This window comes from Vibrio sp. Isolate23, from assembly GCF_022398095.1.
Taxonomy (GTDB): domain Bacteria; phylum Pseudomonadota; class Gammaproteobacteria; order Enterobacterales; family Vibrionaceae; genus Vibrio; species Vibrio coralliilyticus_A.
On the sequence record NZ_JAKEUV010000003.1, the window covers coordinates 288,358 to 346,028 of the forward strand.

A 57,671-nucleotide genomic window follows, 5' to 3' on the forward strand; every position below is an offset into this window, starting at 1 on the left:
GAGCTTCACCTGGAACATCAACTTTGGTTTCTCGCAAGCCGCAGCAATTTTGGTCGGTCAGGACTACGGTGCGGAAGACTATGATGGTATTAAGCGCACAGCCCAGCGTAGCTTTGGCCTGACGACAGTGATCAGCGTAGTACTGGCAGGGGTTTTCATGTTATGGCCTGAGCTAATCGGTTCCATTTTCAACCTGGATGCTGAGCTTTCAACCCTACTCGTCGCCGTTCTATGGGTAGTCGCGCTCTCTTTCATTGTTGATGCATGGCAACTACTGGCGATTAACCTACTTCGCGGTATGAAGATCGTTGTAGGCCCGACTGTAGTGACTGCTGTTGGCTACTGGCTGTTTGGCCTGCCTGCTGCATGGCTGCTACTGCCAGACTTTGGTTTAGGTGGCATCTGGGGCGGTATCGGTATTGGTCTAGGCGTCACAGGTGTGTTGCTACTTGTTCAGCTTCTGCTGGCGATTAAGAAACAACGCAATACAGATTCTCTTGCCGTAGCCATGGGTTAGTCGGTAGTATCGCTTCGACCATGAGTGAGAGAAGCGATGACAGACCTCGATATTGAATTTGAACATATTTTTCTGGAAGTAAAAGCCGAACGCTGGCACAGCATCGAACGATTCTATTTCAGCTACTTTTGCTTCCGGGAAAATTACCTCACCAAGAAAGGCAAACCAGATTGGGAACTCGCCCGCCAGCAGTGCCCTCGTTCCCGCTCTCTCACTATCATTAAGCACGCTGAGCTTGAGCCGCTGGTTCCACACGAAGTGATCACCGGAGAAATCAAACGTTACTGGCGTGATGGTTTACTCACACCAAGGGCATTACGCCGTATTCTCGACAGCCTTCTGGATTACACGACCATTACTAAAGCAGAAAAGAACGCCTTAAAACAAGCAGGCCTTCTCAACACAATGCCAGCCTTTTGGTATCAATCCAAAGAAAAATCACCGATATCAAGGTTCGCAGCCGCAAATATCGAGATGCAAGACCAATCAAGAGATTAGCGCCTACGATGAATTCTGGCGGGCAACACCGTAATGCCTGTTTTCATCTCCGGCTGCTTTAGAATGGCTTGTCCGTAATCAAATAGTGTCTGAGCAATCAGCTCGCAGTCCTGTTCAACCGAGTCAATTTTCACAGGTAAGCAATCCAGAATGTCGTAGTTATCGAACGTCGCCAAGCGAATATCTTCACCCAGCATGTTCTTCTCGGTCAAAAAACGCAAAACCCCTTCCAACAATGAATACGAGGCGGTATACACGGCTTTAGGTAGACGCCCTAGCTCTTCTACAGCCAGTGTCATGAGCTCGTAGCCTGACTCAGGTTGATAATTCTTGGTATACACGTAGCGATCATCAAAACACACACCTGCATCCTTAAGCCCTAGCTGATAGCCCTTAAAACGATCTCGGCTCGTAGACAAGTTAAGCTGACCACCGATATACACGCACTCTTCACCACTTAAGGCTAATTGAGCCACCACGTCCTTCGTCGCTTGTTCAGCATTGGTTTTGATATTGATGAAATGGCTATCTTCTAATATACGGTCAAAGAAAATTACTGGAGTGCTTGGGCTGATAGGTTGATAAAAGGTGTCATCCATCATGCAAGTTGCCACTAACAGGACATCCACCTGCCGCTCAATCAAGCTCTTTACTGCCTGTTGTTCCTGCTCATGATCATCATCTGACGAGGCGATCAGTAGCTGATAACCATTATTCCGACACAGTATTTCCAACCGTTTAGCAATGTTCGCAAAACCCATGTTCGCAAGATCCGGAATGACTAAGCCTACGGTATAGGTCTGCTTAGACTTGAGCGCTCTGGCGTAGATACTCGGCTTGTAATGATACTGTTCAGCAATAGCCTGTACTTTCTCCACCGTGTCTTCATGAATACGGTGCTTTTTTGCGTGTCCATTGAGCACAAAACTCACTGTTGACTTGGAAACACCCGCCAATGCAGCGATGTCTGCCAATTTCAGTTTTTTACCTGCCATTATTCTCTTTTCCTACTCGGTGCCTTTATCAGCCTGCCTTGCTGCTAGCTCAATCAACGGCACTGCACTCTCATGTTTAGACTCTGACAATGATCACAATTTGATCTTTATCGTGACAAATGATCTTTGAAAACCTAGATCGCTAAACCGTTTTAGCCATACAATCAGCTTAATTTAGTTAAGTAAGAGATGCAATGATGAAGAACAGAGTTTGGGTAACAGGAGATGCGGTTGTAGACCTGATTCCAGATAGCGAGTCCAGTTACTTGAAATGCCCAGGTGGCGCGCCTGCTAATGTGGCAGTCGCCATCGCCAGATTGGACGGGGACGCCGCTTTTATTGGTCGTGTCGGGCAAGATCCCCTCGGCCGTTTTATGCAACAGACACTCAAGCAAGAGCAAGTCGATACGCAGATGATGATACTCGACGAAGCACAGCGCACTTCGACCGTTATTGTTGACCTTGATGATTCTGGCGAGCGAAGCTTTACCTTTATGGTCAAGCCTAGTGCAGACCAATTCCTTGAAACCACTGACCTACCGACCTTCACCCAGGGTCAGTGGCTGCACGTATGCTCAATTGCGCTAGCGAACGAGCCAAGTCGCAGCAGCACACTGGAAGCGATGCGTCAGATTAAAGCCGCAGGTGGATATGTAAGTTTTGACCCTAACTTAAGAGAAGAGGTGTGGGTAAATCCAGAAGAGCTCAAACCTATCGTACGTGAAGCAATTGCGCTGGCCGATGTCGTCAAGTTTTCCGATGATGAGTTGCTGTTTTTGATAGGCAGCGATACCCTTGAACAAGGTGTGGAAGCACTGGAACCGTTTAAAAATAGACTAGTCTTAATCACTCAGGGAGCGAAAGGTGCATTAGTCCTGTTTGAAAAAACACAACAGCTTATTGCCAGCCAAGCAGTATCACCCGTTGATACTACAGGTGCAGGCGATGCTTTTGTCGGAGGCTTGCTCGCTAAGTTGTCTCAATATAATGACTGGCAGCAGCTTGAGGTCATTAAGTCTGCGGTAAAATGGGCTAATGGCTGTGGCGCACTTGCTACTACGCAGAAAGGCGCTATGACTGCTCTACCTTCCTATAAGGCTCTAGAGGAATATATTCAGAGGTAATTGGAAGGAAATTCTGGATAAAAGAAAAGGCAGAGAGATCTGCCTTCTTAGTTTATTAGTAATAACCACTAGAATTAGCAAAGCAGGTTAGTCTGAAAATAGAGTGTTCTGCTTTGTTAGCTTTTAGAAAACTAAAACTGCATCTATGTAAATGAGCTCACGTAGCTTCCTTTTACTATAGGTATTCAGTTAGTCTTTTTCCGGCTTGTTCTAAAGCAAGGTGTACAACTTTTGTGATTTCAGGATACCCATTATCACGATCATCCCAGTCAACATTTTCAGGTAAAGCAACCTGTTCATTAATTTGGTGATCCATAACAATCTTGTTGTCCGATAAATCCACCAGCTTTACCTGAGCATAGACATAGCCTCTAGGTTGACTCAGCGGTATGAAACCATAATAGTCACGAATGGTACCGGATGCTAAAACCTGAATGACAAGCAAATGGCTTGCAGAGTATTGCTCTTGTAGCTCTGTCAAGTCATACCCAAAAAAGCCTTCTTTTTGCTGAGCTTTTGGGAGTTTAGTGGCATCGGAGGCTTTGTAATATTCTGGAAGTACTTCACTTCTACCGCCTCGCCGTTCGATTTGTTGCGCTATAGCTGACTTACTTAACTCAAATTTGTCATGGGATAAAGTATGAATATGCGATTGAACACCATCAGTGACGATCTCATTGATTGCCATATCAAGTAAACCTTGCCCGCCCATACGATGCGCATTCATTTCTGGAGGCTGAACAAATGCGATTGCGATATTTTTCTCTCCCCCTGTTTCCCAAAAGTTTACTGGTATGTCCATTGCTTTCTGAGATACACATCCAGAAAGAAAAAGTACACCAAACATACAACTGATCAGCTTTACAAGTCTCATTGAGTTATTCTCTTGATTATTAAGAGAGCGCAAACTAATAACCAAGATATATTGAAGCAATTGTTAAAACACACAATTGTGACCAAGATCGATATTTTGGGATGTGTATTAGATAAAAAAATGATAGAGGTTATTGTGTAAGCAAAGTTGCGCATTCCAAACAAAGGCGGTTACAGAGCGTCGTTAGAAACAACAAAGTAATACATTTTACTCAAACACAGGTTGGGAGAAACTCCTTTAGCAGCTGAAGACACACTCTGTCTCTTCGGCAAACTTAATTGCCTTCCTACATGCTTCGTCTTGGAAAGATTCACTACGGTACTCATCATAAGCCGTCAGACGTTCAAAATTTAACACCGGTTACGCCAACTCACCGCCGCAGTCCGTTACCTAATCAAGCAAATGGCTGTTGTGCTGCTTTGAATGTTTTTAATCTGGCGGTCTGACAGCCATGCAACAGTGAAATACCTGTCGCTACCTGCTCAACGAAAACTCGTGATGTCATCACTGCCTGACCATGGTTGACAAAAACTTCTATTGAGGAAGTATCGGCAAGAATGCGCAGTTGAATCTTATCTGTATCAAAAAATTTGGTGGAAACCCGTTCCTCGGGGCTGCTCTGGGTATGCTGATGGTACACCCAGATCTGCTGAACGGCTGGGGATTCGGTGGAGCAAGCGTAGCTGGGACAATTCCGACATGGAACATCTTTGGTTTCGAAATCCAAAAAGTCGGTTACCAAGGTTCAGTTCTACCTGTATTGGTTTCTGCCTTCATCCTTGCCAAGGTTGAAAATGGCCTACGCAAGGTGATTCCTTCTGTGCTGGATAACCTCCTAACGCCGATGCTGGCGATTTTTATCACGGGTTTCCTGACCTTTACATTGGTTGGCCCAATCACGCGTGATATTGGTTTCCTGCTTGGTGATGGTCTGAACTGGCTATACGATTCTGCTGGTTTCATTGGCGGCGCACTGTTCGGCTTCATCTACGCACCGTTTGTGATTACCGGCATGCACCATAGCTTTATCGCAATTGAAACTCAGTTGCTCGCCGATATTGCAGTCACTGGCGGCACCTTTATTTTCCCTATCGCTGCCATGTCTAACATCGCACAAGGTGCTGCAGCATTGGCGGTTGGCTTTGCCACCAAGGACAATAAACTTAAAGGAATTGCAATGCCTTCGGGTGTCACTGCTCTACTGGGTATTACCGAGCCAGCCATGTTTGGTGTCAATCTTAAACTGCGTTACCCGTTTATTGCGGCGATTATAGGAGCGGCATCGGCCAGTGCATTTATTACTCTGTTTAACGTCAAAGCTCAGGCATTAGGCGCTGCGGGTCTACCTGGCGTGATTTCGATTGTGCCTGATAAGCTAGGCTACTATGTCACAGGCATGGCTATTTCATTCGTTATAGCGTTTGCTCTAACACTAGTTCTTGGTACTCGCTCCGGCCAAGAGTCAGGCAACGCTGCAACAACATAGCAGAGAACAGTCCCCCGTAGCTAAAACATGGTTTGGCTCACTCCTACCCCGCCTTAGGCGGGGTATTTTACTTTTTGATGCTCCCCACTCAAATATCAGTTAATGGGACCACTGAGCCATCTATGTGCATGACTAAACGCTAGCTTTCATAGATAGAAACTTTAATGTTATTCCTAATGAGACTAACACGTTTTATATTTGTTTAACTTCATCATGGAGTAGCCACTACTAAAATCGGGGTACTGCTAACTCACATTTTAGAACCATAAAATGAAAAAAGCCCACCAAAAGGCAGGCTGTGATTCCAAACAATAAGAATACAATTGGCAATAATATAATTATTTCCCGATTAAACAGATTGCGACTTCAACCAGAGCAATTAACTGATAATTAACTCTGGATTAATAGCCTAAAAACATTTAGATTCACGGAAAACAAATAAAAATTACACATATCATTAAAACAAATCAAAATAATTTATTTTAATGAATTACAAGCATGAATTAAATCACGTTTGGCTGGCTATTAAATGATAAACAAGATAATAAAGCTTATTACAGAGAGTAAGCATGATACAGGCGGTGTAAAATTCCTCGCTCAGGAAATGGGCATAAAATACAGCACGCTATACAGTCTCTATTCAGGCAAAAACAGTAACCCCACCATTGATACAGTCGGAAAGATCTGTGATTACTACAACATCACCTTTTCTGACCTTTCAGATGAAGCGACTTCATCTCATCACTTTGACTCGTTGCACCCTGAAATAGTCAGACTGTCGCAGCATGAAGGTGTCGATGTTTTCATTAAAAACAACCACCTTATTGACAGTTTACCCAAAAGTAGCCGGTTGATTTTTGAAAAGTTCACTCCCCCTTTGAAAAACAAAAATCATTATATTTGCCTCACAGAAACTGGTGAAATTGTCTTGAGAAAAGCCATTGAAGAAGATAATAAATTTCTATTTATCTCTTCAAATAGAATAATTCACAAGAATGATTATCCAATAATGCAACTAAAGAATGTCAAAATATAACTTCTTCAAAATAAGGAAAAAACGCTCTCGACTCTATTCTATCGATGGATTGGTAGGTTTTATAGACAAAGAGATGTTTCGACACGCTTATATTGATAAACACGACGTCGATCTTCACAACGGCAAATACTCTATTTCCGACAAGCGGATCCGCGCTATCAATGTAAAGGAAAAAACCATCGAAATGGAAATCTCCGATATTCCAGTGACCGTGACGATGAAAAGCCTGCTTACACCTTCAATCAGACAAGAACTCGATATTAGTAATGAAAATTTTGTCGCTATCTATCACCAAATGGAACAATAACTAATGAACGTACTAGAAAAGTCAACCATGCTTGCGACTCTAGGGCTGTTCTGTTTCCTAACTGCTTCAAACATGGCCGCAGCAAAAGCTGTTGAATTCTTCGGTATCCATCTTACGGCGGGATTCTTCACCTACCCGTTTGTTTACCTCTTCTCTTCCATCATCATGGCCACACGCTCTCCAGACGTGTACTTCAAATGTATTACCTTTGCCTATTTCGGTTATCTGTCATTTATAAGCTTGATGTACATCGCAGCAATACTCCCTGGAGTGAATACTGAATCGACATACAACCAGAGCTTCGATTTAATCTATAGCCTAAGTAATTACCGGATCTATTTATCTTCGCTATGCGCTTATTTCATCTCAATGTTCTTGTTTGGTGTACTCTTCAATTCACTGAAAATTGAAAGCATTGGCATCAGAATTGTGCTGGCAACACTGATCGTTGCTCTCGCTGACGTTAACCTTTTCCTCATCCTAGCTTTCTCAGGTGTCAAAGAAAGCAGCTTACTAATGAACATTATGTTCTGGGCGAGCATTAAAAAGCTGGTTGCGCAGCTGGTTCTGCTAGGACCAACTCTATTACTTATTAATCTGATCAGGAATAAACATGAGTACTGTGTTTCAAATTAGCGATTGCCATTTGAGCGATGAGTCGAGCTTCCAGAACTTAGAGAAAGCGCTAAATGTCGCCAACGCTGATAGTGCTTGCGACACAATTCTGCTAACCGGTGATATCTGCTGTGGCCCTAAATCAGGCGATTATGCAAAGCTTCTGAGTTTCGTTTCCCAACACATTGATAGCAAAAAACAGGTTTATGCCATTGCAGGTAACCATGATGATATCGTTTTGATGAAAGATGAGCTGAAGGGCTCTTTGATTCAGGTGGTGGATCAATGTGAGATTGCAGGGCGCGATTTCATTTTCCTCGACTCCAGTCAGAAGCCTATTGATGCTCAACACCCTCTCGGCTCAGGTAGAATTGACAATCGCGGTATCGCTCACCTGAGAAAGCAAATCCGTAAGAAGAAAAACCCTATTGTGGTCGTACATCACCCAGTGATACGTGTTGGCTCTGAGTGGATGAAAGCTATCTGCCTTGAGAACGACCAACGGATATTCAACATCCTTAAGCAATCTGGCGTCAGAGTAGTTATTTGTGGTCATGGTCATGATCATATTACCTGCACCAAAGAAGGCATCACACAATACATGGCGCCAGCCACAGCTTACGGATTTGATCACTCCATTCCCGAATACAATCGAAGTGAACGTATCGGAATGAACAAATTTACTATTTCAAAACAAACAATAACTGTAAATGAGGTTGTGCTATGAGACTGAGCTTGGTTCTCGATATTTCGAAAGCTGTTGTCGCGATGTATGTGGGAGTATTCTGCGTACTGGTCAGCTATAACAATGTGATTGACTACAATACAAACTTCCAGTTTGTACAACACGTATTGGCAATGGACCAAATGAAGGCATTTTTTACAGGTGATAACCTGTATGGACGTGCGATCACTTCTCCGACACTTCACACTGTGTTTTACAATCTGATCATCGCACTTGAATTCCTTGCGGGCGCTTTGTGCGTTATCGGCGCTGTGATTATGTTCTTCAAACGTGAAGCAGCCGGATTCTCCAAAGGTCAGGCTTTCTATGTAGCCGGTGTTACCGTCGCTTTAGGTGTGTGGTATTTCGGTTTTGGCGTGGTTGGCGCTGAGTGGTTCTCGATGTGGGCAAACTCATGGAATGGCCAGATGAAGGCATACACCTTCGCTATGTTTATCATTCTGACGTTGATTTATGTCCTGATGCCGAGACCAAATAACGACTAGTTCATTACTAACAGTAATAAAAAAACCCTACTGATTGAGCAGGGTTTTTACTATTTAGTCAGAAACAATTAGTCACGAAGTAACGCGCCAAACTTCTCAGATACGTGAGCAACGATAGCATCAACCGCACCAGCAATATCAGCATATTCAAGCGTACACTCAACTGGCTGTAGCGTCAGTGCGATTGCTAGGCTCTTCTTACCTTAAAATCTAACCTCTTCATACTTTAGGCTAACTCTACGACTAATGTCTAACTCACTGAGACTATTTGTTTTTTTCAGTTTGGTTTAAGGTACTAACAACTTCAATAATTGCGTTTATTTATAGGGTAATTTGTTCTTTATCTTTAACAGTGAACCTCAAGCTTTTTACACCAGTACCAACGATATTCTTGCTTGTTTCCGACCCTATTCTTAGTCAGTCATCTTCACTTTTTAATAATAACTCAAGTTACACCTAATAAAGATTTGTCGCATTCTTTGTAGCAAACACTAACTACTCCGCTAAATCTTCATGACGTGAGTACATTACGTTTGTTGGAACAACAACACAAACCAAGCTCTGAATTTGAGTCCCGAGAGCAGTATCTAGAGCACGAATTGCAAATCATGTCGCCTAAACGCTGGCGTCCAAACTTGCCGTTTAAAGATTATCGATTTGAGATTGAAGACACCATCCCAGCAATGGCGGCGACCATTGGTAAAGTGGTAATGGTGGGCGCTATTGCAGCAACCTTTGCCGGAGCTCTAGGACTAAACGAAGGATTTATTCTAGAAAATGTTCGTTATTAATTACTTATCGCTTCAGTTTTCATTATTCTTTTCTCCGGTTTTTTATTGCCAACTGCTAACCTCGCAGGTACACACAGCCCACTTATCCCTTTAATTCCGATTGTTGTTGCCGCTGGTGGACATACGATGGCCTTTGGCATGTCGGTGATAAGTGCTCATTCCGCCTAGAGAAACGCCAACCTCAGACTCCATCTTCATACATTCGCCTCTCAAGCAAGTTGTGCTAACTACTGAGGGGAAGTTCCTACAGGTTACTTGAACAATTAGATAGGGTTTATCGCCAGCTTGCACCCTTACAGCACATCAAAAGAAAGAAATAATTTGCACGAAATGAAACTGAATGCATATTCTATATAATTCCTGAAGGGAATTTATAAACAGTTACGTGTCTATTTAACAAATAGGATATTACTCATGAATGGAAACGATAACGCGGATTCGTCCAATACTTATCTGACCCCTGCATTGGTGAAAGATTTTCCCAATGCTCCAACACTACAGAATAAGCTGGATGAATTGTGGCACACAGGTTTGGATGCTGCCAACCAAGCTGCTATTGTCAGCAACCCATGGACGGCAACCTATCTGGCCCCTTGCGACTGGTATGCCAACAGGACAGATATTCAATTTCCACTTGCCATCAATGTCGTTGAATCAGTGTTTTGGACGGCATTTCCAAACCGCCTGAAAATCTATTTTTCAGCCAATGAAAAAAGCCCCTACAACATGACAGATGACGAACTGTTTCATCTAGCTGATTTTGGTGATGTGGATTACTCAGGTAAACTGCCCAAGTTTCCAACCAACAATGGAATTCCCTTTAAAATACCAGGAGATACTTGCCCGCAAATGTCATGGGGAGATGTCACCAGTCACTCAACTGAACTACCAGATTCCTGGAAGGGTTACGATCCTCTTGGACCAAGAGGCTGGTTGGATGAATATTGTGAATGGTCTGTAATGAGAAACGACAAGGGCCAAATTACCCAAATCAACTACACCTGCGAAAACCCTGAATACTGGTACACCCTTTGGAAGGTGTCACCGCAAAGAGTGGCAGAACTATATAACGAGTTACTCAACACCGGTAACATCGTCAAAGTAGAAGATTTACAGCTCACCGATGAAAACGGTAATGTTGTTAGCGATCCCTTCACCGGAGCCCCGGCTTATAATCCACTTAACAAATGGAATAGCGGTACCATTGCCACAAAAGATGGCGGCGGAGCAATTCACCTGACCAGCCCGCCGAATACTATTGGCGCTGAAATCCTACTGGCTTCTCAGGCAACTCTGCTTAGAAACCTAGCTCCAGTGAACTACAACATGCAAAGTCTCGTGTGTGCCGGCGAATTTGGACGCCCCTATCGTAACAGTGATCCCCACATTGGCCAGCAGGTGAATCAGGTGGTTAAAAACGTTGGCGTCAAAACTATGCTGACCAATCCACTTGGATTGTATTTACAGGCCCCGGACTTTAGTAATTATACATTTCCGGAAGGGACCACCGTTGACGACTGGTTTAGTGTAGTACGTGGTTGTCGTGCTGGAGAGGACGGACAAACCTATGATCAGATCCTGCACATGCGATTTTCAGCACCAGAGGGCTATACTCTGGAAGATGTGACTATTGGTACTTTAGTTGAAGGTGGTAGTAGCGGCCCAAGTCAACAACCCAAAGCCATTAAATACGCAGGACAAATTGCCGATACTTTCAAAGTAGGTATTGCCGCTACGGCTGTGCCGGCGGGCGATGCTCAGCCTCAAACACCGTTGCCTGCAGTAGGGAAGAAAACCGGTGAGCCCAATGGTTATCCCGCTCTTCTCATTGGCGACTCAGTTTACAAGGCCATGACTAACGTCAACCCCAACCCTCCATTTGTGGCATTGCCTGTCACGATGCAAGCAGGCGAAATCTATTCCGATGTACTTTTGCAAGCCTACTACATAAGTGATTCAGATAATGCCAATACAGCAACCATCGAAGTATATGAACGTGATGGTACGACTATTGACCCCAACGTAAGTGTCGTGGTCAATAAAGTACTGACCTCCGACGGTACGCCTGTGGGTGGTGGTTCTGGTAGTCAGGGGGACTACTTCAACTTTTACATCACAGTGAGTGTCTCGGCCTTGGCGACAGCTGGACTTCGAGGGCTCGTTCTCAAAAACCCTGCGTCGACAGACGCAGCTCAGCCCATGCCAGGCTTAATCTACATCAATGCATAGGAGGGCCAATCATGGAAATTCACCACCTGAACAAGGAAAAAACCATGCGTTACTTGAAAGCTGCTGTCTGTGCATTAACGGTTGCGAGTTGCACGTTTGCCTCCATGGCCACCACTACATCTTCTGGTGGCTCATCATCACAACAGTCATTGACTTCATTTGCCTGCTTAAATGCACCATCCGTATCTGACTTTGTGCCAGGCGATACCATGATCACCTCACAAAATGGCGTGAACTGCTTTGCCTGGCAGGTATTCATTGGTCTCAACTGGCCAGCCGATACTAAAACTCCCGGACAGCCCAGCTCCAGTGCTAAGGCTACAGATTTTGGCAAACCGGGTAGTGGAAATACGCAACCAGTATCGACATGGGAAACTTACGCTAACTCTGATGCGGTGTTTTTACCTAACGGCGAAAAACCCAAAGCCTTTGGTTCGCGCACATCCCCCTGGGGAGATGGGCCCACACCGGAAAGCTGCGTCAGCGATGACAAAGCCTACCGCATCATGAGCTCTTCCCGTAAGGCCAGTATCTCCGAAGGAAGTGATGGTACCTTCAATATGTCCGGAGATATGGCTCAGGCATTCCCCAGTGATAATCCCAACTGGCTGGCTGACAAACGTGGCAATCTGGTGTATTACGAGATCTTATTCAGCAAGGACCAGTACGACTTCATCGTAGATAATGAGCTGTACAACACCAATGGTCAGGTAGATATGATCAAAGCTAACAAAAACATCGCAATGCCTCTGGGTATTGGGGTGAAGCCCTCGGATGATGTGACTCTGGGTGGACTAGAGCTAAAAGCCGCTTGGCTGGAAGTGGAAAACCCTGAGACAGGCACCTGGAAGACAGATTACAAGCTCACAACAGCATCTGTTTACGATGAAACTACACAAACATGCAGTGATAAAACCCTCGCTTTAGTAGGGCTGCATATTATTCATAAGACCGCCTCCCAACCACAATGGATTTGGGCAACTTTTGAACATAAAATGAACGTACCAGACAACGCTGACCTAGCAACTGCCAAAAACTTGGGTGATTACAACTTTTATTCCGAAAGTTGCACGGAGATGGACGTGCCATCCCAGTGTACTGCGAAAACGGTCAATGATGTGCCTACCACTAAAACTAGCTGTGACGTTAATGTCTCACCCGCATTTTATCTAGATGGTACGAAAGACTGTAATCCGTATCCTATCCAGGTATCTCGCTTGTTTAAGATCCAAGACACCACAGACAATAAAGTGGCTTCCATTAATGCCGCCGCTCAGGCCCTGATTACAGAGACCAACGCCGGCTCTGTTTTCGCTAACTACCAACTGGTGAATACCCTCTGGTCTTCAGCGGCAGTTAATGACAATTCACCTCCAGGAAAGCCACCGATTACACCGCTATCTACCAGTGGCGCAACGCCAACCTTGAGTGAAGTCCCCGTGGCAAACACTATGCTGGAAACCTATGCTCAGGGTTTTAACTGTTTGTCTTGTCATGCTTATGCCAGTGTGGCTCAGGAAGCCGAAGAGGAGTTGGGTAAGTCTTACGCCACCGACTATTCATTTGTTTTTAGTCTGGCGAACCCGTTGCCCAGCTTAAGCTGTTATTGGATGGAGAATTATGACAATTTCTCCTGGGTGCCAGCGCCTCAAGGGGAGCTGAGCAAGCAACAATGCTATGAGCTTAATAGTTGCGGCGATGGCGGCAAACAATCCGGCGGTGGTTGCTACAAATGGGCATCGGGTCCAGACCAACCCGCACACCCCTGGCAGTAAAAAAATACTGGAATGGCAGCGATCTCATCGGTACGCTGCCATTTCTAAATCGAAAATGCCCCAAACCTTCTTAGCCCCAACGAACTGACCACCTAGCCAGTACAGCAGTAGACCAAATTAATATAATCTGTACTTTGGGAACTTATACAGAAGCGTTCCGTAGTTCTACCTCGAAATTCTCTATCGATTCATTGAAAGGCGGCGTTATTGCAAACGCCGCACTTTTCCGGTTGTAGACGCTAGTCAACTTTGATTTTTGCGACTGAAATACTGACTACTCCCATCTCTAAAACGTACTGTTCACCTGTATTTGTAGGTAACTGAAAATCCACATGTGTAGCTAAAGTCTCTGTCTGCAAATATCTTAAGTACTTTTCTATCCAATTTCTTACGTGATCTGATGTGTTCATAGACACCGAGATCTTATCCGTCACACCAAAACCGAAGGACTTTCTCTGTTTCTGAATACGGCTCACAACTTCTCGAATCATCCCTTCTGCAACCAACTCTTCTGTGAGGTTAGGTTCAAACTCCATAGAGATATAACGGTTAGAAACTGCGTTTACCCCCTCCTTCGCCTTTCTGTAGATGACAATTTCTTCTTCGGAAAAGCGTTGTCCATCAATTTCCAGAAACCCAACTTGCTGAAGTTGAACAATATCAGTCGGTACAAGGTTAGCAATCAGATTGGCATAGTGTTTCATTTGCTTACCCAGACGTTTTCCCAGTGCTGGAAAGTTTGCCTTCGCGTAAAGGTCGATAAATTTTCCTTCCTCTGTACTAAAACTTAAGGACTTAAAGTTAAGCTCCGCTTTTATGTAATCAGACAAACGTCGAATGTCATCCAGCACTGTTTTATCTCGGTGCAGCACCGTTGCCTGGCTCAAAGGTGTTTTTAGCTTTACTTTAATATCATTTCTCATTTGTCGGCCCATGATGATCAAATGTTGAAAACCCTGAACACTTGTCTCGAGATCGGGCACCCTGAGCTCCTCGATTGTGTGAGGATAACGACGCAAATGCACCGACAATGGTCGCTGCGCATTCTCGTCATACTCTTTAAGCTGTTGATAAATGAACTCCGACAAGAAAGGGGCAAGCGGTGCCATTAACGTCGTAAACGTGTCTAGACAATAATAAAGGGTGGCGTAAGCGCTCTCTTTGTCCTTATTCATTTTAGGTTGCCAGTAACGAGAACGGTTCAGACGAATATACCAGTTGGTTAAATCTTCCAAAAACTCAAACAAAGGTGGTACCACTTCATACAAATGGTACGCCTGCATTTCAGCGTTCACTTTTTCTTTCAAACTTTCCAAACGAGAAACAATCCACTGATCAAGTACGTTGTTTCTCGGCGCGGAGCCTTCGACTTTCCATCCGTCGATATCAGCATAGGTTTTAAAGAACTTAAATCCGTTATACCAAGGGAGCAGTACCTGTCTCACCATTTCCTGAACGCCTTTATCAGAAAATTTCTGTTCCTCGGCTTTTACCAGACCAGAATTGATTAGGTACAATCGCAACGCATCGGCACCGTACTGTTCCATTAGGATATCAGGAGCTGTGTAGTTTTTTAGCCGTTTAGACATTTTCTTACCGTCTTCCGCCATCACAATGCCGTTAACAATGACATTGGTGAAAGCGGGTTTACCGAACAGACACTCGCTTAACACTTGTAAGGTATAGAACCATCCTCGAGTCTGATCTACCCCTTCAGCGATAAACGATGCAGGAAAACTTGCTTCAAACTCTTGCTTGTTCTCGAATGGATAATGAACCTGCGCATAGGGCATTGAGCCTGACTCAAACCAACAATCAAAGACTTCCGGTATCCTACGATATACACCATCCTCTCCGGCTAAAGTAAAAGTTAAATGGTCGATATGATCCCTATGCAAGTCTTCAATTTGAGCCCCGGTTAAAGACGTCAGCTCTTCGATAGATCCAACACAGTATGGTTTTTCTGTAACATCATTTATCCAGATAGGCAGTGGCGTCCCCCAATATCGATTTCTTGAAACCGCCCAATCAATCGCATTTTCCAGCCATTTGCCCATTCGACCCTGCTGAATATGTTCTGGCACCCATTTGATCTGGTTGTTGTTTTTAACAAGCTTGCCTTTCAGTTGGGTTACACCGATATACCATGAAGGCACTGTGCGATAGATGATTGGTGTATCAGAGCGAGGGCAAAAGGGATAACTGTGCATTAACGTGTCATGCCGATACAACAGCCCTCGTTCCTTAATGGTCTGAATTATCGATTTATCAGCATCTTTCACATAAACGTTGGCAAAATCACTCACTTCCCCAGTAAAGCGCCCTCGGCTATCCAGCGGACACACACTAGCCTCGACACCGTTTTCACGGCAGACTCGTTGATCTTCCTCACCAAAAGCGGGGGCGATATGGACAATACCAGTACCGCTTTCCTGCGAGACAAAAGTATCCGCGAGGACTTTAAACGCACCTTTGGCTTTGTTCTGTACAAAGTAAGGAAAGATAGGCGTATAGGATTTACCTGCAAGATCTGAACCCTTAGTGGTAGCGAGCACTTCGACTGAATGTCCTTTAGAAAAACTCTCTAATAACTCTTTAGCAATCCAAAGCCTTTTACCTACTGACTGGTCGAACACCTTAACGTAATCAAAGTCAGGATTTACGCAGAGAGCAAGATTTGAAGGTAAGGTCCAAGGTGTTGTCGTCCATGCAGCGAGATAACCATCTTCGTCTTCTAGTTTAAACAGTACCGAAATTGCGGGGTCTTGCACATCTTTGTAGTTCGATGTTGCCTCAAAGTTTGATAACACGGTTTCGAGTTCTGTTGAGTAGGCGACAACCTTTTCCCCCTGATAAACCAAACCTTTATCCCACAGCTGCTTAAACACCCACCATACGGATTCCATATACCAGGGTTCCAGAGTTCGATAGTCATTATCGAAATCTACCCAACGGCCTAGGCGGGTTATTGTTTTCTCCCACTCCTGTGTATACCGTTGAACGATACCACGGCATTCGTCGTTATATTTAGCGATACCAAACTTCTCTACCGCTTCCTTAGCCGACATCCCCAATGATTTGTCTATCTCATGCTCGATAGGAAGACCATGACAATCCCAGCCAAATCGCCTTTCAACGTAATGTCCAAGCATGGTTTGATAGCGAGGGATTATGTCTTTGATAGTGGAAGCAACTAAATGGCCGTGGTGGGGTGACCCTGTAGCAAAGGGAGGACCATCGTAAAATACGAACTTAGGTTTATCTTTTGACTGCTCCAGAGATGCCTGGAATACGCTGTGCGTTTCCCAGAATTGCAGCATGTCATGCTCAGCATCCACAAAAGAAAAACTTGTTGATGGAGATGCCTGTTTTTGTTTAGAACTCATATTTACCTCTTAACTTAAGATCCTAAGAGGTAAGTACAAAAAACCCGCCTCTTAGGCGGGTCTTAAAATTTAGTTGCACTAACTATCCCACCATTTCTTAAGAAATGATGATAATAATTCGTTGGAAGTTAGGCGTCATATTCATAAATACAGGTTCGCACTTGCCGCTTTGTTTGTCAATCAGTGTATAAGTGAATTGGTCCACATTCATGTCTGTTTAGCGCATGGTTTACAATATCAGAAGAGGTGAACCGAACAGTCAGATTGTGTTTTAGTTTGTAACTCGGTTTTGTCCATGGATGATTCTGAGCACCCTGAACGACTGCGTGATCGATGGCTATCAGGCTGGAACAGTTTCAGTTTATAGCCAGACTTTATGTTGACCAATAATATCGAAGAGGAGGTCAACATGAGAAAGTTATCTTCGGGAAAATGCAGCGGTATTAAAAGACCATTCAAGTTGGAAGAAATTTGGCGAATCAGAACTAGGCTAGAACTTGAAAACAACCTCATGCAGCTTGCGCTACTGAACCTAGCTATTGATAACAAGTTAAGAGCGAGTGATTTGCTAAGGCTGCACGTATACGATGTTTCTTCGCAAGGAGTTATCTATGAAAGGGTTCAATGCATTCAACAGAAAACGGGCACCGACGTACACTATGAGATTACTCCGAGAACGCAACAAAGCATTAGCCGATGGATCTACTCGGCATCCTTAGAGGCAAGCAGTTTTCTGTTTCCAAGTGGTCGTCGAAAAGGACAACCTATCAGCTACTCATTCTATCGATCGATTATCAGGAACTGGGCAGTAAAACTTGGATTGAATGCGGACTACTATGGCACTCATTCCATGCGCCGTACTAAAGCAACCTTGATCTATGCCAAAACAAAAAACATCAGAGCGGTACAGATTTTACTGGGGCACTCGAAGCTAGATAACACTATTCGTTACCTTGGAGTGGAACTGGAAGACGCTCTGAGGCTCTCAGAGCAAACAGACTGCTGAGGCTTGCTGATACAGGCTTTTCTCCTGAAAAGCCTGTGCCCCTTTATGCGCTAGACTTTTTACTCATTCATACTCTGTTAATATGCGTTTACCCTAGCAAAAGTTATCCACTCTTCTAATACTGCTTGCTGTGAATCATCACGATATATAACGGGAGAAAAGGGTAAATCCGATCCATCAGTACGCATACAGCTCTGATCCAGTTAAGCTGGACAATGCATTAAGCGACATATTATTTTTCAAAGTTAACCTTTTCTTCTGTCTTGAGCTGACCAAGGACCAGCTTATTGGACAAGGTGTAAACGCTAATCACGTAGTAATAAAATTTTACGTACAGGCTTAGTTATGAGCAGAATCATACTGAAGTGATTAGATTGGTACGGGTTGAGTGATCTTTGAGGTTTAACTTAGAATTATGCTCATTGATTGAGCTATAGGCATGGATCTAGGCTGATGGATAGATTCAGCGATAAGAATGCAGTTTTTTATTCCATTGTTTTGTTCAATAACGCTACCTTGATGCTAAAAGTTTCCTATATCTAAAAAGAGCACAAAAAAGAGAAAAACCTAGAATTGCTCCTAAAGTATTAAAAAGTAGATCATTTAGGTCAGAAGTTCTTCCAGCACCTATTGCAAATTGCATAACCTCTATCAATGTACTTAATGTGCCCGATACTATAATCGACGGAAAGCACCTCATACTGATAAGCCTTAGAAGCATTCCACAGGGCAAGAACAATAATGTGTTTAGACAAGCGTCAATGACGTCTGCACGATTTGTAACATCTAATAACGTGAAGTTGATAGCGCTGCCACCACCAGAAGGCGTACCAAATGTCAATGTAATTAACGCTGTAATCCATATTAAAGAGAGAAGTAAAGTGATAAGATTTTTAGTTGTTTTAGTATATTCAACCCATACACAAGAAATAATTAATAACATCCATGTTAAAGTAATTAAATAGAATGAATTCAAAAGATCTCCTTTTTAATTATAGGAAGTTTATTTTTATGAATAGCCTGCTTATACACTATAAAAACTAATTGACATAGATAGCCTTAAATGCAATTAAGAATATTCTCTTTGGACGAGATTTTATATTACCACCACCGATTTAACGGTGGTGGTTAAAAAATATTTAAGGGTATTGTTCAAAAATTACTTTGCCGATATCTGCGATTACCTGATCGCGTTCTTTCATTGTGGTGTTACTTTTTCGAACATACATGGTAATAATTACCGGTTCATGATCATTAGACCAAGCCATCGATATAATTCCTCTTACGCCGTAGTCACTTGCCCCTGAACGATCTGCGATGGACCAACCTTGTGGAAGAGAGGCTCTCAACAAGTCGTTTGCTACTTTATTGCCTTTCATCCACTTTTTAAGCTGAAGCTTCGATTCTTCGGATAATACATTCTCTAATAGAAGCTTGTTAAGACTGGATGCCATTGCATTCGTTGTCGTTGTATCTCGGATATCGTATTCAATATTTTTAGTCAACTCAGGCTCGTATCGATCTGATCTAAGTACATCGTCTCCTATCGAACGCATAAACTTCGTTAGCCCTTCGGGACCGCCACCCGCAGATATCGTATAGTTAGCTGCTGTATTATCGCTATATGTTAGTGAAGCTTCACATGCCTTTCGTAAGGTTAGTTTTTTACCTATGTAATCTTCAGTTACAGGAGAATACGTTACAATATCGCTTTTTTTGAGAGAGATAGAGTCATCCAAGGAAATCTTATTTTCATCGACTTTAGATAAGACATTTGCACATGCTAATGCTTTTATAGTGCTATTAAAATGAAAACGATTATCACCATTTACAGAATTAACGTTACCTGATTCCGTATCTAAAACAGTTACTCCAATACTCCAACCTTTATCTTCAAAGTATTGAACTCTTTGCTCTAAATCCGAAGCATAGGCACCGAATGAGAACAAAAAACTGGTAGAAAATAATAGTGTTGGAGATAACGATTTATTTTTATATACAATATATTTTTTCATTTCTAACCCTTAAAAGTTAATATGGTGATTAAATTTCTATCAAATTTTTATTTTTGATATCATATTTAAAAATTTGTGGTTTTATAAACCACTCTAAAAATATGCCTGAAGTATTCGGCTAGTAAATAAGGATACAATGGTTGTTGATGTGTATAGAAGTTTAAAATTACCTGTGGGTTTATCAGTTTCTCTTTCATTGACGCCAAAGCGGGCTTTCAATTGATTTAACTAGATCTTGTTAACTCCTACATACCTGCCTTAATTGACCTTGCAACGTTATCAGTGATGGTACTGAGATCACCTGTTTCACTTGAAGTACACTAGTTATATTCCTGATTGTTTTTCACCGTATCTGGACACTGCAACGGTAACCCGCCTGCGATGTACGCTCCTAACTCTTGCAAGGTTCGAGCACCTATGGTGTTGCCTTTCAGTTCTGACATGTGTTGTTCCGCCGTATCCGTTAACGACAATTGCCCCTTCATCTGCGCGTAGCTCGCCATTTATCTATAACTGTTACTTATTGGTTTTTAATATGTATCACTCTAAAAACACACTAATCGTAACGATAGACGTATCAGGGAACAATGTGTTAAAACTAAACTCAGCCATAAGTTTAACTAAGATCTAATCATGAACATCACACATCTGCCGTTGAATGCACTGAGGGCATTTCTTATCTCTGCTAAGCATCTGAACTTCACCAAAGCCGCTATCGAGCTCTGTGTCACGCAGGCGGCGATCAGTCAACAGGTTAAGATGTTGGAGCAGCAACTGGGGGGAGCGCTGTTTTATCGACTTCCTCGGGGATTAGCGCTGACCGATGAAGGAATGATGTTATTGCCGGCGGTAAAAAATGCGTTTGACAGTATGACCGATACGTTAGAGATGCTTGAACAAGGAATTCACCGAGAAGTGGTCTGTGTTGGTGCTGTGGGTACCTTTGCTCTGAACTGGTTGCTCCCAAAAATCAAAGACTTCAATGAACGTTTTCCCTATATCGATGTCAGAATATCGACCAACAACAATGTAGCGGCTCCCGTGTCCGAAGGGCTAGACTTCTTTATTCGTTATGGTAAAGGCAGATGGCATGCGACCGAAGCAGAACATTTGTTTCCTGCCCCTTTAACCGTGCTTTGCAACAAAACGATCGGACGCCACTTAGAGAAACCGCAGGACATTCTGGGCTACACCTTGCTGCGTTCATACAATCCAGAGGAGTGGACGTTGTGGTTTCAACAAGCTCATATACCGCTACCTAAGTCCAGACTCAACAGCATCACCTTTGATTCATCCATTGCGATGATAGAAGCCACAATTCAGGGATTCGGAATTGCATTAGCACCTCCCGTTATGTTTGAAAAAACACTCATGGAAGAGAAGCTCATCCAACCCTTCGATATCTTTCTCGATAGTGGATCCTACTGGCTAACAAAGCTCCAAAGTCAAACTGAGACCAAAGCGCAAACCCTATTCAAGCAGTGGATCCTAGAGTATTGCTGATAGTGAACGGGTATTAATCCTAAAACGTCTAGCTGTCAGCGCCATCTAAGTAGCGGACATCGATGTCCCTCACCTCTCTGGGGTCAAACATCCGATAATTCACCGCCAGACGATCACTATCCCACGCTTCAGCTGCGGTGTAATGCGTCACACAACCGCATTGATTACAATGCTTAAAGCTAATGCATTTGTCTCCATGTTCGTAACTTCCCAGCCCAAACTTCCCGACACCCACCTACAATTGTAAGAAGTGATAGATATACCTTAACTTAGTTTATTCACCTAATTTGGCGTATCTGAAGTGCTTGATTTAGGTTTTGGATTCTAACTCACTTCTGTCCGCGGGCGCTTCATCTAACCCAACCCCTATAAAATATGACTGCCAAACTTCATGTTGGCCAACAACATTGAGAGGAGGTCATCATGAGAAAGTTATCTTGTTCAAAGTGCAGTGGTATCAAAAGGCCCTTTAAGATTGAAGAAACCTGGAGAATCAGAACTAGACTTGAGATTGATAACAATTTGATGCAGCTTGCACTACTGAACCTAGCCATTGATAGCAAGTTAAGAGCGAGTGATTTACTAAAGCTACACGTATACGGTGTTTCTTCACAAGGAGTGATCTATGAAAGGGCTCAATGCATTCAGCAAAAAACGGTCACCGATGTACACTATGAGATAACTTCGAGAACACAACAAAGTATAAGTCGATGGGGCTACTCAGCACACCTAGAATCAAGTAGTTTTTTGTTTCCAATTTGTTGCCGTAACGGTCAACCTATTAGCTACTCATTTTATCGTGCGATTATCAGGAACTGGGCTGTAAAGTTTGGATTGGATGCGGACTATTATGGTACTCATTCCATGCATCGCACTAAAGCCACTCTAATCTATGCCAGAACGAAAAATATCAGGGCGGTACAGATCTTACTTGGGCATTCGAAGCTAGATAACACTATTCGATACTTGGAGTTGAACTAGAAGACGCTCAGAGGCTCTCAGAGCAAACGGATTGCTAGAAGCACTGTTACAGTCTTTTCTTCCCCCTGAAAAGACTGTGCCCCAAAATCATTTAGACCTAATGCTCATAACACTTTCAGAAAACTGTGCATGCCCCAATTTTTATAATGAGCCAAAAATTGAAGGTCATTGAATGTTGAAAGGTCGTTCGCTAGACACACATAGTCATCACGCTATCGGATAGCGACGGCATTGGCCAGGGGTTATTCCAAATCTTTTCTTGAAAATCTTGCAAAGATAGCTGATGTCCCGAACACCCACTTCATCTGCAAGTTGGACAAGGTCATGACTAGAATGCTTCAATCGCCAGTACACATGTTGTAAACGTAATTCTTGCCAATAATGACGTGCCGAAATGCTGAGCTTTTGCTGAAATAAGCGGTCTAACTGTCGTCGACTAATACCGATGAGCGCAGCAACTTGCTCTACGGTCATTGTCTGTTCCAAGTTTTCTTGCATCAAAGAAATCGCTCTGTCCATATGACGATTCCTGTGTATTCCTTGCTCTGACGACTTCAGACAGTGTTGCATGCTACGATTTTCATCAACCAGCATATCCGCTAACCCTTTTTCTGCCTTTGTTTGCCCGACATGCTTTTGCAAAATTGCCACCGCAAGGTCGATAGTGGCACTTCCGCCAGTGCAACTGATCAAATTTTTATCAAAATGATAAAGCTGTTCATCTCTTACAACCACTTTAGGGTAGGTTGCTTTGAACTCAGTATGATGCCGCCAATGAACCACGACTTGATAACGGTTAAGTAGCCCTAACTCAGCTAGAGTAAAGCAAGCGTTATCAATGCTGACAATTGGTATTCCATTGGTGACAACATTTCGAACAAAAGAGCGGTAATAGGCGGCTTGCTGCTGAGATTCAGTTGCCGTGCGGCTACCAAAGAAAACCACATAGTCAAATTCCGCAGGTTTAACGTCACTCAGATCGAGATCAATTTTAATGGGGATCCCACTACTAGAAATGACTAATCCTTTGTTGTGCGACACAACTTTCCACGAGCAATATCGTTGTTGACTGTGATCCGCTTCATCTGCGGAGAACCGGAGTTTATCTAAGAAGCCACCAAACGGGAGCAAGTTAAAGTTATTTAGAGGTATCAATAAAAATCGGACACCATTATTTTTATTCATTTGTATTGAACCTTTGTCTAAATATCCATACTTTACGTCCAAAATATACCATAGATAAATTGAGAACTGAGAGATACTAATCTCCCTTAAGTTCTCAGTTTGCCGGTTGGTTATGACGTTTGAAATTTGGTGTATCTTTGCTTTGTCTGCACTAGGGCTTGCTTGTGTCCCAGGTCCTAACTCGCTTTTAGCACTCAGCCACGGTGCAAGATATGGCTATAAGAAGACAATTTGGACAATATGTGGTGGCGTGAGTGGCTTTTTCATCTTGATTACGGTAGCTATGCTAGGTTTAGGTACAATCCTAGAAGCAAAACCTGAATTAATGATTGGTCTTCAATGGTTGGGGGCTTTATATCTTGCATGGTTAGGTTTCAAACTGTTCTTCGCGTCTGCAATTAGCATTGAGCAAACAAAAACTGTAGCGTCTGTTTTGCCTAAAGAGCTATTTAAGCAAGGTTATTTCGCTGCTTTGTCTAACCCGAAAGTCTTACTATTTTTCACTGCTTTTTTAGCTCAGTTTATCAACCCCGACGAGGCGTTCATTCCCCAGTTTCTGGTGATAACATTCAGCTTTCTTTGTATTGAATTCGCCGTAGAGTATATCGTGGCCAGATTGGCTGATAAGGTTAAAACAGTGCTTTTAGCCAATGGGCGAATTTTCAATCAATGTTGTGGTACAGTTTTCTTGCTGTTAGCAGCAGTAGCTGTTGTAAAAAGCCTAGTTTAACTGAAGTTCTTTGAGACATTAATATTGGGGTAATGCACTTACTTAAATCGCAACACCTTTGCCCCAAACTTCGTTAGAACTAATAGACAGTTTAAATTAAGTAATCTAATGCAAAATGAATAGCCACCGAACTGTTTTACAAAGTTTTTCTTGGCAACTCTATCAACTTATCCTCTCTATCATTAATAGCAGATTGGACTAACATGTTTAATCCAATCGTGAATGAGCAAACAGTAGAAATAGTGCTGGCCTTTGTAATTATGGTTCTCTAACAAAAGCCAGCACTTTCGCAGATTAATTCACTTCTGAAAGTTTAAGGGCGGGACCTTTTTTCTGGTTTAGTAAGATACTAATCAACGCTAATACCGTAAATGCTAAGCTTGATAGGAGTAGATTTTCCACACCGAACTGAGCGATAAACCATCCAGCTACTATCGATCCAATGGTGATCCCAAAGTTTGAAAAAGAGATGTAAAGACTATTAGCAAAGACTTTCGCATCACCAGCGTTATCCATCACCCATGTTTGACTCACAACCAAGCCAGCAGAATGTACAGCGCCCCAAAATGCGACCATGGCTACCATAAAGGAGAATGAGAAGCCCATGAAATATACGGTAACAAAGATAAGGCCAAGTATAACAGGGTAAAGCATCACGGTCTTTTTCATGTTTTTGCCAAGTAGTTTGCCAAAGATGAAGTTACCAAAGATACCAAATACACCGAACACCATCAGCATTACACTAATCCACGTACCGCTCATATTCGTTACTGTGCTTAAGTATTGAGTAATAAAGCTATACGAAGAAAACATCGCTGCAAATACGAATATTACAGACGATAAAGACAGCCACATGGGCTTGCTACGTACAATAGTCACTTGAGAGCCGAATGATATTTTTTCCTTAACGGGCGCGCTTTCCATCAAGAACATCACACTCACTAACGCAATGGCGCAAGCAGTTGAGCCAAAGTAAAAGGCATAATCGAGAGAGTACTGTTCAGCTAGAAAAGCGCTAATCGGAATACCGAAGACCAAACCTACAGCTACCCCACCGAATACTTTTGCTGCAGCGTTGCTTTGTTCTTCAGCTGGAACCATAGAAGTGGCTGCTACTAATGCAACTGAAAAGAAAACAGCATGCATTAAGGCTGGCAGAATTCGAAATATCATCATGGTCGTATAATCTTGCGTTATGGCGTACACAAGGTTCGATAGAACGAACAAGGAAAGTATGCCAATTAAGACATATTTCCTATTCCACCCTGACATCAATAATGTAATAAATGGTCCACTCACCGCCACTACGATAGCGTAAACACTGACTAACAGCCCCGCTTCTTGTACGTCAACATTAAAGTCTTTCATGACTTGTGGAAGGAGACCGATAATACCCAGCTCTGTCGTGATAACACCAAAAACGGCTAAAGATAGAGCAAAGATAAACAAGCTTTGTTTTTTCATTGTTTCAACTCAAATGATTATTAACGTTTGGAATATATGTACTGTTAACATTAATTGTTGTTAGAAAGCTCAATCCAAGCCAATGAAAGGTGACGAAAAAAATTTTCATCCAATAAGAATGCCGTTATCAATGCAATTGAATTCGAAAAATTATCGGAATTCGCATTATCAAAGGGGAATGGCTTCTATTTTTTTCCGATGACATGCGCTGAGAACCGTGTTGTACGGAACTTGCAAATGACGACTGGTTGTTCGCTTTCCATGATTTTGTGCGGTCATTTCAATAATTCTGCTCCTTATACCTAATTTGCAGGCTTCGTAACAATAATTCACTTGAAACGTGCGACAGCAACTCAGGCAGCGATACCTTTGGTGGCCTTTAGGGCCATAGCCATGCTTTACCACGCTGTAACTCTTACAACAGAAGTGGCAATAGAGGTTATTCGTCGTCACATCGAACCTCAAAGTCTCAGCGAGAGATACCGAGAATCTTTTGAATGTAATTATCAAGTTGGATTGCACAATAGGGGATAACACACGCCGAATTAAGTTCTTTAAATTATTAATACATATTCCCACCGGGACTTAATGTGTTTTTTTGCAGTGTTAGACTGAACATTAAGCTCAGAAGAAAGAAAAACAAGTATCTGTTTTTAAATGATTTACTCTCTGGTTTCTTTCGATAAATAGAAGGTGTGATGAATGCACACAATTTAGCCGTTACGTTGATTTGTTAAGAAACACCCAGTTGACGACTCGAACATGCCATGACACATTTTGTGACCTGCTTCGGTATGCCATTTAGTTTGAGTGCATATCGGTTTATACGTTATGAGATGATTTAACCTTATGAAAAAATGGAAGAAAACACTTTTAGCCTCATCGGGTATTTTACTTTCCTCAATGGCTTTTGCGGGTAATGAGCAGAGTCAAGCGGACAGTGAGTTTCCAATCCCTGCTGGCTTTGAAAGTAACTTCAAAGAAGTGAATGGCGTAAGACTTCACTACGTAGTTGGAGGTGAGGGACCTTTATTATTAATGGTTCATGGTTTTGCTCAGTCATGGTACGAGTGGCACCAATTAATGCCTAAATTAGCAGAAGAGTATCAAGTTGTAGCCATGGACCTGCCAGGTCTGGGGTTGTCTGAGCCGCTCGACTCCTCTTATACAGGGCAGGACGTATCACCTTATATCCATTCTTTAGCTAAAGCCTTTAGTCCGGAAGAGAAATTTAATGTTATCGCTCATGACATTGGCGGTTGGGTGACCTACCCAATGCTGGCTCAGCATCAGAATGATATTGATAAGGTCGCTTTATTAGAGACCATCGTACCAAGCGACCTCATTTATACGTTCCCAGCCTATACGCCTCAGGGAGAGTCGACTGCGTGGCACTTTAGTTTTTTCTCTGCTAAAAATGAATTAGCTGAATCACTTATCTCCGGTAATGAAGATAAGTTTTTTAAACACTTCATTCTTGAGCATGCAGAAAACAAGAATGCATTTTCAGATGAACTGTTCGGTATGTATGCCAACTCTTATAAAAAGCCTCAAACGCTACATGCTGCTTTTGAATATTACAGGGCGCTCCCAGAGTCTGTGATTCAAAATGACAATCTATCAGAGAATAATTTGTTGAAAATGCCGATTCTGGCGATATCAGGTAACGGTCAAGGTAGTTTAGGTAAAACTCAAATCAATCAAATGAAAGAATATGCCAATGATGTTCAAGGTCATATGTTGGAATCATGTGGTCACTGGTTGATGGAGGAGTGTCCCGCCCAGGTTGAAAGTATCGTTGCTGACTTTTTTGACAAAAAATAATTTACAAAACTGAGCTGAGTTTTGTTTCTATTGCGGTCTTCATTGCTGCCATAGACTGCCTATCATCGCTGTTAATACATACCCTAGAATATAAACTCTAGGGTATTTTTTCATTAGAGCGGTGATGAGTCTAAAGTACTGGAGAGGCTCAGAGAACAGTGGCGATTGAGTTGATTTGTGCTCAGCCATATCGCAATACAACGAAAACGCTTTATTCGTTGTCTAGTTCAGAATGTACCCAGCGAGAAAACGCTTGGAATTTTGCTCTCGTTTCCATGCCTTTAGGACAAACCAAATCGTAGCCCTTTCCTGATTCAATACTCAAACTTTGGTTTGGCCTCAATATCGTTGGTCTAGCTAAAATGCAATAACACTAAAACTACCGCAATGTCAGTCTTCGATTAATCAACGTTACAAAGAAGCCTCAAAAACATCTGGATGACGGCTCGATAATGCAATGATTTCATCTATGATGACTCTTATTTTAGGCAAAATGTAAGGTGTTTTTAGCCAAACAATACTTATGGGAGCTCCTTCGCCATTGAGTTTCTCTAATACAGGAAATAATTGCCCATCATCAAGGTATTGCTTCACTAACCATACTGGTAGTTGAGCTAAACCTGCACCAGATAAAGCCGATTGTAAAATACCTTCACAGTCGGCTATCTCATGACGTGCTGAAATATCGACAGATTCGGTTGCCCCTTTGGCATTTTTCAGTAGCCAACTATGCCTTTGTCCTATAGGCCAACCGACGATGCAATCATGTTGGGCAAGATCTTCTTTTTTGGTAATCGGCCCTCGAGTTGCTAAATAAGATGGGGAGGCACATATCACCTTTTTTTGCTCCCCAATTTTACGTGCAACAATATCGCCCGAGTTTTCTAAGTGCCCAACACGGATCGCAAGATCAATCCCGTCACTGACTAAATCCGTAGGGCGGTCATTAAAGGTAATAGATAGATCTAATTGCTCGAACTTGGACGTTAATTCTAGCAACTTGGGTAGAATTGCTCTTCTACCGAGAACTGCGGGTACATCAATACGCACACGCCCTGATGGCAATAACTGTTGATTGCTTAAGCGCTTCTCTGCTTCCTCTAAAATAGTCATCGCTTTAAGGCAGTCTACTAAATAGGAATCCCCATCATTGGTTAACGCGATGCGTCGAGTTGTTCGATGAAGGAGTTTGGTTCCTAGCTGTTTTTCTAGTCGAGCAACGCTTTTACTTAAAGCTGAACCGGTCATCCCAAGAGCTTGGGCCGCAAGAGTAAAGCTCCCCAGCTGCGCTATGGTGACAAAGTAACGAACTTCCACAAACTGACTTTTTAACATTAATTAATTCCCCATGGGACTTTATATTTATCATTGTATGGACTTAATAAGCGAATGTGAATCGATTATTCTGCATACATCAACGAGATGGTTACATCGATTTTTTTCAATTAAGGTAAACATGATGAATAACTTCAATAGATTCAAAGGTAAGGTTGCTTTTATCCAAGGTGGCAGCCGCGGTATTGGTGCCGCCATTGTTGAGAGATTAGCATTGGAGGGAGCGTCTGTTGCTTTTACATTTGTGTCATCCCACGTAAAAGCCAAATCGCTTGCAGAGAGCTTAACTTCACAAGGTGGCAAAGTTATCGCGATAAAAGCGGATAGCACTAAGCTTGAAGACATCAGAAATGCAATCAGCGAAACCATAGAGCAACTTGGTCAAGTTGATATTGTCGTAAACAACTCAGGTACTCTGATCTGGGACAGTATAGAAAATTTGACGATGGATGATTGGGACAAGACCATCAATACCAACGTACGAAGTGTGTTTGTTGCGATTCATGAAGCCGCGAAACACATGAATGATAATGGCAGAATAATCAATATCAGCAGTACCAACGCTCAGCGCATTCCTTTTGCTGGCGGTTCAATATATGGAATGAGTAAGTCTGCACTAACCGGATTGGTCAAAGGTCTCTCTCGTGATTTAGGCCCTAGAGGCATTACAGTCAACAACATTTTACCTGGTCCGGTAGATACTGATTTAAACCCAGACAATGGCGATACTTCGGAGCCTGTAAAAGCTATCGGTACACTTGGTCGTTATGGTCAAGTTGAGGAGATTGCTAGCTTAGTAGCATTCGTCGCTAGCTCAGAAGCGGGTTACATCACTGGTGCTGATTTGATGATCGACGGTGGCTTTTCCGCTTAATTAAAATACACGGTCAAGTCACTCACGATTGATCAACCTAACATCAAGCAATCATCACTTCATGATGGGCAAAGAGAAATACGATGATTGACCTATATCAAAGGTCAATCGTTCAAAGCCTATTAGTTTTACACGTTTGCTGATGACATCAAGTTGTTACCACATAAACAACCGATGTTAAATATTGAGTTTCCCAATAAAACAGATAACTCAATAAAGAATTGGCGCTATTAAGTTGAATGCCTAGTCTTAATCCTACTTTTTTAAACAGAGAGGTAAATTACTTCTATGGGCGACTCCTTTAGGTGCCGTTTTATCTCACTGTCTCCTTGTATTTAGTAAGCAAGCAAATGCTAGAGCTCTTTTTGCAACCTTAAATTTGGGTAGTATTTATTTTGCATTGGCAGGTGTGGCGTTTGCTGCTGGGTGGACATATCACTCGATCGACTTGTTAGAAAAATGGTTATATGTACAGTCGAGATTTAACAAAAGTCACCCCAAAAGGAATACATCTGATGTACGTGAAAGCTCGATGATTTAACGTAACGTCACTTAGTGAGCACTTAATCCAAGCCTTTTAGCTCGTGCTGATGTTACTCATCGCACTAGCTCTTCACAGCTAACTTGAACATACCTGAAGTTATTCATAAATTGATAATATTAGATTTTATGAAACTCACTTATGTCCACTAATGAGTTAACACCGACTCCATGTTCGCCCCAAACAAAAAGGCCTCGCTGTTGCGAGGCCTTTGGTTTTCTATCTAATCAGAAGTGATTAGTCGCGAAGCGATGCACCGAACTTCTCAGATACATGAGCAACGATAGCGTCAACCGCGCCAGCGATGTCTGCATCTTCAAGCGTACGCTCTACAGATTGTAGTGTTAGCGCGATTGCTAGGCTCTTCTTACCTTCTTCAACGCCTTTACCAACGTAAACGTCGAACAGTTTCGCATCTTTCAGGAACTCACCACCTTGTTCTAGACATGCTGCAACGATGTCGCCAGAAGCTACCGCTTCGTCAACAACTACCGCGATGTCACGACGGTTTGATGGGAACTTAGAAAGCTGAACTGCTTCAGGGATCACTTTAGTGCTGATTGCAGACCACTCCACTTCGAATACGATAGTACGGCCGTTTAGACCAAACTTACGCTCTAGTTCTGGGTGAACCGTACCAATCACACCAACTTGCTTGCCATCAACGATGATAGCTGCAGATTGACCTGGGTGAAGTGCTGGGTTCGCAGCTTTATCTTCAGCAGAAAGCGCAGCAAAAGAGTACGCGTTTTCGTTGGCTGTTAGCTCAAGAACCGCTTCTAGATCGCCTTTCAGATCAAAGAAATCAACTGTGTTAGTTTCGATGTCCCAGTGCTCTTCGCTGCGAGTACCTGCGATAACACCAGCAAGCATAGGCTCTTGGCGCATACCGTTTTCAGCAGACTCACAAGGGATGAAACGTAGGCCGTATTCGAATAGACGAACACGTGGCTGTTGACGTTTCTGGTTGTGAACCACAGTGTTTAGTAGACCTTGGATTAGGCCTAGGCGCATTGCTGACATGTCCGCTGAAATTGGGAATGGCAAGATCAGCGGCTCAACACCTGGAACAACAAGCTTTTGCTGCTCTGGCTCAACGAAGCTGTAAGTGATTGCTTCTTGGTAACCACGGTCAACAAGCAGGTTACGAACGCGTTTTAGCGGAATGTTCGCTTCAACGTGGTCGTGCATCTTAAGTGCTGCCGCTGGGTTTTGGTTAGGAATGTTATCGTAACCGTAGATACGACCTACTTCTTCAATTAGGTCTTGCTCGATAGCTATGTCAAAACGCCAAGTCGGTGCGGTCGCAGTCCAACCCGTTTCTGTAGCTTCAACAGTTAAACCAAGACGCTCTAAGATTTCAACCACATCGCTGTCTGCAATATGATGGCCAAGAAGGTTGTCTAGCTTAGTACGACGTAGTGCCACAGTGTTAGGAACCGGAAGGTCAACTTCTGATTCAACAGCTACAACAGGCGCAACTTCACCACCACAGATGTCAACAAGCAGCTCTGTGGCGCGCTCCATAGCACTCGTTTGTAGTGCATAATCCACACCACGCTCGAAACGCATTGAAGAATCCGTATGAAGACCGTAGCTGCGAGCTCGACCACGGATATGATCAGGGGCAAAGAATGCACACTCAAGCAGTACGTCTTTGGTCTCAGCCGTTACACCCGACTCTCCACCACCGAAAATACCAGCTATAGCCAGTGCTTTATTGTGGTCTGCTACCACTAGAGTATCTGCGTTTAGCTCTGCTTCGTTGCCATCGAGAAGAGTCAGCTTTTCGCCCTGCTCCGCCATGCGAACGACAATACCACCTTCAATTTTTGCTAGGTCAAACGCGTGCATTGGTTGACCTTGTTCTAGAAGAACATAGTTAGTGATATCGACGACTGGATCGATAGAACGGATACCACAGCGACGCAGTTTCTCTTGCATCCAAAGTGGAGTTTCAGCTTGAACGTTTACGTTCTTAACCACGCGGCCAAGGTAACGCGGACATGCTGCTGACGCTTTCACCTCGATAGAAACCGTGTCGTCAATCGCTGGAGCAACTGGAGCAACTGTCGGCTGAGTCACATCAGCACGGTTTAGAACACCGACTTCACGAGCTAGACCACGGATGCTGAAACAGTCAGCACGGTTAGCCGTTAGATCAACATCGATGGTTACGTCGTCCAGGCCAAGGAATTCACGGAAATCCGTACCAATGACTGCGTCGTCTGCTAGCTCCATGATGCCATCAGATTCTACGTCGATACCAAGTTCAGTGAATGAACACAACATGCCGTGTGACGGTTGGCCACGTAGTTTTGCTTTTTTGATTTTGAAATCGCCTGGTAGAACAGCACCAACAGTCGCTACAGCAACTTTGATACCTAGGCGACAGTTAGATGCGCCACAAACGATGTCTAGAAGTTCTTCAGCGCCAACATCTACTTTAGTTACACGTAGTTTGTCAGCGTCTGGGTGCTGGCCGCACTCAACCACTTTACCTACTTTAACACCAGTGAAAGAACCAGCAACAGGTAGTACGTCGTCTACTTCTAGACCCGCCATTGTGATTTGGTGTGTAAGTTCGTCAGTCGATACCGCAGGGTTTACCCACTCACGAAGCCAAGATTCGCTAAATTTCATAGTGATGTATCCCCTGGATTACTTGAACTGTTTTAGGAAACGAAGGTCGTTCTCGAAGAACGCACGAAGATCGTTTACGCCGTAACGAAGCATAGTTAGACGCTCAACGCCCATACCAAATGCGAAACCAGAGTACTTCTCAGGGTCGATGCCTACACTGCGCAGTACGTTCGGATGAACCATGCCACAACCTAGAACTTCAAGCCATTTACCGTTCTTACCTTTCACATCGACTTCTGCGGAAGGTTCAGTAAATGGGAAATAAGAAGGACGGAAACGAACCTCAACCTCTTCTTCAAAGAAGTTACATAGGAAGTCGTGTAGGATGCCTTTTAGCTGAGCAAAGTTTACGTTCTCATCAACTAGCATACCTTCCACTTGGTGGAACATTGGCGTGTGCGTTTGGTCGTAGTCGTTACGATAAACACGGCCCGGAGCGATGAAACGGAATGGCGGTTTATCATTTTCCATCGTGCGGATCTGAACACCAGACGTATGCGTACGTAGCATTAAATCTGGGTTAAAGAAGAAAGTGTCGTGGTCAGTACGCGCTGGGTGATCTTCTGCGATGTTTAATGCATCAAAGTTGTGGAATGCATCCTCAATCTCAGGACCAGACTCAGTGTTAAAGCCTAGCTCACCAAAGAATTGTTCAATACGCTCAACTGTACGAGTCACAGGGTGAAGACCACCGTTCTCGATACGACGACCCGGTAGAGTCACGTCGATAGTTTCTTCAGCCAGCTTCGCTTCTAGCTCTGCACGTTGCAGTGCGTCTTTGCGTGCAGCTATCGCTTGTTGAACCGCGCCTTTTGCTTTGTTGATCTCTTGACCAGCAGTACGGCGCTCTTCTGGTGGTAGTTTACCTAGGCTTTGAAGCTGAGCCGTTAGCTCACCTTTCTTACCTAGATACTGAACACGCACTTCATCAAGTGCGACTAGCGAATCAGCAGCTTCAATTGCTGCGCTCGCATTAGCAATGATCTCTTCTAGATGTTGCATCGTTTCCTCATCTACCTTTTGGTAGTGTCCATAAGGGTTCCCGCAAGGGATTTTTGGTATTTTAAATAGTTTTACATAGTAACGAAAGCGAGGTCTAAATCCAATCTGAAATCGGGATTCGACTGCTCTTTGAGTAAAAAATCAGCTTAATGATTGTTCGAGTTCAATAAGCTCAGCAATTTGGAGCTTAATCGTTGAGGGAACTGGGTAGAGGAAAGTAAGCCCTTTAGGTATAGCGCATGCGTAACAGAATATTGTGTGGCTCAGCCATTACAGAATATGCTAAATGTTACAAAGCAAAAAAGGGAGCAAATTGAGCTCCCTGTTTTAGGAAAAAATACACAACTAATAAGCGTTATTGGCTAACGACTTAGAAATAATATTCTAACGACACTTCAATGAAATCGTCCTTACGTGCGAAGTACAATAAGTCATTCGGTGTATCATTCTCAAACCACCACCCATCAAGACGCCATTTTAGGTGATTGGTTAACCGGCTTGAGGCTTCCAACTTAGCACTGAACACATCGCTGTTATCCAGATCCTGAGTGAACCCCAGTAATATTTCGCTACCATCTTCATCATTAAGTGCAAATCGTGAGCCAACGAACACATCATTTTGACCTGCATTTTGAGCATTATTGCCACGACTGTCATAAAGGTACTCAGTAATAAGACCAACATCCCAAACACTGCCTAATGCGCCAACAATGGTATATTCAAATCCTGAAACCAATCCAATGTGATGATCAAAGCTGTCACGATAGATACTCTCGAGTTTCCATAACCAATCACCAGTAATCCCCTGAACATCAACACCGATTTGCTTCGCCTGTGCATAATAAGGCTTCAAGTCCGTCCCCTGAAGCCGGAAATACGGCTCTCGGTTAGTGCCTTGAAAATAGCTAAGCCCTAGATCCCAGTCACCCAGCATTTGAGAATATCTCGCCGCAAAATCGACATGTTGCTCTTCTCGGGACGACTCATAAATCACATCCTCAGATACTGGCAATGCCGGTCTTAAACGGCCATCCTGCCCTGCAAAAGTACGTTCGCGGAAGTAAGGCAAAACCATGGTATCAAGCACTCCCCAATCTTTGACCGAGGTGAGATGTAGCATGGGTTGTCCTAATTTGTCTTCACCGTCTACCGCCTCAATCGAGTCCGTTTGATTTACGACATCGACCAAATGTGTAGACTCAGTGACACCCCAGAAAACTTTTCCCACTCCAGCACGTAATTCATAGTCATCCCAGTAGGTTAAATACAGCGCTTCTCGTATATCACCGTGACTCCGCTCATCATCTTCGCTATCTAGGCGATAAAATGGCGTGAAGGTAAAATCAGAGCTATCGTTGATCTCCCAATAGAATTCAGGCTGCAGGACGATAGAACTTTGACCTTTATCTTGCCCTTGCAATCCATCCGAAAAGAACTGCCGATGCTCTAGGTTCATCTGACCTGAGAGCTCAAAGCCATAACAATGCATCGCAAGCATTGTCAGTGAAATACAGGCCGCCACGCGACCTGCTCTACTCCATACTTTGTTCATAACGCCCCTTATTTCACCCTTTTAAGAATATTCTTCTCAAAATCTCGCTCACTCAAACCCGTCTGGAATTGAAGATTACTGGTGGTGAGTAACGTACTTTTCCCCGTTTGGTGGTTCGTCATTGCCATTTTGTGAGCACGCCAATATTTATCTAGGTAAAGTTGATAATCATCAAACTTGAGCGTTTTCAGCAATGAGCCTTTTCGGTCATAGAACTCAATTTGGATTGGTCGATAATGTTCTTTATCCAGCCAGACCTGCTGCTTGGTGTAACCCGAATTCTTATCAGTCGGTATCTGCTTTAATACGAACGTGTCACTGCCATTCACTCGCTCATCACGCAAATAGTGGAAAGTATACTTCTCTAACTCAAACGAACTTAGGTCTTCGTAGGCAAATTCACTACCCATAAACGGGCCAGACTTATTCCGTGAGGAAATGCGCTTAACCCGTTTTAGAGCGGGGAGATACAACCACTGGTCATCAGCATCTATGGTATGCGAGTGATTAAGGAATGCTGTACCTTTGACATCTCTCGGCTGATCGAAAATCGTCAAACCTTTATCGCCATCATCCGCTACTTCTAATGACTTAAGGCGCATTTCACGAGTACTACTTTCCCCCTGAGCATTCTTGAGGATCATCTGCATAGTTGCGACTGAGTCTCCCCAACCTTCATCACGTGCTTTACGTTCAGTGGCAATTTCAAGCCCTTTTTCTACGTTGGCAAGCGCCACGGGCTGCCCTCCGAGCATAAGAAGTGAAGACAATGCAATCGATGTGAACAATGAGTAATTTGAACGTTTCATAGTGTATTCCTTTAACTTTGTGTCTGAGGAGCCGCTGATGGCTGAGTTGGCGTGGCCGCTGATGTCTGCGATTGGTTTTCCTGCGCATAACTTGCGGTATCAAATCGCATTAACAGTGCAGGTAAGAAAACAAAGTCCACCACTAAAGCAATAAAGATAACCATGGCACTCAATTGGCCCATATCCGCATTAAGTCTGAAAGTGGACATAGCTAGAACGGTGAAACCTGCGACCAAAACAATAGTAGTAATCCATAGAGCTCGACCTACTGTATGGAATGCATAACGCACAGCCTCTTCAGCACTTTGTCCTTGTTTACGCGCGCGCTGGTATTTAGAGAGGAAGTGAACAGCATCATCAACCACAATACCCAAGGTGAGTGTGACAACGACAGATAAGCCAAGGTTGATCTCCCCCGATAACAAAGCCCACAAACCAAAACCAATAATTGCAGGTGCCATGTTAGGCACGATGCTGATCATCCCAAGGCGCACAGAGCGTAGTGCAAATATCATCAGTCCAGAGATCAGTATCAGAGTGATAGGCAACGTCGACAACATGCTCGTCATGTTGGTTTCACCGATATGTGCGAACATCAAAGATGGGCTTGAGGCAACAACTTCGTACTGTTGACCATTTTCCTTGAACCAGTCATAAATCCTGTTTTCTAAGGCAACCAATTCAACGCTGCCTAAATTATCAACGGTCAAGACAAGCTTAATGGATGATTTATCTACATTAATCTGATTATTGAGATCCAATCCATACGGTAGAGACATCTCATACAACAGAAGATATTGTGCGGCTAATTCCCGTTGTAATGGCAATGTGTAATAACTGTCATCATCACCGTGCATGTTCTTATTAAGGCGCTTATACACATCGGAGAGTGTTGCCACGTGATCGGTTTCCGGCTGGGTACGCAGCCAATCAGTAAACTCACTGATGGTTGTGAGGAATTCAGGATCGGCTATCCCCTGAGATTCGTGTGTTTTCACTGCAATGCTGATAGTTGTCATACCGCTGATACGCTCTTCCATAAAGTCAGCCGCGCGTCGAAATTCATTGCGCGAGTCAAAATATTTCACTGATTCATCGTTAACTTTATTCAAAGGTATCAGAGCAGCAGAGACAGTAATCACAATGACAGACAGAGGCAACAACACTTTTCGATTGCTGACAACCCAATCCCCCAGTTTGTCCATGGAATCGTAAGTCTCACCAGAATCTAACGCTTTCTCCTTCACCTTGATGGGTAACAGTTTGAGAAGCGCTGGCAACAAAGTGACAGAAAGGAAGCACGCTAACATGACACCGAGTGCCGACAGATTGCCAAAATCCCTCAATACTGGAGAATCGGACATATTCATCATCAGAAAGCCCAGTGCAGTCGTCACGGAAGTGATGACAATAGGTATGAAGTTTATCGAGACACTTTGATCAATAGCATACTGTTTTGAATGACCTTTCTGCATGCTTTGACGCATTGTCGCAATAACATGAACACAGTCTGCGACGGCCAAAGTCATCACTAACGTGGGAATATTGACGGTCGCTGTGCTCAGGAACATACCGGCCCAACCTGATAGCCCCATGGTTGCTGCCACTGAACCAATGATCACCACTAACGTAGCAATCACACTGAGAAAAGAGCGCAGCATGATCGTTAGGAACACCAGTATCACTAACAACATGGCTGGTACTAAGGTCGAAGTATCATCTTGAGCAGCCACCATAAAGGCATGGTTCATCGCAATGATCCCTGCTTTGTGAAACTCAACGTGCGGGTATAACTCACCGTATTTGCTCAACAGTTGATCGACCCCAGCAACCACTTCAAGAACTTCCGTAGTCTCATCGACTTCCGGTAATTGGACTGTCACATTCACCACGGTCACATCTCCTTTTTCAGAGATAAGCGCATGTTTTATCACAGGTTCGGATAAAGCTATTGCTCTCACTTTCTCGATGCGTTCAGCGGTCAGAGGATAATCTTCCAACAGAAGGTCCTCGACTATCAGATCATCTTCAATGGCTTCGGTGTGCTGATAATTAGCAATGGAGTCAACTCGGCTTGAATAAGGAACTTGCCAAGCATCACGAGTGAGTTTTTGTATCAATTCGAGCGTTTTCGGCTCAAAGACGTTACCACTTTGTGGGGAAATGATAATCGCAAGATTATCGGACTTTGCAAAGGTAGTTTGTATCTCCTCGTACGCTAATAATTGCTTGTTTTTTCCATCAAAGAAAATGTTGTAGTCTCCGCGAAAATAGAGATTCTTTCCCCCTAAAGTCGCAGCAATGACCAGTGCTAAGGTCAATAGGAACACCCATACACTGAATCGTGTGGGTAACGTGAGCCACGAATGCGGCTGATGAGTATTAGAGTTGGCAGATGTCATCACACTCTCCGTTTGTGACGTTTCGTCAAAAGTTGTTATTTAAAAACCAGCAGATGCTGGTGCTTAAGTAACAAAGCTCACGCTTGAAAAATTCAAGCGCTACTGAGTGCCTTTTTTTGACGATTCGTCACTTAGAGTGATAAATAAAACCCATAACGGGCTTTATTTGAACTGGATGGTATTAGCGTCCGACCGATTCTAGGTATTCTAGCTCTTCACTAAAAAGTTCTTGTTCGACCCGGCGCCAAGTTTTTTTGTAATCCCACTCACTTGAAAGCGGTTTCCAATTCAGTCCATCCAACAACATATTGGCATTATGTAACACGGAGAATGGGTCCTGTAAGCGATTGATGCAGCGGCTATTAGACGCGTTTTGCGTCAGAGCATTTGAGCCGAAGGCAATTGACCAGTTAGCAAACACAATTGCATCTGAGCTTATTCCCGGAGAAAACTTCAAGTCTCCAGTTTCCACTGCATAGTTGACTAGCTGATCTGCACTTTCAATGACTTGCTCTTCCAATTCATTTAGCTCTCGAACCCGTTCAGACGATGCTTTTTCAAGCACCCACGGGTTTTTTGCCATCAATGCGCACATCGACAAAATCGGCTCCATGCGAGCATAGATACGATAGCCTACATGCATAGCCATGATCTTTTCCCGAGTCTTACCTTCAAATTCTTCGGCACGGGCAAATAACACCGCTTCGCTTTTCAAAGAATGAATACATAGCGCAACAATCGCGTCTTCTTTACTGCTAAAGTGATTGTAAATTGTACCTTTCGAGTAAGGGCTGGCCGCCGTTAGCTTGTCCATGGTCAGGTTGCTCCACCCTTCCTTTTGAACTAGCTTTTTCGCGAGCAATATCAGTTCCACTTCTCTATCGGCAATCGCTTGTTGTTTTTTGGTTAACCCAAAGCCACAACCTGCATTGTCTTTCTTATCACTTTTTTTGCAGTTAAACCCAAACATGATTATTTCGATCCGTACCCGTTCGTTGCTCCTCAACTCTCCAATTGTAACACGAATACTAAATACGTGATAAACACCATTCATGACGAATCGTCATTTTTGACACTTCGTCATAATAGACCAAACATTAGCCAAACAAAAGGGGTAATGTGAAATATATACATAAAAACGATGATTTATTATCGTGCTACACTCTATGAACTATCTGAGCTAGGGAGACAACCTAACGTGATCAAATACTTAGCCCTACCCTTAATGACTCTCACATGCTGGGTAAATCAGGCATTGGCAATGGACTATGCAGTAGAAAAAGTAGCATCTGGCTTATTGGTTCCCTGGGGAATGACATTCGCAGATGACAGTACTTTGCTTGTCACAGAGCGTAATGGACACATATTGTCAGTGGACATCACGACAGGGGAAAGCACAAGATTGATGGGCAACCCAGCAGGGTTATACGCAAACGGTCAAGGTGGATTACTTGACATTGCAATGTCACCATTTGATGCAAACCAAGTTTATGTGACCTACAGCAAACGTACTACTAATGGTTCGGACACCGCACTCGCCACGTTTCAGTTTTCTGAAGACAAATTATCTCACTGGAAGAATATTTTCACCTCCACTTCCTACTCATCTACCAACCGCCACTATGGCAGCCGCATTACGTTTGATGAGCAATTCTTATACATGAGTGTGGGTGATCGAGGGGAAAGAGATAACGGTCAAGACCGCAATACCCACGCAGGTTCTATCCTTCGTTTATTGCCAGATGGTTCAGCTGCTAACGGCAACCCTTTCGCCAAACAAAAAGGGGCGGCAAAGGAGATATGGAGTTATGGTCATCGAAACCCGCAAGGCCTGTATTACGATCCCCAGTCCAAAACACTTTGGTCTATCGAACATGGGCCAAGAGGTGGGGATGAGATTAATCAGATCAAGAAAGGAAGAAACTACGGTTGGCCTATTACTTCTCACGGAAAAGAGTACTGGGGCCCTATCAATGTCGGAGAGTCTGAGGAAAAAGAAGGTATAGAGCCTCCAGTTAAGGTTTACGTACCCTCTATTGCGCCATCAAGCCTACTATTGTATCGAGGCAAGAACTACCCAGATTTGGATGGAAAACTGCTTGCCCCATCGCTGAAGCTCACTCATATAAATGTGGTCACTCTTGATGACCATAATCAAGCCGTTGGTGAAACTCGTATTCTAGAGAAGCTCAATGAGCGTATCCGACATATTACTGTCAGCCCCAAAGATGAACTCTTCTTTAGTACCGACCGAGGTAATATATACCGCCTTACTCCAAACCACCCTTGAGACAACTACAACCCATGGAGCAGCCTCAGATCAAAGGTAGGTCGTATTGGCCGACCTACCTTCACTAAAAAGATGAATCTCAGCAGTCAAAGCAGGCCCATCGATAGATGAAGGAATCTTTACCCTGTAAGCAACAAAAACTATTATTTATTGCTGCATCATTGCAGGTAACAAGATACCGATAAGTGGAATATGCTTACCATTTTCAAACACAAGATTGCCATCTTTAAGCTCTGCTTGAATTTGATAGCCTTGCTCATTTTGGCTGACAAACTCCATCACAATCGCTTCATCGATACCTTGCTTGATAAATGGATACTGTTCGACTAATCCCTTTGAGAAAAAGGTGTCAAGGTTACCGGTCAAAGAAGGAAGAATCATAGCGGGATTTTGTGTAACGTTATTGGTTCCTTCAGGCACTGTAATTTTCCATGTACTCTCAAACTCACCATTATCACCCAAAGTCAGCGCCATCTTGTTCATCGAGAGATAGAAACCTTTTGAGAATAACGTCTCAACATAAGGAATCGCGTTTTGAATGTCATCAGTAGTCAGTACTGGATTGTTCTGATACATACTGACTAAGTGTTCAAACGAGTCACTGTCTAAATCACCAAACTCTAGATCCAAAACTAAGTTATCCGCTTCTCCCTCAGACATCAGGAGTTTACTTGCACTGACAATATGTTGACTATTCACACGTTGAGAAACATCATCAAGGGAAGAAGAGAATTGATACTGGCCACTTTTCATTGAGAAAAGCCGCGCTTGGCTCGAATCAAGTATAGAGATATCGGCGATATTGATTTCTTGATCACCTAACCAAAAGCTATTTTGCTTTCTGCCCTGACCTGAACCTTTGATATTTGTAAGCAACATTTTCTCGCCGCTATTGAAATCTATCTCCACTGAAGGGATATCGAGATCGTAGCTCATCTCACCTAGGACGGTAACGTGCCCTTTGAGCGAAGAAGGCGTCACAGACACCATAGCTCCACCTTTATCCTCCGTCGATTGATGCCAGTTATCAAGATCCAAAACGTAATCCGTATTGCCATTTAGCTGTGTGACCGTGGTCAATGTCAGAGGAAACTGTTCGACATCGTTCAGCGTTGACGTTGCTTTCAAACTCAGCAAACCGTGAGACACATGGCTGTTTACGACAAATTCACTTGGTAGACCATCCATGCCAAGTTGGCTGGCAAGCTCTTGGTCGACGATGGTATAGCGAGTTTGAACTTCAGAAGACAGATAACCGCGATCGTAAGAAACAATTTCCGCTTTCAGGGAGTCATTGCTCAAATGGGCAATCCCGTCATGAATAACATTCTGCCCTATCTGCCCAACCGCCAGCGGCCAACACAAAGCCAAAGAGATGGCGCCACCAATAGCGCCGTATTTTTTCAACTGATGCATGTATTTATCTTCACTTAAGTATTTATTGCAGTTTACACCAAAAAACATTGAGTTAAATCAGAGTATTGGCATTCTTCACAAATCGTAAAGGAATCTAAAACCTGTGTCTCAGTCCCCTTGTTCAATCCTTGTTAGAGTAAAACCAGATTGGTGAGTTCAGAAAGAGACGAACGAGAATTGTGAATCAGTATGCCTTACTTTGTTTAGACAACAATCCCATTAGTGTAGAGCAACTGCGACGAGAGCTGAGTCAATTCGCTGCAAGGTTCGATATCCACACTGCAGATACGCTCGACGACGCTCATGCCGCACTCTCCTTTTGTCAAGAAAACCAACAATCCGTCGCCCTCGTCCTTGCCAGTCATCATGAAAACTTTAATGGGGCTGACTTTTTAATCCAACTCGACAAAAGCGCTCACACTCAAAGTGCGCGTAAAATTTTAATCAGTTGCGGACAAGATATCCAAGCCATCTTGTCTGCTGTCAACGAAGGGCGACTAGACCACTGCTTAACCAAGCCTCTCCAAGATAACCTCGTATACAAAACGGTTAAGAAAGAGTTGACCACATTTGTACTAGAAAACGATAAGGATAACCTTCTCTCTTATAGTCAGATACTTGACCAGCAGCGGCTGCTTCGCTCACATATTGAGTTGAAGATGCGTAGCTACCGAGAAGGGTTCATCACCGATCATCACAAACTCTCAGATCAAGAGCTGGCAGAACAGGTCATCTCCGCTCTTCATGATTTTTTCTCAGATACCGACGACACGCGTGCATGCCGTACCTACTCCTCACAACACTTACTGACGAAAGAAGGTGAAGAGAATCGATTTCTTTGGTTTATTACCGACGGGGAAGTCGCTCTCTATAAAAAAGATGACCAAGGAGTACAAAGAGAAGTCGTCCGCCACACAAAAGGGAACATTGTTGGAGGAATGTCGTTTGTTACTGGCGAGCTCTCTTTCTCTACGGCACTCACATTAAAAAAGACCGAGGTGATAAAGCTGGATAGAGACGTGTTCGCCAAAGTCATGCACTCAAACACAGCATTGCTCCCCCTCTTTACCAACCTTCTCTTACGGCATTTTAATCGTCGATTGCAGCGTAGCATCAATACCAAACTTGAACTGCAAAAGACTCTAGAATCCTTAGAGTCAGCACACCAACAATTGATAGAACGAGAAAAGATGGCCATGCTCGGCCAGTTAGTCGCGGGAGTTGCCCACGAACTCAACAACCCTATCGCTGCTATTTTGCGTGGTACAGAGACCATTACAACCAACATTGGTAAACTGGTGAGTGATCATAGGGATGAGCCATTGGCGGTACTAGGGGCTGATATTTTATCTAATTCGCTTGTGTCCAAACCAAGATCTACCTCTGAAGAGCGCCTGTTAGCGAAAAAGATTGAGTCTCAAGTGGGTGATCGACGTATTGCAAAAAAATTAGTAAAGCTTGGACTAGAGGAAAACCAAACCTGGCTAAACAATGCTGAGCAAGCCAGTACTACAATATTTGATGAGCTAGATACACTAGAACGTTATCATTTGGTTGGTTCAACTTTAAGATCAATCAATGTTTGTGCTCAGCGTATTGCCGATATGGTTAAGAGCCTGAAAGGCTATGCTCGCCCTGACGATGAGACCTTTCGCCTAGCCGATATACATGAGGGCATCGAGGATACTTTAGTTATCTTTGAAAACAAGCTCAAGATGCATACTGTTGAGAAAGAATATTGCGACTTACCCCCAATACAATGTATGCCCATTGCTCTTCAGCAAGTTTGGACCAACCTAGTTTCGAATGCCATTGATGCTTTACCTACAAAAGGAAAGCTTTCTATCCGCTCTGAAATTCATCACGCCCAAAATCAGAAATGGGTGGTGATATCTTTTGAAGATAATGGTTCAGGAATACCTCAATATTTACAGCGTCAAATTTTTGCCCTTAATTTTACGACCAAGAAAGAAGGGAATTTCGGGTTAGGTATTGGGCTATCGGTCTGCCAACAAATTGTGAATCAGCATGGCGGTAAGATTGAAGTGCAATCCGAAGCGGGAAGCTTTACCCGTATGTCCGTTTGGTTACCTTTCAAAACGCACAAGTCATAGTAAGGAATTAATATGCCAAAATACTTAATCTTATGTGTCGATGATGAGCGTGAAGTCTTAGATAGTGTCATTCAAGACTTAGAATGCTTCGAAGAGTATTTCGTTCTCGAAGCAGCCGAGTCAGTATCGGAAGCTAAATCTATTATTGAAGATGTAGAAAAAGAAGACGGACACCTGGCACTGATCCTGTGTGATCACATTATGCCAGAGCAAACTGGGATCAGTTTTTTGATTGAGCTAAGCGATAACCCTTCCACAAAAAACGCGCGGAAAGTCTTGCTAACTGGTCAAGCTGGCTTAGAAGACACTGTGGAAGCGGTCAATCATTCGAGTCTGCACTTTTACATTGCTAAGCCTTGGCGCGGCGAAGAGTTACGTGATGTCATTAAAAATCAACTGACCCAATATATGATCGAGAACAGTCACGATTTAATGTCTTGGTCTGCGGTGCTCGATACCGAACAAATTTTAAATGCCGTCGCAAAAAACAGAATGAGTTTTGGTGAATAAGCCACTATTTCTTATGTTTTTTGGCATATTTATTGCTTTATCATGTAAATAACGACAGAACAATGACATTTTTTGTAGTGTCGGACTGTGACAATGCATTATCATGTCGCGATATGGCAGCACTCCGTTGCACCTGACCAAGGAAATTAACAAGAATAGGTTTTCTTTTGTATGCGTAAAACAATCTTAGCTGCAGCCTTAGTGCTAGCATCTGGTCAAGCTTTTGCAGAGACCGACCCAAACAGCCCAACCGTAATGAGTAACTTCAGCTACGATTATCTGGAAGCTCGCATTGGTGCAAGCCCTGTAACCTTTGGTGCGGCTGCAAGCAAATCTATCCACCCTAATGCTCACGTTATTGGTCGAGTTGATTCAGAATTCGAAGGCGACTACGACGCAGCCGCTGGTTTTGGCTTTCACGCCCCAATCAACAACTGGGCCGATTTCACTGGTGAAATGCTGTTTCGTTTAGTGGATTTCGGTGGCAAAGCAGGGAAAGGCACAGACACAGGCATGGAGCTCAATCTTGGCGTACGCCAATGGTTAGGGCCACAACTTGAAGTGGGTGGTAAAGCTGGTTATGTCTCCATCGAAGACAATGACGACTGGATTGGTGCAGCGTATGTTCGTTTTCACTCAACAGAACTGTTTTCTCTTGGTGCTGAAGCTCGCATCAATGATTTCTATGGTGATCAGCTCATGTTCACCACTCGCTTCAAGTTCTAATCAAGAACAAGATGCAAAAAAGCCGAGGTACTCAGACCTCGGCTTTTCTTTTCCAGTATGGTATTTCCTCACACTGACTATGCGCAGCTCGCCAATAACTGGCGTTTACGTGGCTCTTGAATTAATTTCCAATGAACGCCATCAATCGCACCTGCAAATTTCCACAGTAATTTGACATCAACATCATTACCGTAAGTCGCCTTGACCTTGGAAAATACTTCTGGCGCACCTAGCTGCAGGAAAGTATCAACATCACCAACGCCTGCTTTTTTTACCATGCGTTCAAGAGTCAACTGCATGTTGGGTAAATCACGTAAACGTCGACTCGCGGATGATTTCTTATAGTGACGCTGAGATACTGAAAACTTAATTGAGTTCTCAACAATCTCATCCAACACCTCACTTTGATTATTAAATAGCTGAGTAATGTCGTAGTAATTGACCGTTGCCGTTGTTTGCTTCTTCACGTGACGGTACTTAATGCAGCCCAGTATAGCCAATTTGTCGTCTAGATATTCTCCACCTCGAATAAACACCTTATCAGCGCTGATTAATGCGAACATAGCGTCTTGCTTGAAGAGCCCCGTTCCACCAAACATTGAACGCTTTTGGAAACTACCAAACTTGTTAACATAATTAATAAATTGTTGCTCTGTCATATCCATTGATCCTTCTAATCTAGAAAACCCCGATTATTTTCGATCACCAGATAGCAGCAGCTTTAAGCGAAAAAGATAAATCAGCCAGCCAAGCTATGGTTTATGTTGTTATTAGCATACTGACTGCAAGTACAATAAATGATAGTTAACGATGAAAAATAAGTCTGTGCACAGCTCACACCAATAAAACTAAATTCATATAAAATCGAGACTAATATCACACAAGTAGGGTTTACAGACTTCACTGGCTAAAATACACCGGACAAAAACTCTCATTTAACTTATCAATAATTTGCATAACATTAGATATGGAAGTTAAACTGTAACAAGTACAATCTTTAGCTGATCATGCATGAACCACCTATCCTTTTATTGGCTTCCAGAAAACAATGAGCTTTTAGTCAAAGGCATCGAGTCTGAATTCTCAACGTTAGTTGAACATGCCATTAACTCGGGCAAAATTGCACTGCCGCCGATTTCCGATGTTGTTTTAAACATTCAAAAATTATGTACCCAAGATTCAACCACAGTGTTGGATATTGCAGACCGCCTGCTTGAAGATCCTGGCCTTGCCGCTATTGTCATTCGCGTGGCTAATTCTGTCATATTTAATCGCCGTAACATAACCTGCACCGATTTAGTAACTGCGGTATCTCGCTTGGGTATTCTACGAGTACGCGATATCGTAACAGCGCAGGCTATAGAGCAGTTGAAACACTCCGTTAATTTGAGTCGCGGCTGTAATGAAGTATTAGTGAATAGCGCTCATAACTCACGTGAGTTGGCAGCCACCATGGTGATGGTTGTGAAGGGTTTTAAAGAAGCTAACGCCCCTAAGTATAGTAATCTCGAAACAGATAAAGCCCTCCTCACTGGTTTACTCGCTGATATCGGCTTATTTTGTATCGTAAATGAATACCACATGTATCTTGAACAAGGTAATTATCTTGATGAAGATATCGCTTTTCAGATTTTCAATAACCAATGTTCCAATGCGAGCCGACTGGTGTTAAAGCATTGGGGATTTGACAGTGATTTCTTGGAAGTCGCAACCAATCAACTGCATCAAAGACAAAGTGTTGATGTGAGTTACCTAGATATAGCACGCATTGCCAATCACATTCTGATGTTCCGTCGACAAGATGAAGAAATCGACGAGCACACGGTTGAATTTGACCTAACTGGCGCAGATATACTGTACAAACTCAGTAATTTAAGTGATATTGAGTTCAATACACAGATCAATGAGTTAATCAGCGCTAGTGGACTTTAGCGCTTAACGTACCAGTACACAGGAAGCCACATGTTCTCAGGGATGATATTCATCTTTGCCCCACTTGTTGTGGGGTATTTAATATCGATTTCCACGTCGTCCATTCTTGATAAAATCAACGCAACTACTGCAAACCTGATTTATGTCATCTTAGCACTAATGGGCTTAAGTCTTGCTGCGCTGGATAACCTCGGGCAAAACCTACAGCTCATCCTCAAATACGTTGCCGTATTCTTTACTTGTCTTAGCCTGAGTAATTTGGCTGCTCTGCCCATCCTCGATAAGCTTTTGCCTATAGAAACCGATGCCAAACAAACTAAGATCCCTCTCTCAAGCATGGCCATGGAGTCCGTCAAACTCATTGCTGTTGTCGGAGGTGGTTTGTTCGCAGGATTAATGTTGCCGATCGATTTGAGTTGGGTAGACACAGCTAGCGAATGGATTCTGTTTGTCTTACTATTTTTCATCGGCATCCAACTGCGCAATAGTGGCCTGACGCTTCGCCAAATATTACTCAACAAACACGGTATGATCATCGCCTTAGTGATCATCGCAACCTCTATGATTGGTGGTATCGTGGCTGCCGTCCTATTAGATATCGATCTTTACCGTGGCTTGGCAATGGCCTCTGGCTTTGGCTGGTATTCTCTAGCGGGTATTTTGATGGGTGACGCTTTTGGCCCCGTTTATGGAGGTGCATCATTTATGATTGAACTCCTTCGAGAACTGATTGCCTTAGTATTGATTCCCCTCGCGATACGCTCTCGGCCTTGCACAGCAATTGGCTACGCTGGTGCAACGGCGATGGACTTCACATTGCCTGTCATCCAAACTACTGGAGGTGTCCGATGTGTACCCGTCGCGATAGTGAGTGGATTTATATTAAGCCTTTTAGTGCCCGTATTGATGCTTTTCTTTGTCTCTCTTGCAGGCTAGATCGCATGATTTTATCTTTAGATTCACTATATTAAGGCTCGACCACACATAATAATTTAGTGATTACTAATTTAGTGGTTTTATAATAACTATTCTTCAAAAGGAAACATTATGACACGTCTACTGATTGCATTGCTGTTAGGCGCGACCTCTACTATGGTTGCCGCTTCTGACAATGCATGTTTGTCCAAGAAATACGACGCTTATGTTGATGCTTCTCTACACTGGTACGAAGATCTAGCAAAGCTAACTTCTGAGCAATACCCTGATCTTAAAGAGGTCAGTGAGTGGTTTCTGGAAGGTCGAAAAAACCATTTTGAGTTAAACCGTGCAGCGGTTCACTACTACCTTGAAAACGACCCATCCAAGATAGCAACCAGTCAACCGGTCGAAGCATGGCTTCAACTAGAGCAAAAAGACATCAAAACCTTGTCTTCACGCAGCGACAAATTGGGCAGGTTAGCTCAGGTAACCTTTAGCGACCGTCAGTCTAAGCCACATGAGAAGAACTACGACCTTCGCTCTGCGTTTGCCGATCTCTTAAGTCACCCCACTAAAATAGACGACGCACTTAAGCGCTACAATCAGGCAATTAAAGAGTTAGAAACCATTGCCTGTGACACGTAATACGCTTTGCCACCAAGCCAGTTTGCTGGTGGCAAACTTCTTATTGCAGAAAAGAATTTCAAATAATTAAGACGGGACTTTGCGCCCGTTTTCGTTTAGATTGTCGCGCTGCAACAAAAAAGATAAGAGCAATGAGCTGTATGGTATCGGAACACAAAACGGCTGACGTGAGTTTCGAGAGTTTACTCCGAATCTTCACAGTCCCTGAAGGGCCAGACTCAACACTAACTAGAATTGAAGAGAAGCTATCGCAAAATCTAAACCAGTTTTTGCGAGAACATATTGTCGCGGAAGAAAAACCACTTAAGGAAATTGAGAAAGATTTCTCTAACGCTACGCTTCCAGAGCAGCCCGAGTTTGTTTCCGAACATACCCAGCACTTACTTGATACCTTGGTTTCCCACTCTGTGCACACCTCTGCACCAAGTTTTATTGGTCATATGACCTCGGCACTACCCTATTTCTTGATGCCGCTGTCAAAGATCATGATTGCGCTAAACCAAAATTTAGTAAAAATCGAGACTTCTAAAGCATTTACCCCCTTAGAGCGCCAAGTGCTCGGCATGCTGCACCGCCTTATTTACAATCAAAACGATGAGTTTTACGCCCAATGGATGCACAGTGCGAATCACTCACTAGGTGCGTTCTGCTCTGGTGGTACCATTGCCAACATTACCGCCCTTTGGGTTGCGCGCAACAACGCTTTAAAAGCTCAAGGTCACTTTAAAGGCGTAGAAAAAGAAGGCCTTTTCAAAGCGATGAAACATTACGGCTACGAAGGATTAGCGGTACTCGTATCAGAGCGTGGGCATTACTCACTAAAGAAGGCTGCAGATGTACTTGGGATTGGCCAGGAAGGCCTAGTCGCGGTAAAAACCGATGCTAACAATCGTATCTGCCCAGAAGCACTACGAGACAGCATCTCTCAGCTTAAGCAACAAAACATCAAGCCCTTTGCTGTGGTCGGTGTCGCGGGAACAACGGAAACAGGTTCAATCGATCCCATTGCTGATATTGCAGAAATTTGTCGCAATGAAAACTGCCATTTCCACATTGATGCAGCTTGGGGTGGTGCAACCTTGATGTCGAACAATTATCGTCATCTTCTCAATGGTGTAGAGCTTGCAGACTCAATTACCATTGATGCCCATAAACAACTGTATATTCCAATGGGCGCCGGTATGGTGCTATTCAAAGAGCCGGAAGCGATGAAGTCCATCGAGCACCACGCACAATATATCTTGCGAAAAGGTTCTAAAGATCTTGGCAGCCATACACTTGAAGGATCTCGCTCTGGGATGGCCATGTTAGTCTATGCTGCAATGCATATTATTAGTCGACCTGGCTATGAGCTCTTGATCGACCAAAGTATTGAGAAAGCTAAGTACTTTGCCGAATTGATCAAACAGCAAGACGACTTCGAATTGGTATCGGAACCAGAACTTTGCTTACTCACTTATCGCTATCTTCCTTCCGACATTCGTCGCGCTCTTGAGAAAGCAAACAACCAGCAAAAGTCTGAACTGAATGAGCTACTGAATGAACTAACTCAATTTATCCAAAAACGACAGCGAGAAACGGGCAAATCGTTTGTTTCGCGTACTCGCTTAAATCCCGAGCAGTGGGATAGGCTAAATACGATAGTTTTTCGAGTTGTGTTAGCTAACCCACTGACAGGAAGAGATATTTTGGGTATGGTGTTGGATGAGCAAAGAGAAATTGCTCAACAAGCGCCAAAACTAATGGCAAGAATCCAATCAGCTGCTCAAAAAATCAAAGAAAACTGAAAATTTCTTTCTAAAAAGCTGTAACTTGCCAAACATCGATGGCCTCAAATCGCGAAAACTTTTGCATATAACGATAATTTGTGTAGTTTTGGCAAAGTTTAGTTTGAGGCTTGTCATATTCTCACTAATTGAACTGTATAAAAATTACTGTAAATCTGTTGCTTAGGTTTATACTGGACCCATGGCGCTGGATAGTTATTGCCTTTAGGTGACGACTTGTAACCTTTTAATGAACAGGTATATCCAGTGAGTTGTTCTCTATACCCTCGTGAACACTATGAATACATTAGAAAAAATTCAGAAAAATCTAGAGAATTTTAGCAAGTCTGAACGTAAAGTGGCTGAAGTTATTATGGCTTCTCCTCAGACAGCAATTCACTCTAGTATTGCGACACTGGCCAAAATGGCAGACGTAAGTGAGCCAACTGTTAACCGCTTTTGCCGCCGCTTGGACACCAAAGGCTTCCCCGACTTTAAACTTCATCTAGCGCAAAGCCTCGCAAACGGAACACCTTATGTGAACCGTAACGTAGAGGAAGACGATGGACCGGATGCATACACCCATAAGATTTTTGAATCTACAATGGCTTGTTTAGATGTTGCGAAGAACAGCCTAGACTCAATGCAAATTAACCGGGCTGTGGATTTGCTTACTCAGGCAAAGCGCATATCATTTTTTGGCCTTGGTGCTTCTTCGGCTGTGGCTCGAGACGCTCAGAATAAGTTTATTCGCTTTAACATCCCAATTACCTGCTTTGAAGACATTGTGATGCAACGTATGAGCTGCATCAATTGTACTGATAACGATGTCATTGTTTTAATTTCCCATACAGGCCGTACTAAAAGCCAGGTAGAAATTGCCAACCTAGCACGCGAAAATGGCGCAACGGTTATCGCTATTACCGCTAAAGATTCTCCGCTGGATAAAGCAAGCTCTCTATCTATTTCATTGGATGTTCCTGAAGACACCGATGTCTACATGCCAATGGCAAGTCGTGTCGTACAAATGACGGTCATCGATGTGCTAGCAACAGGCTTTACGCTGCGCCGTGGTTCCGGTTTCAGAGAGAACTTAAAACGTGTAAAAGATGCACTTAAAGATTCTCGATACGATAAGCTGTCACAGTTTTAAAAAAGGAGCGCTTGTCGCTCCTTTTCTCTACCCTCCATCTAAATCTTGACTAAGAGTTTTGTGTCTTAACTTCTCTACTTTTAAGCTCACCACCTAAGACACGAGCAGTTGCTTGTGACTCGGTCATATTTTTTTGCCTACCATTTTCGCCATGGCAATTGCATACTTGTCTAAGAATATAAACTAACCGATCTTGGGTGAGTGGAAGAGGATTACCTTTAATAGCGACAGATTTGAGTGCGTCAGCAGCAACCAAATCAAACGAAGTGCTACAGATACCGAATTGATCCAGCTTTGGGAGATATAATTTATCTAGCATCATGTTTACCCAAAGTATTGCATCCTCTCGTCTAGCATTTGTTCGTCTTGTCAAAATCCTTGCAATATTTTTATAACGCTTAAGGACGTCATGCCGACCCACTATTTTAGCCTCTTTAATGTTTTCCGACATCACATATGGTGCTAAACGAGCACTAATTACACTATGCGGAGCTTCTAACTTACCGCCTAAAGCAGACGCCAAACCATGAGCAGCACCCAACTTAGCATTAGTGCTCGCCATCCCTCCCAACATAGCGGCGAAGGATAGGTCAGAACGTGCATCTGGCTTATCGTCAAGGCATCCAGAGAGAATTGAAGTACTCAATCGCCGAAGCCCTTCTTCACAAATCATATCAGTCAATGGGTTCGGATCTCCGCAAACATAAGCTTCCATCAAATGTGTGAAAGCGTCCATCGCTCCTCTGCCCGATGTATAAAGGTCTGTACCGTAGGTCAACTTTGGGTCAACGATGGCTACATCCGCTAACATATCAGGGCTACGTAGGCTGACTTTGACTTGATCTTGTCCGGAGCGTAAAACTGCATTACGTGTGACTTCAGAACCCGTACTTGCCGTTGTAGGAATGGCAATGAAAGGAATAGGCTTGGCTTTTAAGGGAACACTACGCCCAACCACTTCAACATAATCATATACATCGCCCTGATTGGGAATGATCGCTGCCAACGCTTTGCCCATATCCAGAACACTACCCCCACCAATCGCAACGACCATATTAGGTTTAAACTTTCTCCCAATTAACGCTGTTTCTTCCACCATTGTAATATTTGGCTCACCAGACACCGACACATGTTGATAACGCATTGATTGAGATTCTAGATAATCGACTACAACTTTTGCCCTATCTAGGCTCTGACCCGAAACAAGTAACACGCTATAACCGTATTGGTTGAGAATAGAAAGCGATGACTGCAGCGAACCTTCACCAAAAATAATTCGGGTGGAAGTCATGAATTGGAACATACCCGAACACTCCCTGCTTGATACATACAACGAATAGAGTGCCTTGAAGCGATAGAAATTAAATTGATTCAGTGCAACTTGCATCCATTAACCCTATAAAAAATAAGACTTTCGCGAGCAAGCCCTCAAGTTAACTATCACATGCATTTGGTAAACTTGTACGGATAACGTACAAAAAGACGTCAATAGCTTTTACCTATCAAATCAACAGGTAATTGCATCTTTATTTCCTACTTTTATTCGTGCATAGTTGCACGTAACAAAATAAAGGAGAAAGACATTATGTTCGTAGTTATCTTTGGTCGCCCAGCATGCCCTTACTGTGTTCGTGCAAAAGAACATGCTGAAACGCTTAAAGCTAAGCGCGACGACTTCAACTACCGTTACGTTGATATCCATGCAGAAGGTATCTCAAAAGCTGATCTAGAAAAAACAGTAGGTAAACCAGTTGAAACGGTTCCACAAATCTTTGTCGATCAAGAGCACATTGGTGGTTGTGATGACTTTGAAGCGTATGCAAAAGAGCATCTAGGTCTTTTTGACGAGTAATTATCACGAATTAAAGAAGCCGCTTATTAAGCGGCTTCTTTTCATTTTGAATTAAATCAATATTGTGAATTCGTTACTCAAGTCAGCTAATAGTAAATTATCAAATTTTTCACTTATCATTTTGCAATATTCAGATACAATTCGCACACTTACCCTATGGCACTGAAACAAGAGCTGCCCAGTGAACATCGATGTTGTAAATTTGCTTGAGCAAAATCCAATCCTTCTCATTTTTGTGGTCCTTGCCATCGGCCTGGCAATCGGAAAAATTCGCTTTGGAAATCTTCAACTTGGCAACTCCATAGGAGTACTCCTGACTTCGCTGATTATGGGGCATTTAGGCTTTACGTTTAATGCTGATGCGCTGACGATTGGCTTTATGCTCTTTATTTACTGCGTAGGTATCGAGGCAGGTCCAAACTTCTTTGGTATTTTCTTTAGGGATGGCAAACACTACTTCATTCTCAGTATGGTCGTGCTTTCAACCGCTGTATGTATTACCTATTTTTCCAGCCACAGCTTAGGGCTTGATTTCGGTCTTTCTGCTGGCATGATGGCGGGAGCTTTAACTGCGACACCAGTACTTGTAGGGGCTCAAGATGCACTGAACTCTGGACTAGCCACAACCCCTCGCGGGATGGACTTTTCACAAGTGATTGAAAACCTGTCTGTTGGTTATGCCATGGCCTATCTGATTGGTTTGATCAGCATGATTATGTTCGCTAAATTGCTACCCAAGTTGCAAAAGCAGAACCTATCAGATTCTGCTCAGCAAATCGCTCAAGAGCGTGGGTTAGGAAACACAGGACAACGTAAGGTCTACTTGCCCATTATTCGTGCTTATCGTGTCGGTCAGGAGCTGATCGATTGGATTGATGGTAGAAACCTGAGGGAACTCGGTATCTATCGACAAACTGGCTGCTATATTGAGCGTATTCGTCGAAATGGCATACTCGCCCATCCTGATGGTGACGCTATTTTGCAACAAGGCGACGAAATCGCACTGGTTGGTTTTCCAGACAGCCATGCTCGGCTGGATCCTAGCTTTCGAAACGGGAAAGAAGTCTTCGATCGAAATCTTTTAGATCTACGCATCGTTGAAGAAGAAATCGTCGTAAAAAGTGACTCTATCGCCGGTAAGCGTCTGTCAGACTTGAATCTATCCGAATACGGCTGTTTTTTGAACCGCGTAGTACGAGCACAAATCGAAATGCCCATGGATTTGGACATTGTTCTGGCGAAAGGGGACGTGCTGCAGGTCAGTGGTGAAAAGAGCCGTGTTCGTGGCTTAGCGGAAAAAATCGGTTTCATCTCAATTCACAGCCAAATGGCAGATTTGCTCGCTTTTTGTAGTTTTTTCATACTCGGCATCCTGTTCGGCCTCATTACTATGACTTTTGGTCAAGTTTCGTTTGGCTTAGGTAATGCCGTCGGCCTGTTGCTATCAGGTATTACCTTGGGGTTCTTACGAGCCAATCACCCCACGTTTGGCTATGTACCGCAAGGCGCACTAAACATGGTTAAGGATCTAGGCTTAATGTTCTTCATGGTTGGCATTGGCTTAAGTGCCGGTGGTAAAATGTTTGAGCATTTAGCGCAAGTTGGCCCACAGGTGATCGGTTTATCCTTCTTAGTTAGTGTCGTTCCAGTCGCTCTTGCCTATTTGGTTGGAGCTTATATCCTCAAAATGAACCGAGCACTGCTTTTTGGTGCCATTATTGGTGCTAGAACCTGCGCTCCGGCAATGGACATTGTGAACGACTATGCTAAATCGACCATTCCAGCACTTGGATACGCTGGCACCTATGCCATTGCAAACATTTTGATGACCTTAGCGGGTACGATTTTGATCATTCTTAGCTAACTAAAAAGGCTTCCAGATGGAAGCCTTTTTTAATTCAGCTTAACGGTCTCAAATATGCCAAGAAACGTTTCTCTGCGTATTTGAAACACCAAAGAATAATAAACGTCAACATCATATAGAATAGACCAGCCGTTAAGAAAGATTCGAATGGCGCATAGTAGCGAGAGTTAACCAATCGTGCCGCACCTGTGAGGTCCACAATAGTAACGATACCTGCCACCGCACTACCGTGAAGCATAAAGATCACTTCGTTGCTATAAGCAGGTAATGCTCGACGCAAAGCGCTTGGCAAAATGATCCTACGGTATGTCATAAACGTCCCCATTCCATAGGCTTTAGCCGCTTCAACTTCACCTTTAGGTAAACCATTAATAGCACCGCGGATAATTTCAGCCGTGTATGCTGATGTGTTGAGCACAAAAGCAACAAGAGCACAAAACCATGCGTTCTCCCACAAGGTATCTTTGACTGGGAAGAACTGATCCATACCGTAGTAGATCAGGTAGAGCTGAACCAGCAATGGTGTACCACGGAAAAAGTAGATAAATGCCCAGCTCGGTCCATTAATTAAATAATTTGTGCTATTACGCGCCACACCAAGAGGAATCGCGACGCAAAGGCCAATAATCAGAGCTAAGCCCACCAGCCACACAGTCGTCCACAAGCCTTCGAGATAGATAGGTAAACTTTCGATAATCAGTGAGAAATCCATTTCTTACCTCGCATGAATACTGAATTTGCGCTCTACAAGCTTGAGCAAGCCCGTCGATACACTGGTGAAGAAAAGGAAAATGATCGCAACAGCCATGTAAAAGGTAAACGGCATTTTAGTAGAACCCGCAGCGAGTGAGCTCATACGGACCATATCTTCCAAACCGATAATGGAAACCAACGCTGTTGTCTTTAGTAATACTAACCAGTTATTGCCAAATCCAGGCAACGCGTGACGGATCATTTGAGGTAAAAGGATGCGTCGAAAGGCCAAGACTGGATTCATCCCGTAAGCTTTTGCCGCTTCTAATTCACCCTTATCTACAGCCATGATTGCGCCACGGAAAGTTTCCGCCATGTAAGCACCAAAAATAAAGCCAATCGTAAGCACACCGGCAATAAATGGACTGACATCAATGTAATCCGGCAAGTATGACGTCCATTCATGATTTGGGTCACTAGAAGCAAACCACTCATTCAATGATTCATTAATGGCATATAAGCTGTTGTTAAGCAGAATTTGTCCGCCGAAGAAAATCAGCATCATTAAAACTAAATCGGGAATACCACGGATAACTGTGGTGTAAAGTGTTGCAATTGCGCGTGCCCAGCGGTATGGCGCCATTTTTGCCAATGCGCCCAGCATGCCTAAAACCATCGCAAGCAGCAGCGAAAGTAGCGCTACTTCTATGGTCACAATGGCCCCTTTAAATATAGAGGCTTCGTATCCTTGTAAATCCAGCATAGGTGAGTTCCTGATCCCTAGACTCAAAGCTTGCTTACTGACTTATATAACCATCAACAAGCTATAGATATAGTTCGACCGCTGGCTACTTCTAGGAACTAGAACCAGCGGTCGCTTATCGACGATTACTGACCGTAAACGTCGTAGTTGAAGTACTTAGCAGCAATTTCTTGGTAAACACCTTTCTCACGTAGAGATAGGATTGCAGCGTCTAGCTTCTTAGTAAGATCTTTATCTTGCTTACGTACTGCGATACCAAAACCTTCACCGAACCATTTTGGATCCGTTAGTGACGGGCCA

At 43.4% G+C, this 57,671-nt stretch carries 47 protein-coding genes and 7 pseudogenes (2 of these 54 only partly in view); 29 read left to right on the forward strand and 25 right to left on the reverse strand.

The genetic code is table 11. The features are described from left to right. Window positions 1-517 carry the 3' end of an MATE family efflux transporter gene (locus L1D31_RS11155; RefSeq protein WP_239837207.1) on the forward strand. It extends 824 nt beyond the left edge of the window, so only the last 517 of its 1,341 coding nucleotides appear in the window; its start codon lies beyond the left edge, outside the window; its stop codon occupies window positions 515-517. A 36-nt stretch (window positions 518-553) separates the two neighbouring features. After that, window positions 554-1,015: a hypothetical protein gene (locus tag L1D31_RS11160; RefSeq protein ID WP_239837208.1), complete on the forward strand. Its 462-nt coding sequence runs from the start codon at window positions 554-556 to the stop codon at window positions 1,013-1,015. Here the strand turns inward: L1D31_RS11160 and L1D31_RS11165 are convergent. After that, entirely contained in the window at window positions 1,012-2,010 is a 999-nt protein-coding gene (locus L1D31_RS11165) for a LacI family DNA-binding transcriptional regulator (RefSeq protein WP_239837209.1), read from the reverse strand. The genes L1D31_RS11160 and L1D31_RS11165 overlap by 4 nt on opposite strands. 194 nt (window positions 2,011-2,204) lie before the next feature. Here L1D31_RS11165 and L1D31_RS11170 point away from each other — a divergent pair, with 194 nt between their 5' ends. Beyond that, complete coding sequence (locus L1D31_RS11170) at window positions 2,205-3,134, forward strand: aminoimidazole riboside kinase (protein WP_239837210.1); 930 nt, start codon at window positions 2,205-2,207, stop codon at window positions 3,132-3,134. A gap of 175 nt (window positions 3,135-3,309) precedes the next feature. Here the strand turns inward: L1D31_RS11170 and L1D31_RS11175 are convergent, their stop codons facing one another. Both L1D31_RS11175 and L1D31_RS11180 read right to left on the reverse strand, forming a co-directional pair. Next, on the reverse strand, window positions 3,310-4,008 hold the full coding sequence (locus L1D31_RS11175) for a cytidine deaminase (RefSeq protein WP_239837211.1): 699 nt from the start codon (window positions 4,006-4,008) through the stop codon (window positions 3,310-3,312). Between the two features lie 394 nt (window positions 4,009-4,402). After that, window positions 4,403-4,591: pseudogene (locus L1D31_RS11180) on the reverse strand (GH32 C-terminal domain-containing protein); the annotation flags it as partial. On the opposite strand from L1D31_RS11180, the pseudogene L1D31_RS11185 reads away from it, so the two are divergent. From L1D31_RS11185 to L1D31_RS11210, 6 genes and pseudogenes are all read left to right on the forward strand, one after another. After that, window positions 4,592-5,494 (forward strand): annotated as a pseudogene (locus L1D31_RS11185) (maltose/glucose-specific PTS transporter subunit IIC); the annotation flags it as partial. A 529-nt stretch (window positions 5,495-6,023) separates the two neighbouring features. Then, window positions 6,024-6,530, forward strand: a complete 507-nt coding sequence (locus L1D31_RS11190) for a helix-turn-helix transcriptional regulator (protein ID WP_239837212.1) — start codon at window positions 6,024-6,026, stop codon at window positions 6,528-6,530. Beyond that, window positions 6,517-6,837: a hypothetical protein gene (locus tag L1D31_RS11195; protein ID WP_019277032.1), complete on the forward strand. Its 321-nt coding sequence runs from the start codon at window positions 6,517-6,519 to the stop codon at window positions 6,835-6,837. The genes L1D31_RS11190 and L1D31_RS11195 overlap by 14 nt, the downstream gene beginning before the upstream one ends. Window positions 6,838-6,840: 3 nt before the next feature. Continuing rightward, window positions 6,841-7,473 (forward strand): VUT family protein, encoded by a 633-nt coding sequence (locus L1D31_RS11200; protein WP_239837213.1) that lies wholly within the window; start codon window positions 6,841-6,843, stop codon window positions 7,471-7,473. Next, complete coding sequence (locus L1D31_RS11205) at window positions 7,451-8,179, forward strand: metallophosphoesterase (protein ID WP_239837214.1); 729 nt, start codon at window positions 7,451-7,453, stop codon at window positions 8,177-8,179. The genes L1D31_RS11200 and L1D31_RS11205 overlap by 23 nt, the downstream gene beginning before the upstream one ends. After that, the gene (locus L1D31_RS11210) at window positions 8,176-8,682 is read left to right on the forward strand and encodes a DUF2165 domain-containing protein (protein ID WP_019277034.1); all 507 of its coding nucleotides are present in this window, start codon (window positions 8,176-8,178) and stop codon (window positions 8,680-8,682) included. The genes L1D31_RS11205 and L1D31_RS11210 overlap by 4 nt, the downstream gene beginning before the upstream one ends. A gap of 68 nt (window positions 8,683-8,750) precedes the next feature. Here the strand turns inward: L1D31_RS11210 and L1D31_RS22670 are convergent. Then, a pseudogene (locus L1D31_RS22670) lies at window positions 8,751-8,885 on the reverse strand (hypothetical protein); the annotation flags it as partial. Between the two features lie 315 nt (window positions 8,886-9,200). On the opposite strand from L1D31_RS22670, the pseudogene L1D31_RS11215 reads away from it, so the two are divergent. The 3 genes and pseudogenes from L1D31_RS11215 to L1D31_RS11225 all read left to right on the forward strand — a co-directional run. Next, window positions 9,201-9,614 (forward strand): annotated as a pseudogene (locus L1D31_RS11215) (DUF3360 family protein); the annotation flags it as partial. A 273-nt stretch (window positions 9,615-9,887) separates the two neighbouring features. Then, window positions 9,888-11,702 (forward strand): hypothetical protein, encoded by a 1,815-nt coding sequence (locus L1D31_RS11220; RefSeq protein ID WP_239837215.1) that lies wholly within the window; start codon window positions 9,888-9,890, stop codon window positions 11,700-11,702. Window positions 11,703-11,713: 11 nt separating this feature from the next. Next, window positions 11,714-13,477 (forward strand): hypothetical protein, encoded by a 1,764-nt coding sequence (locus L1D31_RS11225; RefSeq protein WP_239837216.1) that lies wholly within the window; start codon window positions 11,714-11,716, stop codon window positions 13,475-13,477. A 239-nt stretch (window positions 13,478-13,716) separates the two neighbouring features. Here L1D31_RS11225 and ileS read toward each other — a convergent pair whose 3' ends face one another. Continuing rightward, window positions 13,717-16,863, reverse strand: a complete 3,147-nt coding sequence (ileS, locus tag L1D31_RS11230) for an isoleucine--tRNA ligase (protein WP_239837217.1) — start codon at window positions 16,861-16,863, stop codon at window positions 13,717-13,719. Between the two features lie 409 nt (window positions 16,864-17,272). On the opposite strand from ileS, the gene L1D31_RS11235 reads away from it, so the two are divergent. Beyond that, window positions 17,273-17,869 (forward strand): tyrosine-type recombinase/integrase, encoded by a 597-nt coding sequence (locus tag L1D31_RS11235; protein ID WP_239837218.1) that lies wholly within the window; start codon window positions 17,273-17,275, stop codon window positions 17,867-17,869. Between the two features lie 511 nt (window positions 17,870-18,380). On the opposite strand, the gene L1D31_RS11240 is transcribed toward L1D31_RS11235, so the two are convergent. From L1D31_RS11240 to L1D31_RS11250, 3 genes are all read right to left on the reverse strand, one after another. Next, complete coding sequence (locus L1D31_RS11240) at window positions 18,381-18,845, reverse strand: VanZ family protein (RefSeq protein ID WP_239837219.1); 465 nt, start codon at window positions 18,843-18,845, stop codon at window positions 18,381-18,383. 163 nt (window positions 18,846-19,008) lie between these two features. Continuing rightward, the gene (gene bla, locus L1D31_RS11245) at window positions 19,009-19,884 is read right to left on the reverse strand and encodes a class A beta-lactamase (RefSeq protein WP_239837220.1); all 876 of its coding nucleotides are present in this window, start codon (window positions 19,882-19,884) and stop codon (window positions 19,009-19,011) included. Window positions 19,885-20,204: 320 nt separating this feature from the next. Continuing rightward, window positions 20,205-20,387, reverse strand: coding sequence for a hypothetical protein (locus tag L1D31_RS11250; RefSeq protein WP_239837221.1), 183 nt, complete (start codon window positions 20,385-20,387; stop codon window positions 20,205-20,207). A 130-nt stretch (window positions 20,388-20,517) separates the two neighbouring features. On the opposite strand from L1D31_RS11250, the gene L1D31_RS11255 reads away from it, so the two are divergent. Further along, on the forward strand, window positions 20,518-21,387 hold the full coding sequence (locus L1D31_RS11255; RefSeq protein WP_239837222.1) for a LysR family transcriptional regulator: 870 nt from the start codon (window positions 20,518-20,520) through the stop codon (window positions 21,385-21,387). Window positions 21,388-21,415: 28 nt separating this feature from the next. Here L1D31_RS11255 and L1D31_RS22590 read toward each other — a convergent pair whose 3' ends face one another. Further along, on the reverse strand, window positions 21,416-21,538 hold the full coding sequence (locus tag L1D31_RS22590; protein WP_275666115.1) for a hypothetical protein: 123 nt from the start codon (window positions 21,536-21,538) through the stop codon (window positions 21,416-21,418). A gap of 272 nt (window positions 21,539-21,810) precedes the next feature. Here L1D31_RS22590 and L1D31_RS11260 point away from each other — a divergent pair. Next, window positions 21,811-22,406 (forward strand): annotated as a pseudogene (locus L1D31_RS11260) (tyrosine-type recombinase/integrase). A gap of 169 nt (window positions 22,407-22,575) precedes the next feature. On the opposite strand, the gene L1D31_RS11265 reads toward L1D31_RS11260, so the two are convergent. Beyond that, window positions 22,576-23,553 (reverse strand): helix-turn-helix domain-containing protein, encoded by a 978-nt coding sequence (locus L1D31_RS11265; RefSeq protein WP_239837223.1) that lies wholly within the window; start codon window positions 23,551-23,553, stop codon window positions 22,576-22,578. A gap of 112 nt (window positions 23,554-23,665) precedes the next feature. Between L1D31_RS11265 and L1D31_RS11270 the strand changes: the two genes are divergently transcribed. Beyond that, a complete protein-coding gene (locus L1D31_RS11270; protein ID WP_239837224.1) occupies window positions 23,666-24,283 on the forward strand; it encodes a LysE family translocator in 618 nt (205 codons plus the stop codon). Window positions 24,284-24,577: 294 nt separating this feature from the next. On the opposite strand, the gene L1D31_RS11275 is transcribed toward L1D31_RS11270, so the two are convergent. Next, the gene (locus tag L1D31_RS11275; protein WP_239837225.1) at window positions 24,578-25,747 is read right to left on the reverse strand and encodes an MFS transporter; all 1,170 of its coding nucleotides are present in this window, start codon (window positions 25,745-25,747) and stop codon (window positions 24,578-24,580) included. An 849-nt stretch (window positions 25,748-26,596) separates the two neighbouring features. Here L1D31_RS11275 and L1D31_RS11280 point away from each other — a divergent pair. Then, window positions 26,597-27,571, forward strand: a complete 975-nt coding sequence (locus tag L1D31_RS11280) for an alpha/beta hydrolase (protein ID WP_239837226.1) — start codon at window positions 26,597-26,599, stop codon at window positions 27,569-27,571. 211 nt (window positions 27,572-27,782) lie between these two features. Here L1D31_RS11280 and L1D31_RS11285 read toward each other — a convergent pair. Then, window positions 27,783-27,890, reverse strand: a pseudogene (locus L1D31_RS11285) (transcriptional regulator); the annotation flags it as partial. A 92-nt stretch (window positions 27,891-27,982) separates the two neighbouring features. Then, the gene (locus L1D31_RS11290) at window positions 27,983-28,906 is read right to left on the reverse strand and encodes a LysR family transcriptional regulator (protein ID WP_239837227.1); all 924 of its coding nucleotides are present in this window, start codon (window positions 28,904-28,906) and stop codon (window positions 27,983-27,985) included. A 121-nt stretch (window positions 28,907-29,027) separates the two neighbouring features. Here L1D31_RS11290 and L1D31_RS11295 point away from each other — a divergent pair, with 121 nt between their 5' ends. Beyond that, window positions 29,028-29,780 carry a 3-oxoacyl-ACP reductase family protein gene (locus L1D31_RS11295; protein ID WP_239837228.1) on the forward strand — a complete coding sequence of 251 codons (753 nt, stop codon included), beginning with the start codon at window positions 29,028-29,030 and terminating at the stop codon, window positions 29,778-29,780. 778 nt (window positions 29,781-30,558) lie between these two features. Here the strand turns inward: L1D31_RS11295 and pheT are convergent. The 6 genes from pheT to L1D31_RS11325 form a co-directional block, all read right to left on the reverse strand. Next, on the reverse strand, window positions 30,559-32,964 hold the full coding sequence (gene pheT, locus L1D31_RS11300) for a phenylalanine--tRNA ligase subunit beta (protein WP_239837229.1): 2,406 nt from the start codon (window positions 32,962-32,964) through the stop codon (window positions 30,559-30,561). Window positions 32,965-32,982: 18 nt separating this feature from the next. Then, window positions 32,983-33,966, reverse strand: coding sequence for a phenylalanine--tRNA ligase subunit alpha (gene pheS, locus L1D31_RS11305; RefSeq protein WP_239837230.1), 984 nt, complete (start codon window positions 33,964-33,966; stop codon window positions 32,983-32,985). A gap of 370 nt (window positions 33,967-34,336) precedes the next feature. Further along, the gene (locus tag L1D31_RS11310) at window positions 34,337-35,464 is read right to left on the reverse strand and encodes a hypothetical protein (protein ID WP_239837377.1); all 1,128 of its coding nucleotides are present in this window, start codon (window positions 35,462-35,464) and stop codon (window positions 34,337-34,339) included. Window positions 35,465-35,526: 62 nt separating this feature from the next. Next, a complete protein-coding gene (locus L1D31_RS11315) occupies window positions 35,527-36,327 on the reverse strand; it encodes an outer membrane lipoprotein-sorting protein (RefSeq protein ID WP_239837231.1) in 801 nt (266 codons plus the stop codon). 11 nt (window positions 36,328-36,338) lie between these two features. Further along, window positions 36,339-38,729 (reverse strand): MMPL family transporter, encoded by a 2,391-nt coding sequence (locus L1D31_RS11320; protein ID WP_239837232.1) that lies wholly within the window; start codon window positions 38,727-38,729, stop codon window positions 36,339-36,341. A 181-nt stretch (window positions 38,730-38,910) separates the two neighbouring features. Then, window positions 38,911-39,699: a TetR/AcrR family transcriptional regulator gene (locus L1D31_RS11325; protein ID WP_239837233.1), complete on the reverse strand. Its 789-nt coding sequence runs from the start codon at window positions 39,697-39,699 to the stop codon at window positions 38,911-38,913. 255 nt (window positions 39,700-39,954) lie between these two features. On the opposite strand from L1D31_RS11325, the gene L1D31_RS11330 reads away from it, so the two are divergent. Beyond that, a complete protein-coding gene (locus L1D31_RS11330) occupies window positions 39,955-41,019 on the forward strand; it encodes a PQQ-dependent sugar dehydrogenase (RefSeq protein WP_239837378.1) in 1,065 nt (354 codons plus the stop codon). A 147-nt stretch (window positions 41,020-41,166) separates the two neighbouring features. Here L1D31_RS11330 and L1D31_RS11335 read toward each other — a convergent pair whose 3' ends face one another. Next, window positions 41,167-42,435: a DUF945 family protein gene (locus tag L1D31_RS11335; protein ID WP_239837234.1), complete on the reverse strand. Its 1,269-nt coding sequence runs from the start codon at window positions 42,433-42,435 to the stop codon at window positions 41,167-41,169. A 179-nt stretch (window positions 42,436-42,614) separates the two neighbouring features. Here L1D31_RS11335 and L1D31_RS11340 point away from each other — a divergent pair, with 179 nt between their 5' ends. From L1D31_RS11340 to L1D31_RS11350, 3 genes are all read left to right on the forward strand, one after another. Further along, window positions 42,615-44,549 carry an ATP-binding protein gene (locus L1D31_RS11340; protein WP_239837235.1) on the forward strand — a complete coding sequence of 645 codons (1,935 nt, stop codon included), beginning with the start codon at window positions 42,615-42,617 and terminating at the stop codon, window positions 44,547-44,549. A gap of 12 nt (window positions 44,550-44,561) precedes the next feature. Continuing rightward, the gene (locus L1D31_RS11345; protein WP_239837236.1) at window positions 44,562-45,059 is read left to right on the forward strand and encodes a response regulator; all 498 of its coding nucleotides are present in this window, start codon (window positions 44,562-44,564) and stop codon (window positions 45,057-45,059) included. Window positions 45,060-45,230: 171 nt separating this feature from the next. Continuing rightward, window positions 45,231-45,785, forward strand: a complete 555-nt coding sequence (locus tag L1D31_RS11350; protein ID WP_239837237.1) for a hypothetical protein — start codon at window positions 45,231-45,233, stop codon at window positions 45,783-45,785. A 77-nt stretch (window positions 45,786-45,862) separates the two neighbouring features. Here the strand turns inward: L1D31_RS11350 and L1D31_RS11355 are convergent, their stop codons facing one another. Then, window positions 45,863-46,450 carry a TfoX/Sxy family DNA transformation protein gene (locus L1D31_RS11355; protein ID WP_239837238.1) on the reverse strand — a complete coding sequence of 196 codons (588 nt, stop codon included), beginning with the start codon at window positions 46,448-46,450 and terminating at the stop codon, window positions 45,863-45,865. Window positions 46,451-46,796: 346 nt separating this feature from the next. On the opposite strand from L1D31_RS11355, the gene L1D31_RS11360 reads away from it, so the two are divergent. From L1D31_RS11360 to L1D31_RS11380, 5 genes are all read left to right on the forward strand, one after another. Continuing rightward, window positions 46,797-47,717, forward strand: coding sequence for an HDOD domain-containing protein (locus L1D31_RS11360; protein ID WP_239837239.1), 921 nt, complete (start codon window positions 46,797-46,799; stop codon window positions 47,715-47,717). A gap of 30 nt (window positions 47,718-47,747) precedes the next feature. Continuing rightward, complete coding sequence (locus tag L1D31_RS11365) at window positions 47,748-48,653, forward strand: lysine exporter LysO family protein (protein WP_239837240.1); 906 nt, start codon at window positions 47,748-47,750, stop codon at window positions 48,651-48,653. Window positions 48,654-48,764: 111 nt separating this feature from the next. Then, complete coding sequence (locus L1D31_RS11370; RefSeq protein ID WP_239837241.1) at window positions 48,765-49,280, forward strand: hypothetical protein; 516 nt, start codon at window positions 48,765-48,767, stop codon at window positions 49,278-49,280. Between the two features lie 140 nt (window positions 49,281-49,420). After that, window positions 49,421-51,067: a pyridoxal-dependent aspartate 1-decarboxylase PanP gene (panP, locus tag L1D31_RS11375; protein WP_239837242.1), complete on the forward strand. Its 1,647-nt coding sequence runs from the start codon at window positions 49,421-49,423 to the stop codon at window positions 51,065-51,067. 277 nt (window positions 51,068-51,344) lie between these two features. Continuing rightward, window positions 51,345-52,199 (forward strand): MurR/RpiR family transcriptional regulator, encoded by an 855-nt coding sequence (locus tag L1D31_RS11380; RefSeq protein WP_019276064.1) that lies wholly within the window; start codon window positions 51,345-51,347, stop codon window positions 52,197-52,199. A gap of 154 nt (window positions 52,200-52,353) precedes the next feature. On the opposite strand, the pseudogene L1D31_RS11385 reads toward L1D31_RS11380, so the two are convergent. Beyond that, window positions 52,354-53,502 (reverse strand): annotated as a pseudogene (locus tag L1D31_RS11385) (iron-containing alcohol dehydrogenase); the annotation flags it as partial. A 282-nt stretch (window positions 53,503-53,784) separates the two neighbouring features. Here L1D31_RS11385 and L1D31_RS11390 point away from each other — a divergent pair. After that, complete coding sequence (locus L1D31_RS11390) at window positions 53,785-54,051, forward strand: GrxA family glutaredoxin (protein WP_006959039.1); 267 nt, start codon at window positions 53,785-53,787, stop codon at window positions 54,049-54,051. A 181-nt stretch (window positions 54,052-54,232) separates the two neighbouring features. After that, window positions 54,233-55,915: an aspartate:alanine antiporter gene (locus tag L1D31_RS11395; RefSeq protein WP_239837244.1), complete on the forward strand. Its 1,683-nt coding sequence runs from the start codon at window positions 54,233-54,235 to the stop codon at window positions 55,913-55,915. 34 nt (window positions 55,916-55,949) lie between these two features. On the opposite strand, the gene L1D31_RS11400 is transcribed toward L1D31_RS11395, so the two are convergent. From L1D31_RS11400 to L1D31_RS11410, 3 genes are all read right to left on the reverse strand, one after another. Continuing rightward, window positions 55,950-56,627: an ABC transporter permease gene (locus L1D31_RS11400; RefSeq protein WP_239837245.1), complete on the reverse strand. Its 678-nt coding sequence runs from the start codon at window positions 56,625-56,627 to the stop codon at window positions 55,950-55,952. 3 nt (window positions 56,628-56,630) lie between these two features. Beyond that, window positions 56,631-57,371, reverse strand: coding sequence for an ABC transporter permease (locus L1D31_RS11405; protein ID WP_239837246.1), 741 nt, complete (start codon window positions 57,369-57,371; stop codon window positions 56,631-56,633). Window positions 57,372-57,496: 125 nt separating this feature from the next. Next, on the reverse strand, window positions 57,497-57,671 hold the 3' portion of the coding sequence (locus L1D31_RS11410) for an ABC transporter substrate-binding protein (RefSeq protein WP_239837247.1). Its footprint extends 596 nt past the window's final position; only the last 175 of its 771 coding nucleotides appear in the window; its start codon lies beyond the right edge, outside the window; its stop codon occupies window positions 57,497-57,499.

Excerpts from the sequence above, each read along its gene's own strand:
- L1D31_RS11160 (WP_239837208.1), top strand. The coding sequence starts at position 554 with ATGACAGACCTCGATATTGAATTTGAACATATTTTTCTGGAAGTAAAA.
- L1D31_RS11165 (WP_239837209.1), bottom strand. The coding sequence starts at position 2,010 with ATGGCAGGTAAAAAACTGAAATTGGCAGACATCGCTGCATTGGCGGGT.
- L1D31_RS11170 (WP_239837210.1), top strand. The coding sequence starts at position 2,205 with ATGATGAAGAACAGAGTTTGGGTAACAGGAGATGCGGTTGTAGACCTG.
- L1D31_RS11175 (WP_239837211.1), bottom strand. The coding sequence starts at position 4,008 with ATGAGACTTGTAAAGCTGATCAGTTGTATGTTTGGTGTACTTTTTCTT.
- L1D31_RS11190 (WP_239837212.1), top strand. The coding sequence starts at position 6,024 with ATGATAAACAAGATAATAAAGCTTATTACAGAGAGTAAGCATGATACA.
- L1D31_RS11195 (WP_019277032.1), top strand. The coding sequence starts at position 6,517 with ATGTCAAAATATAACTTCTTCAAAATAAGGAAAAAACGCTCTCGACTC.
- L1D31_RS11200 (WP_239837213.1), top strand. The coding sequence starts at position 6,841 with ATGAACGTACTAGAAAAGTCAACCATGCTTGCGACTCTAGGGCTGTTC.
- L1D31_RS11205 (WP_239837214.1), top strand. The coding sequence starts at position 7,451 with ATGAGTACTGTGTTTCAAATTAGCGATTGCCATTTGAGCGATGAGTCG.
- L1D31_RS11210 (WP_019277034.1), top strand. The coding sequence starts at position 8,176 with ATGAGACTGAGCTTGGTTCTCGATATTTCGAAAGCTGTTGTCGCGATG.
- L1D31_RS11220 (WP_239837215.1), top strand. The coding sequence starts at position 9,888 with ATGAATGGAAACGATAACGCGGATTCGTCCAATACTTATCTGACCCCT.
- L1D31_RS11225 (WP_239837216.1), top strand. The coding sequence starts at position 11,714 with ATGGAAATTCACCACCTGAACAAGGAAAAAACCATGCGTTACTTGAAA.
- ileS (WP_239837217.1), bottom strand. The coding sequence starts at position 16,863 with ATGAGTTCTAAACAAAAACAGGCATCTCCATCAACAAGTTTTTCTTTT.
- L1D31_RS11235 (WP_239837218.1), top strand. The coding sequence starts at position 17,273 with ATGAGAAAGTTATCTTCGGGAAAATGCAGCGGTATTAAAAGACCATTC.
- bla (WP_239837220.1), bottom strand. The coding sequence starts at position 19,884 with ATGAAAAAATATATTGTATATAAAAATAAATCGTTATCTCCAACACTA.
- L1D31_RS11250 (WP_239837221.1), bottom strand. The coding sequence starts at position 20,387 with ATGGCGAGCTACGCGCAGATGAAGGGGCAATTGTCGTTAACGGATACG.
- L1D31_RS11255 (WP_239837222.1), top strand. The coding sequence starts at position 20,518 with ATGAACATCACACATCTGCCGTTGAATGCACTGAGGGCATTTCTTATC.
- L1D31_RS11265 (WP_239837223.1), bottom strand. The coding sequence starts at position 23,553 with ATGAATAAAAATAATGGTGTCCGATTTTTATTGATACCTCTAAATAAC.
- L1D31_RS11270 (WP_239837224.1), top strand. The coding sequence starts at position 23,666 with ATGACGTTTGAAATTTGGTGTATCTTTGCTTTGTCTGCACTAGGGCTT.
- L1D31_RS11275 (WP_239837225.1), bottom strand. The coding sequence starts at position 25,747 with ATGAAAAAACAAAGCTTGTTTATCTTTGCTCTATCTTTAGCCGTTTTT.
- L1D31_RS11280 (WP_239837226.1), top strand. The coding sequence starts at position 26,597 with ATGAAAAAATGGAAGAAAACACTTTTAGCCTCATCGGGTATTTTACTT.
- L1D31_RS11290 (WP_239837227.1), bottom strand. The coding sequence starts at position 28,906 with ATGTTAAAAAGTCAGTTTGTGGAAGTTCGTTACTTTGTCACCATAGCG.
- L1D31_RS11295 (WP_239837228.1), top strand. The coding sequence starts at position 29,028 with ATGATGAATAACTTCAATAGATTCAAAGGTAAGGTTGCTTTTATCCAA.
- pheT (WP_239837229.1), bottom strand. The coding sequence starts at position 32,964 with ATGAAATTTAGCGAATCTTGGCTTCGTGAGTGGGTAAACCCTGCGGTA.
- pheS (WP_239837230.1), bottom strand. The coding sequence starts at position 33,966 with ATGCAACATCTAGAAGAGATCATTGCTAATGCGAGCGCAGCAATTGAA.
- L1D31_RS11310 (WP_239837377.1), bottom strand. The coding sequence starts at position 35,464 with ATGCTTGCGATGCATTGTTATGGCTTTGAGCTCTCAGGTCAGATGAAC.
- L1D31_RS11315 (WP_239837231.1), bottom strand. The coding sequence starts at position 36,327 with ATGAAACGTTCAAATTACTCATTGTTCACATCGATTGCATTGTCTTCA.
- L1D31_RS11320 (WP_239837232.1), bottom strand. The coding sequence starts at position 38,729 with ATGACATCTGCCAACTCTAATACTCATCAGCCGCATTCGTGGCTCACG.
- L1D31_RS11325 (WP_239837233.1), bottom strand. The coding sequence starts at position 39,699 with ATGTTTGGGTTTAACTGCAAAAAAAGTGATAAGAAAGACAATGCAGGT.
- L1D31_RS11330 (WP_239837378.1), top strand. The coding sequence starts at position 39,955 with ATGACTCTCACATGCTGGGTAAATCAGGCATTGGCAATGGACTATGCA.
- L1D31_RS11335 (WP_239837234.1), bottom strand. The coding sequence starts at position 42,435 with ATGCATCAGTTGAAAAAATACGGCGCTATTGGTGGCGCCATCTCTTTG.
- L1D31_RS11345 (WP_239837236.1), top strand. The coding sequence starts at position 44,562 with ATGCCAAAATACTTAATCTTATGTGTCGATGATGAGCGTGAAGTCTTA.
- L1D31_RS11350 (WP_239837237.1), top strand. The coding sequence starts at position 45,231 with ATGCGTAAAACAATCTTAGCTGCAGCCTTAGTGCTAGCATCTGGTCAA.
- L1D31_RS11355 (WP_239837238.1), bottom strand. The coding sequence starts at position 46,450 with ATGGATATGACAGAGCAACAATTTATTAATTATGTTAACAAGTTTGGT.
- L1D31_RS11360 (WP_239837239.1), top strand. The coding sequence starts at position 46,797 with ATGAACCACCTATCCTTTTATTGGCTTCCAGAAAACAATGAGCTTTTA.
- L1D31_RS11365 (WP_239837240.1), top strand. The coding sequence starts at position 47,748 with ATGTTCTCAGGGATGATATTCATCTTTGCCCCACTTGTTGTGGGGTAT.
- L1D31_RS11370 (WP_239837241.1), top strand. The coding sequence starts at position 48,765 with ATGACACGTCTACTGATTGCATTGCTGTTAGGCGCGACCTCTACTATG.
- panP (WP_239837242.1), top strand. The coding sequence starts at position 49,421 with ATGGTATCGGAACACAAAACGGCTGACGTGAGTTTCGAGAGTTTACTC.
- L1D31_RS11380 (WP_019276064.1), top strand. The coding sequence starts at position 51,345 with ATGAATACATTAGAAAAAATTCAGAAAAATCTAGAGAATTTTAGCAAG.
- L1D31_RS11390 (WP_006959039.1), top strand. The coding sequence starts at position 53,785 with ATGTTCGTAGTTATCTTTGGTCGCCCAGCATGCCCTTACTGTGTTCGT.
- L1D31_RS11400 (WP_239837245.1), bottom strand. The coding sequence starts at position 56,627 with ATGGATTTCTCACTGATTATCGAAAGTTTACCTATCTATCTCGAAGGC.
- L1D31_RS11405 (WP_239837246.1), bottom strand. The coding sequence starts at position 57,371 with ATGCTGGATTTACAAGGATACGAAGCCTCTATATTTAAAGGGGCCATT.